The sequence below is a fragment of the Halomonas alkalisoli genome (genome assembly GCF_021412585.1).
GTDB lineage: Bacteria > Pseudomonadota > Gammaproteobacteria > Pseudomonadales > Halomonadaceae > Halomonas > Halomonas alkalisoli.
In genome coordinates, this window is record NZ_JAKCMI010000024.1 from 1 (window position 1) to 57,111 (window position 57,111).

52 protein-coding genes and 2 riboswitches (1 of these 54 only partly in view) are annotated in these 57,111 nt (G+C 64.8%); of the genes, 23 read left to right on the forward strand and 29 right to left on the reverse strand.

Going from position 1 to position 57,111, the window contains the following annotated elements; all coding sequences use genetic code 11:
• The 6 genes from trkA to LY622_RS10235 form a co-directional block, all read right to left on the reverse strand.
• Complete coding sequence (gene trkA / locus LY622_RS10210; RefSeq protein ID WP_201025426.1) at positions 1–1,374, reverse strand: Trk system potassium transporter TrkA; 1,374 nt, start codon at positions 1,372–1,374, stop codon at positions 1–3.
• 2 nt (positions 1,375–1,376) lie between these two features.
• On the reverse strand, positions 1,377–2,096 hold the full coding sequence (locus LY622_RS10215; protein WP_439649583.1) for a response regulator: 720 nt from the start codon (positions 2,094–2,096) through the stop codon (positions 1,377–1,379).
• On the reverse strand, positions 2,086–4,113 hold the full coding sequence (locus tag LY622_RS10220) for a DUF4118 domain-containing protein (protein ID WP_234290805.1): 2,028 nt from the start codon (positions 4,111–4,113) through the stop codon (positions 2,086–2,088). The genes LY622_RS10215 and LY622_RS10220 overlap by 11 nt, the downstream gene beginning before the upstream one ends.
• A 37-nt stretch (positions 4,114–4,150) precedes the next feature.
• On the reverse strand, positions 4,151–5,641 hold the full coding sequence (gene trkI / locus LY622_RS10225; RefSeq protein WP_234290806.1) for a TrkH family potassium uptake protein: 1,491 nt from the start codon (positions 5,639–5,641) through the stop codon (positions 4,151–4,153).
• A 243-nt stretch (positions 5,642–5,884) separates the two neighbouring features.
• Positions 5,885–6,325: a YtoQ family protein gene (locus LY622_RS10230; RefSeq protein ID WP_234290807.1), complete on the reverse strand. Its 441-nt coding sequence runs from the start codon at positions 6,323–6,325 to the stop codon at positions 5,885–5,887.
• 129 nt (positions 6,326–6,454) lie between these two features.
• Positions 6,455–7,288, reverse strand: coding sequence for an MOSC domain-containing protein (locus LY622_RS10235; RefSeq protein WP_234290808.1), 834 nt, complete (start codon positions 7,286–7,288; stop codon positions 6,455–6,457).
• Between the two features lie 172 nt (positions 7,289–7,460).
• Between LY622_RS10235 and LY622_RS10240 the strand changes: the two genes are divergently transcribed.
• The 4 genes from LY622_RS10240 (at position 7,461) to LY622_RS10255 (ending at position 11,094) form a co-directional block, all read left to right on the forward strand.
• Complete coding sequence (locus LY622_RS10240) at positions 7,461–8,825, forward strand: sialidase family protein (RefSeq protein WP_234290809.1); 1,365 nt, start codon at positions 7,461–7,463, stop codon at positions 8,823–8,825.
• 57 nt (positions 8,826–8,882) lie between these two features.
• Positions 8,883–9,263, forward strand: a complete 381-nt coding sequence (locus tag LY622_RS10245) for a Rieske (2Fe-2S) protein (RefSeq protein WP_234290810.1) — start codon at positions 8,883–8,885, stop codon at positions 9,261–9,263.
• 123 nt (positions 9,264–9,386) lie between these two features.
• Positions 9,387–10,268 carry a DMT family transporter gene (locus tag LY622_RS10250; RefSeq protein ID WP_234290811.1) on the forward strand — a complete coding sequence of 294 codons (882 nt, stop codon included), beginning with the start codon at positions 9,387–9,389 and terminating at the stop codon, positions 10,266–10,268.
• A gap of 196 nt (positions 10,269–10,464) precedes the next feature.
• The gene (locus LY622_RS10255; protein ID WP_234290812.1) at positions 10,465–11,094 is read left to right on the forward strand and encodes a hypothetical protein; all 630 of its coding nucleotides are present in this window, start codon (positions 10,465–10,467) and stop codon (positions 11,092–11,094) included.
• A gap of 102 nt (positions 11,095–11,196) precedes the next feature.
• Here the strand turns inward: LY622_RS10255 and LY622_RS10260 are convergent, their stop codons facing one another.
• From LY622_RS10260 to LY622_RS10285, 6 genes are all read right to left on the reverse strand, one after another.
• A complete protein-coding gene (locus tag LY622_RS10260) occupies positions 11,197–11,970 on the reverse strand; it encodes an enoyl-CoA hydratase-related protein (protein WP_234290813.1) in 774 nt (257 codons plus the stop codon).
• A gap of 245 nt (positions 11,971–12,215) precedes the next feature.
• Positions 12,216–13,064: a 3-hydroxybutyryl-CoA dehydrogenase gene (locus LY622_RS10265; RefSeq protein WP_234290814.1), complete on the reverse strand. Its 849-nt coding sequence runs from the start codon at positions 13,062–13,064 to the stop codon at positions 12,216–12,218.
• A 22-nt stretch (positions 13,065–13,086) separates the two neighbouring features.
• Positions 13,087–14,718, reverse strand: a complete 1,632-nt coding sequence (locus tag LY622_RS10270; RefSeq protein ID WP_234290815.1) for an acyl-CoA synthetase — start codon at positions 14,716–14,718, stop codon at positions 13,087–13,089.
• A 106-nt stretch (positions 14,719–14,824) separates the two neighbouring features.
• The gene (locus LY622_RS10275; RefSeq protein ID WP_234290816.1) at positions 14,825–16,618 is read right to left on the reverse strand and encodes an acyl-CoA dehydrogenase; all 1,794 of its coding nucleotides are present in this window, start codon (positions 16,616–16,618) and stop codon (positions 14,825–14,827) included.
• 175 nt (positions 16,619–16,793) lie between these two features.
• Positions 16,794–18,215, reverse strand: coding sequence for an MFS transporter (locus LY622_RS10280; protein ID WP_234290817.1), 1,422 nt, complete (start codon positions 18,213–18,215; stop codon positions 16,794–16,796).
• Positions 18,216–18,432: 217 nt separating this feature from the next.
• Complete coding sequence (locus tag LY622_RS10285; RefSeq protein WP_234290818.1) at positions 18,433–19,071, reverse strand: class I SAM-dependent methyltransferase; 639 nt, start codon at positions 19,069–19,071, stop codon at positions 18,433–18,435.
• A gap of 63 nt (positions 19,072–19,134) precedes the next feature.
• Between LY622_RS10285 and LY622_RS10290 the strand changes: the two genes are divergently transcribed.
• The 6 genes from LY622_RS10290 (at position 19,135) to LY622_RS10315 (ending at position 25,727) form a co-directional block, all read left to right on the forward strand.
• Positions 19,135–19,527 carry a VOC family protein gene (locus LY622_RS10290; protein WP_114480793.1) on the forward strand — a complete coding sequence of 131 codons (393 nt, stop codon included), beginning with the start codon at positions 19,135–19,137 and terminating at the stop codon, positions 19,525–19,527.
• A 92-nt stretch (positions 19,528–19,619) separates the two neighbouring features.
• Positions 19,620–20,009, forward strand: a complete 390-nt coding sequence (locus tag LY622_RS10295; RefSeq protein ID WP_234290819.1) for a DUF4870 family protein — start codon at positions 19,620–19,622, stop codon at positions 20,007–20,009.
• A 5-nt stretch (positions 20,010–20,014) separates the two neighbouring features.
• On the forward strand, positions 20,015–20,944 hold the full coding sequence (locus LY622_RS10300; RefSeq protein ID WP_234290820.1) for a lysophospholipid acyltransferase family protein: 930 nt from the start codon (positions 20,015–20,017) through the stop codon (positions 20,942–20,944).
• Positions 20,945–21,030: 86 nt separating this feature from the next.
• A riboswitch (TPP riboswitch) is annotated at positions 21,031–21,179 on the forward strand.
• An 89-nt stretch (positions 21,180–21,268) separates the two neighbouring features.
• Positions 21,269–21,937 (forward strand): thiaminase II, encoded by a 669-nt coding sequence (gene tenA / locus LY622_RS10305; protein WP_234290821.1) that lies wholly within the window; start codon positions 21,269–21,271, stop codon positions 21,935–21,937.
• Between the two features lie 262 nt (positions 21,938–22,199).
• A riboswitch (TPP riboswitch) is annotated at positions 22,200–22,319 on the forward strand.
• Positions 22,320–22,403: 84 nt separating this feature from the next.
• Complete coding sequence (gene thiC, locus LY622_RS10310) at positions 22,404–24,293, forward strand: phosphomethylpyrimidine synthase ThiC (protein ID WP_305038578.1); 1,890 nt, start codon at positions 22,404–22,406, stop codon at positions 24,291–24,293.
• Positions 24,294–24,476: 183 nt separating this feature from the next.
• Entirely contained in the window at positions 24,477–25,727 is a 1,251-nt protein-coding gene (locus LY622_RS10315; protein WP_234290822.1) for a Card1-like endonuclease domain-containing protein, read from the forward strand.
• 209 nt (positions 25,728–25,936) lie between these two features.
• On the opposite strand, the gene LY622_RS10320 is transcribed toward LY622_RS10315, so the two are convergent.
• A complete protein-coding gene (locus tag LY622_RS10320; RefSeq protein WP_234290823.1) occupies positions 25,937–26,437 on the reverse strand; it encodes a porin family protein in 501 nt (166 codons plus the stop codon).
• Between the two features lie 105 nt (positions 26,438–26,542).
• Positions 26,543–27,475, reverse strand: coding sequence for an EamA family transporter (locus LY622_RS10325; RefSeq protein ID WP_234290824.1), 933 nt, complete (start codon positions 27,473–27,475; stop codon positions 26,543–26,545).
• A 175-nt stretch (positions 27,476–27,650) separates the two neighbouring features.
• On the opposite strand from LY622_RS10325, the gene LY622_RS10330 reads away from it, so the two are divergent.
• Together LY622_RS10330 and pta are read left to right on the forward strand one after the other, a co-directional pair.
• The gene (locus tag LY622_RS10330; RefSeq protein WP_234290825.1) at positions 27,651–28,835 is read left to right on the forward strand and encodes an acetate/propionate family kinase; all 1,185 of its coding nucleotides are present in this window, start codon (positions 27,651–27,653) and stop codon (positions 28,833–28,835) included.
• Positions 28,832–31,012 (forward strand): phosphate acetyltransferase, encoded by a 2,181-nt coding sequence (pta, locus tag LY622_RS10335; protein ID WP_234290826.1) that lies wholly within the window; start codon positions 28,832–28,834, stop codon positions 31,010–31,012. The genes LY622_RS10330 and pta overlap by 4 nt, the downstream gene beginning before the upstream one ends.
• On the opposite strand, the gene thiO is transcribed toward pta, so the two are convergent.
• The 5 genes from thiO to LY622_RS10360 form a co-directional block, all read right to left on the reverse strand.
• Entirely contained in the window at positions 31,009–32,163 is a 1,155-nt protein-coding gene (thiO, locus tag LY622_RS10340; protein ID WP_234290867.1) for a glycine oxidase ThiO, read from the reverse strand. The genes pta and thiO overlap by 4 nt on opposite strands.
• A gap of 198 nt (positions 32,164–32,361) precedes the next feature.
• Complete coding sequence (locus tag LY622_RS10345) at positions 32,362–33,189, reverse strand: ABC transporter permease (protein ID WP_234290827.1); 828 nt, start codon at positions 33,187–33,189, stop codon at positions 32,362–32,364.
• Positions 33,190–33,208: 19 nt separating this feature from the next.
• A complete protein-coding gene (locus tag LY622_RS10350) occupies positions 33,209–34,468 on the reverse strand; it encodes an ABC transporter permease (RefSeq protein WP_234290828.1) in 1,260 nt (419 codons plus the stop codon).
• A gap of 99 nt (positions 34,469–34,567) precedes the next feature.
• Entirely contained in the window at positions 34,568–35,629 is a 1,062-nt protein-coding gene (locus tag LY622_RS10355; protein ID WP_234290829.1) for an ABC transporter substrate-binding protein, read from the reverse strand.
• A gap of 139 nt (positions 35,630–35,768) precedes the next feature.
• Complete coding sequence (locus LY622_RS10360; protein WP_234280805.1) at positions 35,769–36,887, reverse strand: ABC transporter ATP-binding protein; 1,119 nt, start codon at positions 36,885–36,887, stop codon at positions 35,769–35,771.
• 285 nt (positions 36,888–37,172) lie between these two features.
• Between LY622_RS10360 and LY622_RS10365 the strand changes: the two genes are divergently transcribed.
• A complete protein-coding gene (locus tag LY622_RS10365) occupies positions 37,173–37,775 on the forward strand; it encodes a class I SAM-dependent methyltransferase (protein WP_114480783.1) in 603 nt (200 codons plus the stop codon).
• A 172-nt stretch (positions 37,776–37,947) separates the two neighbouring features.
• A complete protein-coding gene (locus LY622_RS10370) occupies positions 37,948–39,072 on the forward strand; it encodes an aminotransferase class V-fold PLP-dependent enzyme (RefSeq protein WP_234290830.1) in 1,125 nt (374 codons plus the stop codon).
• A gap of 95 nt (positions 39,073–39,167) precedes the next feature.
• On the opposite strand, the gene LY622_RS10375 is transcribed toward LY622_RS10370, so the two are convergent.
• The 3 genes from LY622_RS10375 to LY622_RS10385 form a co-directional block, all read right to left on the reverse strand.
• The gene (locus LY622_RS10375; protein ID WP_234290831.1) at positions 39,168–39,863 is read right to left on the reverse strand and encodes a CBS domain-containing protein; all 696 of its coding nucleotides are present in this window, start codon (positions 39,861–39,863) and stop codon (positions 39,168–39,170) included.
• A 139-nt stretch (positions 39,864–40,002) separates the two neighbouring features.
• The gene (locus tag LY622_RS10380) at positions 40,003–41,511 is read right to left on the reverse strand and encodes a hypothetical protein (RefSeq protein ID WP_234290832.1); all 1,509 of its coding nucleotides are present in this window, start codon (positions 41,509–41,511) and stop codon (positions 40,003–40,005) included.
• 138 nt (positions 41,512–41,649) lie between these two features.
• The gene (locus LY622_RS10385; RefSeq protein ID WP_234290833.1) at positions 41,650–43,932 is read right to left on the reverse strand and encodes a mechanosensitive ion channel domain-containing protein; all 2,283 of its coding nucleotides are present in this window, start codon (positions 43,930–43,932) and stop codon (positions 41,650–41,652) included.
• A gap of 205 nt (positions 43,933–44,137) precedes the next feature.
• Between LY622_RS10385 and LY622_RS10390 the strand changes: the two genes are divergently transcribed.
• Together LY622_RS10390 and LY622_RS10395 are read left to right on the forward strand one after the other, a co-directional pair.
• Complete coding sequence (locus LY622_RS10390) at positions 44,138–45,157, forward strand: amidoligase family protein (protein ID WP_234290834.1); 1,020 nt, start codon at positions 44,138–44,140, stop codon at positions 45,155–45,157.
• Positions 45,154–45,849 (forward strand): gamma-glutamyl-gamma-aminobutyrate hydrolase family protein, encoded by a 696-nt coding sequence (locus LY622_RS10395; protein WP_234290835.1) that lies wholly within the window; start codon positions 45,154–45,156, stop codon positions 45,847–45,849. Before LY622_RS10390 ends, LY622_RS10395 begins: the two co-directional genes overlap by 4 nt.
• A 70-nt stretch (positions 45,850–45,919) precedes the next feature.
• Here the strand turns inward: LY622_RS10395 and LY622_RS10400 are convergent, their stop codons facing one another.
• Positions 45,920–46,351: an OsmC family protein gene (locus tag LY622_RS10400; protein ID WP_234280814.1), complete on the reverse strand. Its 432-nt coding sequence runs from the start codon at positions 46,349–46,351 to the stop codon at positions 45,920–45,922.
• 167 nt (positions 46,352–46,518) lie between these two features.
• On the opposite strand from LY622_RS10400, the gene LY622_RS10405 reads away from it, so the two are divergent.
• The gene (locus LY622_RS10405) at positions 46,519–47,409 is read left to right on the forward strand and encodes an aldo/keto reductase (RefSeq protein ID WP_234290836.1); all 891 of its coding nucleotides are present in this window, start codon (positions 46,519–46,521) and stop codon (positions 47,407–47,409) included.
• A 15-nt stretch (positions 47,410–47,424) separates the two neighbouring features.
• Here the strand turns inward: LY622_RS10405 and LY622_RS10410 are convergent, their stop codons facing one another.
• Positions 47,425–47,985, reverse strand: a complete 561-nt coding sequence (locus LY622_RS10410) for a DUF1415 domain-containing protein (protein WP_234290837.1) — start codon at positions 47,983–47,985, stop codon at positions 47,425–47,427.
• Positions 47,986–48,057: 72 nt separating this feature from the next.
• Positions 48,058–48,735, reverse strand: a complete 678-nt coding sequence (nfi, locus tag LY622_RS10415) for a deoxyribonuclease V (protein WP_234290838.1) — start codon at positions 48,733–48,735, stop codon at positions 48,058–48,060.
• Between the two features lie 83 nt (positions 48,736–48,818).
• Between nfi and LY622_RS10420 the strand changes: the two genes are divergently transcribed.
• Together LY622_RS10420 and LY622_RS10425 are read left to right on the forward strand one after the other, a co-directional pair.
• On the forward strand, positions 48,819–50,123 hold the full coding sequence (locus LY622_RS10420; RefSeq protein ID WP_234290839.1) for an exonuclease SbcCD subunit D: 1,305 nt from the start codon (positions 48,819–48,821) through the stop codon (positions 50,121–50,123).
• Entirely contained in the window at positions 50,120–53,422 is a 3,303-nt protein-coding gene (locus LY622_RS10425) for an AAA family ATPase (RefSeq protein WP_234290840.1), read from the forward strand. Before LY622_RS10420 ends, LY622_RS10425 begins: the two co-directional genes overlap by 4 nt.
• A 102-nt stretch (positions 53,423–53,524) precedes the next feature.
• Here LY622_RS10425 and LY622_RS10430 read toward each other — a convergent pair whose 3' ends face one another.
• Positions 53,525–53,743, reverse strand: coding sequence for a hypothetical protein (locus LY622_RS10430; protein ID WP_027962492.1), 219 nt, complete (start codon positions 53,741–53,743; stop codon positions 53,525–53,527).
• 333 nt (positions 53,744–54,076) lie between these two features.
• On the opposite strand from LY622_RS10430, the gene LY622_RS10435 reads away from it, so the two are divergent.
• The 4 genes from LY622_RS10435 to LY622_RS10450 all read left to right on the forward strand — a co-directional run bounded on the left by LY622_RS10435 (position 54,077) and on the right by LY622_RS10450 (position 56,270).
• Entirely contained in the window at positions 54,077–54,499 is a 423-nt protein-coding gene (locus tag LY622_RS10435; RefSeq protein WP_234290841.1) for a phasin family protein, read from the forward strand.
• Positions 54,500–54,662: 163 nt separating this feature from the next.
• A complete protein-coding gene (locus LY622_RS10440) occupies positions 54,663–55,541 on the forward strand; it encodes an alpha/beta fold hydrolase (protein ID WP_234290842.1) in 879 nt (292 codons plus the stop codon).
• A gap of 166 nt (positions 55,542–55,707) precedes the next feature.
• On the forward strand, positions 55,708–55,953 hold the full coding sequence (locus LY622_RS10445; protein ID WP_234290843.1) for a type II toxin-antitoxin system CcdA family antitoxin: 246 nt from the start codon (positions 55,708–55,710) through the stop codon (positions 55,951–55,953).
• Positions 55,953–56,270, forward strand: a complete 318-nt coding sequence (locus LY622_RS10450; RefSeq protein WP_234290844.1) for a CcdB family protein — start codon at positions 55,953–55,955, stop codon at positions 56,268–56,270. Before LY622_RS10445 ends, LY622_RS10450 begins: the two co-directional genes overlap by 1 nt.
• A gap of 85 nt (positions 56,271–56,355) precedes the next feature.
• On the opposite strand, the gene LY622_RS10455 is transcribed toward LY622_RS10450, so the two are convergent.
• The 3 genes in view from LY622_RS10455 to LY622_RS10465 are tightly spaced (at most 12 nt apart) and all read right to left on the reverse strand, a layout consistent with a single transcriptional unit that may run on beyond the window.
• Positions 56,356–56,553 carry a hypothetical protein gene (locus LY622_RS10455; protein WP_234290845.1) on the reverse strand — a complete coding sequence of 66 codons (198 nt, stop codon included), beginning with the start codon at positions 56,551–56,553 and terminating at the stop codon, positions 56,356–56,358.
• A 7-nt stretch (positions 56,554–56,560) separates the two neighbouring features.
• Positions 56,561–56,794 (reverse strand): hypothetical protein, encoded by a 234-nt coding sequence (locus LY622_RS10460; RefSeq protein WP_234290846.1) that lies wholly within the window; start codon positions 56,792–56,794, stop codon positions 56,561–56,563.
• A gap of 12 nt (positions 56,795–56,806) precedes the next feature.
• Positions 56,807–57,111, reverse strand: partial view of a hypothetical protein gene (locus tag LY622_RS10465; protein ID WP_234290847.1) — the 3' portion only. It continues 49 nt past the right edge of the window; 305 of the gene's 354 nt are visible here — the last part of the coding sequence; its start codon lies off the right edge, out of view; its stop codon occupies positions 56,807–56,809.

A 57,111-nucleotide genomic window follows, 5' to 3' on the forward strand; every position in this document is an offset into this window, starting at 1 on the left:
TCAGAAGAAGGTCAGGCCGACCTGGAAGAGGCGTTCCACCTCGCGAATGCGGCGCTTGTCGATCACGAACAGGATCAGGTGATCGCCCGACTCCACCACCACGTCGTCGTGGGCGATCAGCACCTCCTTGCCGCGCACCAGCGCACCGATGGTGGTGCCGCTGGGCAGGTCGATGTCGCCGATGGCGCGGCCAACCACCTTGGAGGATTGCATGTCGCCGTGGGCGATGGCCTCGATCGCCTCGGCGGCACCGCGGCGCAGCGAGTGCACGTTGACGATGTCGCCGCGGCGCACGTGGGTCAGCAGGCTGCCGATGGTGGCCTGCTGCGGCGAGATGGCGATGTCGATCTCGCCGCCCTGGACCAGGTCCACGTAGGCGGCGTTGTTGATCAGCGTCAGCACCTTCTTGGCACCCATGCGCTTGGCCAGCATCGACGACATGATGTTGACCTCGTCGTCGTTGGTCAGCGCGCAAAAGATGTCGCAGTCCTCGATGTTCTCCTCTTCCAGCAGCCGCTTGTTGGTGGCGCTGCCGTGCAGCACCACGGTGCGGTCGAGGCGCTCGGCGAGCACCGTGCAGCGCTCGATGCCGTGCTCGATGATCTTGACCTGGTGGCTGTGCTCGAGGTGTTCGGCCAGCCGCTCGCCGATGTTGCCGCCGCCGGCGATCATCACCCGGCGGAAGTCGCGGTCGACCCGGCGCAGCTCACTCATCACCGCGCGGATGTCGCGGCGGGCGGCGATGAAGAAGACCTCGTCGTCGGCCTCGATCACGGTGTCGCCGCGGGGAATGATCGGCCGGTTGCGGCGGTAGATGGCCGCCACCCGGGTGTCGACGCTGGGCATGTGGCGTCGCAGGAAGCCCAGGTCCTGGCCCACCAGCGGGCCGCCGTAGAACGCCTTGACCGCCACCAGCTGCACCAGCCCACCGGCGAACTCCAGCACCTGCAGCGCGCCGGGGTGCTCGATCAACCGGCGGATGTGGTCGGTGACCACCTGCTCGGGGCTGATCAGCACGTCGATGGGCACCGCCTCGTGGGCGAACAGCCCCTTGCGGGTGAGGTAGGCGGTGGCGCGGACCCGGGCGATCTTGGTGGGGGTGCGAAACAGGGTGTGGGCGACCTGGCAGGCGATCATGTTGACCTCGTCCTGGCTGGTCACCGCGATCAGCATATCGGCGTCCTCGCAGCCGGCCTGGCGCAGCACCACGGGGTAGGAGCCCGGCCCCACCACGGTGCGGATGTCGAGCCGGGTGTGCAGCTCGCGCAGCCGCTCGCCGTCGGTGTCCACCACGGTGATGTCGTTTTCCTCGCGGGCCAGATGCTCGGCCAGCGTACCGCCGACCTGGCCGGCGCCAAGAATGATGATCTTCATTGCTATTGCTCCGTAGCCGTTTCTGGCTCTACCAGCAGCCGATAGCCAATACCCGCCTCGGTCTGGAGAAGATGCGGTGACTGGGGGTCATCGCCGAGCTTGTGGCGCAACTTGCTGATGACGATGCGCAGGTAGTGGGTGTCGTGGGCGTGGGTCGGCCCCCAGACATCACGCAACAACTGGGTCTGGGTCACCACCCGGCCGGCATGGCGTGCCAGGCGATCCAGCACGGCGTACTCCTTCGGCGTGAGGTGAACCGGCGAATCACCATGTGTGACCCGCCGAGCCGCGAGGTCGATGACCAGTTCGGCGCGGCGGTAACGCGTCAACGCAGGGCCTTCGCCTGGCTCCCCATGGCGCCGCAACAGCGAGCGTATCCGTGCCAGCAGCTCCTGGATACCGAAGGGCTTGGTAACATAATCATTGGCCCCCCGATCCAGGGCACGGACCTTTTCGGCCTCGTGCCCGCGCACCGACACCACGATGACCGGGACCGCGCTGCCTGACCGCAGCTCATCGAGTACCGCTTGGCCGTCCATGTCGGGTAGCCCAAGATCCAGCAGCACGAGGTCGGGCACTTCGTTCAGGGCACGAGCGAGCCCTTCGCCGCCGGTAGCCGCTTCGCTCACCCTGAAACCCTGCGACACAAGGCTGATGCGCAGGAAACGACGAATCTGGGGCTCGTCGTCGATGATCAGTACATGCCGATTCTCAGCCATCATCCAGCGCGCCCTCTTCTCTCTCGCTGAGCGGCAGGCGCATCACGATACTGGTGCCGCTGCCCGCCGGGCCCGGCTCTGCCGCAATGCTGCCCCCGTGGGCGCCGAGCATGCCACGGCAAATGGCCAGGCCGAGGCCACTGCCGTAGCGGCTACGGTCGCCTTCGCCCCCCGTGAAGAACATGTCGAATACCGCCTGGCGCTGTGCCGGGGGAATGCCCGGCCCCTCGTCGGTCACCCGGACCTCCAACTGCCGGTCGGTCTCGTCCAGACGGCCGGCAATGATGACCCTGCCCCCTGACGGCGAAAAGCGGGCGGCGTTGTCGATGACATTGACCAGCGCCTGTTCAATCAGTGCAGGGTGAACAAAGAGCAACGGCAACTCACCGATCCCTCTGCGCTCGATTTTCACGTGCTCCAGGGAGGGCCCCAGGCGCCTGATGGCCGATTCGATCAGGTCCTCCAGGGAAATCCAGTCACGCTCGATCTTCAGGCTGCCATGCCCCAATCGCGTCATGTCCAGCAGATTCTGTATATAGCGATTGAGCCGCTCGCTCTCGGACAGGATGCCATCCAGCAGCTCATGCTTGTCTTCGTCGCTGAGCTGAGCCTCCAGCTCACGCAGCGTACTGGCCGATCCGATGATCGATGCCAAAGGAGTGCGCAAGTCGTGGGAAACCGACGAAAGCAGCGCCGATCGCAGCCGCTCGTTCTCCTCTGACAGCCGTGCAGTCCCCAGGTCGCTGACCAGCCGGGTCCGCTCCAGGGCCATGGTGAGCTGGCTGGACAGCGCCTCGATCAACGCCTCCTGATCGGGACCCGGGGGCGTCTCGCGTACCGCCAGCTTGAGGCCCACGATACCCAGCACTCGCCCCTGTTCCACCAGGGGCAGCAGTCGCCACTGCTGGTCGGGCAGATTCTCGGTGCCGCGGCCGCTGGGCTGCCGATGCTGCCAGCTCCAGCCCGCCGCCGTGAGGGCCCCCGCGTCCAGAGTCATGCCGGGCGGGGCCGCGTGGCGGATCGTAAAGTCGGCGCCCTTCTCATCCCGGTCGAGCAGCACCACGGGAACGCCCAGCCAGCGCTCCAGCGACGTGACACCGATATCGCCCACCTGGTCCCGGTCGGTGGCGGCCGACAAGGCCCGGGCATAGGTCAGCAGCCGGTGAGTCTGCTCCCGGCTGGAGCGCAACGCCAGCAACCGGCGTCGCCCGCTGCCGGCCAGTTGGCCGACCACGACCGCCACCAGCAGGAAGAAGACCACGGTGAGCAGCTGTCCGTGCTCAACGATGGCGAGGGAGAAGCGCGGCTGGGTGAAGAAGAAGTTGAAGGCCAGAAAGCCAAGCCCAGCACTGAGCATCGCCGCCCGGGTGCCGGCCAGGGTGGCACTGGCCAGCACCGCGGCGAGGAACACCAGCGACAGGTTGGCCAGCTCCAGCCAGGACTCCAGTCCCCAGGCCACCACCAGGGCGCCCAGGACACTGAGCAGCGCCACCAACGGCTCGCGCAATCGCAGCGGCTGCCAGACGTGCCGCGGCCGGAAGCGCGAGCGCTGCCGGGCCTCCGCCACCACCATCAGGTCGAAGGTCCCACCGCGGCGCAGCAGCTGTTCGGCAAGGGTGCGGCGCCAGACACGCCAACCGGAAGGCCGGGAACAGCCCACCAGCAGGGTGGCAATGCGATGCTCGCGGGCATAGTCGTGCAACTCCGCGGCCCGGTCCTGCCCCTGGAGCACCCGGGTCTCGCCGCCCAGCCGGTGCACCATGGCGAAGTCCTTTTCCAGCACCAGCCGGCGTTCGGAGTCGTCGCGGCCGTTGTCCACGTGTATTGCGCGCCAGCGCACGCCATCGCGCTCGGCCAGGCGATGGGCGGTGCGTACCAGGGCCGCGTCCTCGCTGCCGCCGCTGAGCGCCACCAGCAGGCGCACGCCTTTCGCCGCCCCTCGGCGAACTTGCTCGACATCACCTGGCGCCGCTGCCGGCGTCGGATCACTGGCGGGGCGTGAATCGGGAGTGGCGTTCATCGATCCGGTCGTCCTCGGGGTTGGGGAGTTCTTCAGACTACCTGCGCCAGAACATTGGCGTCAGCAATACCAGCACCGTGAGTATCTCGAGCCGCCCCATCAGCATACCCACACATAACAGCCATTTGGCCGCATCCGGTAGCGGTGCAAAGTTGCCGGACGGGCCGATGGTGTCACCCAGCCCCGGCCCGACGTTGGCCACGGCGGTGGCCGCACCGGAAAGCGCGGTGACCAAATCGAGGCCCAGCAAGGAGAGCCCCAGGGCCAACCCGGCAATGGTGAGAAAAAAGAAGAAGGAGAAGGCCACCACGCCGCGAGTGACTTCATCGGTCAGCGGTTGATTATTGTAGCGTGAGGCGAACACACCGCTGGAGTGGATCAGGTAACGCAGCTGGTTGCGCAGCAGAATGGTCGACACCTGAAAGCGGAAGATCTTCATGCCGCCACTGGTGGAGCCGCTGCAGCCGCCGACGAAGGTCAGGTAGAAGAACGCGACGAAGGCCAGCGGCCCCCAGACGCTATAGTCATCCGAGGCGTAGCCGGTGGTCGTAACGACGGATATCACATTGAAGGCGACATGGGTGAGCGCCTCGAAGGGCGGCGTTCCCAGCCACATTCTCCATAGGGTAAGGCTCAGGATGACGATCACCAGCAGCAGCAAGAGACCCTGCACCTGCTGATCTCGCCACAGTGCCAGCCGGGAACCGCGCAACACACGGATATAAAGCACGAAGGGAAGCGCACCTGCCAGCATGAAGAGGCTGGCCGCCCAGAGCAGGAAAGGGCGATCGCCATAGGCCCCGAACGAGGCATCCGAATTGGCAAAGCCCCCCGTAGCCACCGAGGTCATGCCGTGCACCACCGCATCGAGCAGCGCCATGCCACCCAGCCAGTAGGTCAGCATGGCGATCAGGGTGAAGCCGCAATAGACGCCCAGGGTGGCCTTGGCGATACCACCGGTGCGAGGCATCACCTTGTCGGACCAGTCCGAGGACTCGGTGTGGAAGAGCCGCATGCCGCCGACCTTGAGGAACGGCAGGATGGCGATCCCCATCACGATGATACCGATGCCGCCCAGCCACTGCATGATCCCCCGCCACAGCTTGAGGCCATCGGAGAGGGTCTCGATGCCCACGAGAATCGTCGAGCCGGTGGTGGTGATCGCAGACACCGACTCGAAGACGGCATTGGTGAAAGAAAGCTGGGGGGCACCCAATACCAGGGGCAGGCTGGCAAAACCACTGATACTGACCCAACTGAAGGTCGTCAGTACGAACATCTGCCAGGGCTTGAGTTCTATCGCCACCTTCAGCGTGGCGAGCCAGCTCAGCGCCACCGCACTCAGCACGATGACCATCGATAGGCCGAATGCCGTGGCGTCGGGCTCCCCCTCGACCAACAACACCACCCAGGGCAACGCCATGAACAAGGCCAGCACCATCCAGAGGACCGACAACACCTTGAGGACCGGCGCCCAGCTCCGCCATTGATAACCGAGCCGCTGATGCAGCCCCCGCTGTTCGAACATGCCGTCTTCGCCCATGACAATCCGAGTAGAAACCGAGCCCATCACTCTCAAGCCGACATGACATCACGCCATCGTCTAAAAAATCCGTAAAAAAACCAGCCCGCCAGTCAGGTCGACTGCATGGCAGGAAAGAGATGGGGTTGTCCCGGTCGAAGGAAGGCCAGCATGACGCTGAAGGCGAACACCCGCCCCCTGAACCGGGGGCAGATGAACACAGCTAGCAGATGGAAGAGGGCCTAGGCTTCAGGCCTTGGTGACGTAGCGCAGTATCTCGACGACCTGATCGGTGGTGGTCGCCCAGGCCATGGCCGAGGCGTCGACTTCCTTGAGCGGATGGATGATCTCCTCGCCATGCAGGGTGACATACGGCTTGCCCAGTGCCGCACAGTAGCCGGCATCGAAGGCGGCATTCCACTGCTTGTACTTGTCGCCGAAACGAACCACCACCAGGTCGCTCTGCTCGATCAGCGTCTTGGTGCGGATGGCGTTGACCTTGGACGACTTGTGGTCGCGCCAGAACGGGTTGCTCTCCGCCCCGAGGTGGTCGCCGGCGGCATCGCTGGCCGCGTGGTCGGTCACCGCCGAGGTGAAGACGATGTCCAGGCCGGCCGCCTCGGCGCCGCGCTGAATCTCGTCGCGCCAATCGGTGTGGATTTCCCCGGAAAGGTAGACATAAAAGCTCATGGAGGACTCCTGGGCTGATAAATGAAGGGTGCCCATCATAGCCTATGGAGCCACCGCTGACTTCAGGCCCGGCTCGATACCATGGCGTAAGTCCTATCGCACAAGAAGGCATGCCTGGGGAGCGACGGCTCAACCCACCAGGCTGTCACCGACCGAGATGAACTGATCCCGGCCTTCGAGCAGGGTGGCATTCTGGCCAAAATAGGCCCCGGGGCGAAACGGCTGGGTCTTCATCTCCATCAGGGTCTTGAGCGGTTCGCCGGGGATCGCGATGCTTCCGGTCGCCTGATCCACCGTGGTGATCTTGCAGCGCTGGCAGGGCTTGCGTATGCCGAAGCGATAGCCCTCGGGAGAACCAAGCTCACTCCACCCGTCCTCGGCAAAGGGGGCGGCTCCCTCCACCACGATATTGGGACGAAAACGGTTCATCGGCAGTGGCGACAGCCCCTTGCGCTGCAGCGCCTGGTTGAGCGCTGCCAGTGACGCCTCCGAGGCAATCAGGAAGGGATAGCCATCGGCGAAAGCGGTGTGGGCGTTCTCGCCCTGCTGGTAGAAGGGATCGATGGCACGACGCTCGTCGGGTGCAAAGCGCACCAGGCGCAGCCCGCTGCCTTTCCAGTCGCCCAGCACGCTGTTCAACCACTGCGCCGCCTCGGGGCCTTCGTCCAGCGCCCGGCAGGCATCTTCCCAGACATAGGCCGTCAGTGACGGCTGGTCGCTGCGCGCCAGCTCGATGGCCAGCGGCGCCACCTCAGGATGCTCCAGCAGCAGCCGGTCACTTTCCAGGCGGACAGCGATCCGGGCCATGGCCGGCATCTGCCGCTGGGTCACGAAACGCCCCACATCATCCACCACCATCCAGTTTCGATCATGGGCGATACCTCGTTCACCGAGTACCGCGCGCTCCAGGGTAATTCCACTCAGCGACTTGACCGGATACAGATGAATTCCTGAAATCTTCACGTCGACCTCCCCATGTCGTTTACCCCCATCGTTCATCAAGGCAGCGGCTGGGACAAAGCATACGCCTGCACATCGTTGAGCCCACTCGCTGCCGCCCTGCCTATACCGCAATGCGGCTTCAATCTCGCTGCTACACTGCGTTGGTAACAACTCAATCGCGCGAGGGAGAAGCATGCCCTATGTCGTGAAATACCGCCTGGCCCTATGTCTGTCGCTCTCCGCTCTTCGCCGACCGATCCTGGTAGCGACCGCGTCACTGCTGCTGCCCTTGGCTGCCACCAGTATCGCCGATGAGGGGGGCGTTACCTGGCAGCCGGCCCTGCAGATCGCCAGCGGTGAAGCCCATATAGGGCCATGGCGCATGAACGAGTCGGACTTTCGCTATGTGGACGACCCAACGGTTGCCCTGCACCAGGACGGCACCGCAGCAGTACTCTGGGTCGACCAGGCGCGGCAGGACATCTTCTTCCAGTCTATCGGCCGTAGCGGCGAACCACAGCACGACGAGCCCATCAACGTATCACGCAGCGGCGGCACCTTCTCCTGGCTCCCCCGGTTGGTGATCGCTGGCGACGACCCCGACACCCTCTACGTACTCTGGCAAGAGATTATCTTTTCCGGTGGCAGCCATGGCGGCGACATCCTGTTCGCCCGTTCGCAGGATGGCGGCATGACGTTCAGCGAACCGCTCAATCTCTCCCGGTCACGGGAAGGTGCCGGCAAGGGGCGGCTGACCGAGCAGCGCTGGGACAATGGCAGCCTGGACCTGGCCGAAGGCCCCGATGGCATCATCTGGGCCGCCTGGACGGCCTATGAGGGCGACCTGTACATCAGCCATTCTCAGGATGGTGGCAGTACCTTTGTCCGGCCGCAGCCGGTGGCCAGGGACGACACCAGGCCCGCCCGAGGCCCCAGCCTTGCCGTGGATGGCGAAGGGAGGGTACATCTGGCCTGGAGCGTGGGCGAAGACCCGGCCGCCGATATTCACTACACCCTGTTCGACAGCAGCGGGGCTATCCTGGCAGAGCCTGCAGCCGTCGCTACCTCTCGGGGGCACTCGGACGCCCCCTCCCTGGCGGTGGATGCCAACGGTACCGTACACCTGGCCTATGCCGAGGCCACCGAAGGCCCTGGGCAGCCGGTCCGCATTCGCTATACCCGGGCCGACCGCGGCGAACACTTCAGCGCCCCAAGGGAGCTGGTCGACGAGCGGAGCGAAAGCGCTGCCGGCCAAGGGTATCCATCCATCGCGGTGGCGGGCAGCCATGTCCACCTGCTCTGGGAGCAATTCCCCGACCCAGGCCTGCGCCCTCGCGGCCTGGGCATGACGCACTCCCCGGATGCCGGCGAGACATTCGCCACCCCAAGCGTCGTACCGCAGAGCAGCGCCGTCGCCGGCTTCAATGGCAGCCTTCAGGGGCTATTGACCCGCAAGCTAGCGGTGAATGACAACGGTGACATCGCAGTGGTAAACAGCATCTTTCTACCCGGAGAAGCCAGCCATGTCTGGTTGATCCGAGGGCGGAGAGAGCACTGACAAGCGGGCCGGCATTGGCGACAATGTCGGTCCGCTTACATTACGAGGACAATCGGCATGACTCAGGCCTGGCAACAGTATCGTAGCGCACCCGCACTTGGCACGCGCCTCGTCAGGCTCGATGAAGTCGATGTGGGCAGCACCCACAGCCTGACCCTGAAATGCGAAAAGGGGAGCTTTCCCCTGCTGCTGGTGCGCCTGGACGAGATCCCTCTCGCCTACGTCAACGCCTGCCCGCACCAGTACCTGCCCCTGGACCAGCGTGGCTCACGCATTCTCAGCCACGACGGCGAAGCACTTCGCTGCACCAATCACGACGCCACTTTCTCCGCCCGTACCGGCGAGGGGCTCAGCGGCCACGGCGAGGGCTGCGCCCTGGATCCGGTGCCGCTGAGCGTCGATGACGACGGCTGGCTGGTGATCGGCAACGCTGAGTAGCGCTGTCTCGCCTGCAAGGCCCTGATAAAAACTATCAGAAAATTTGATGGGATCTCCCACTTCCCATAGTCCAAATTCATACGTAATCTTTGCTGTTTAGCCTTTTCTTGCCAAGGATGACGCATGTCGCCGGCCGATACGCTCCGCCTGATCCTGCTCTCCTCGCTGTGGGGCATGTCGTTCATCTTCATGCGGGTGGCGGTCCCCGAGTTCGGCCCCGTGCCGCTGATCCTGGTGCGAATGGGCGTCGGCGCCCTCCTGCTGATTCCACTGCTGCTCAGCCTGCGCTACCTGAAGCTGGTCTGGGAAAACAAGGGCGGGCTGCTGCTGCTGGGCCTGGTCAATCACGTGCTGCCCTTCGTCCTGCTGGCGCTGGCCACGGTGCGCCTGGAGGCTGGCTTCACCTCGCTGATCAACGCCACCACCCCGATCTTCACCGCGCTGCTGGGGGCCCTGTTCTTCACTACGCCGGTGCAGCGCCAGCAGTACCTGGGACTCGCCCTCGCCTTCGCCGGGGTCTATGTACTCTCGGCCAACCGGCTGGACTTCGCGCTGGGCGGTGACGGCTGGTTCATTCTGTCGGCGCTGGGGGCCACCTTCTGCTATGGCGTCGCCAGCAATTATTCCAAGACCTATCTCTCGCATCTTCCGGTTCGCGTCCTGGCGGCGGGCAGCACGGCGATGTCGGCACTGATCCTGCTCATCCCCGGCCTGCTGCTCTGGCCAACCGAACCCATCAGCGGACTGGCCTGGGCCAACGGCCTGAGCCTTGCGGTGTTCAGTACCACCGTGGCATTCCTGCTCTATTTCGGGCTGATCTCCAGCGCCGGGGCGACAGCCACCTCGACGGTCACCTTCCTGGTACCGGTCAGCGCACTGCTCTGGGGCTACCTGCTGCTTGGGGAAGTGCTCAGCCTGCAGATACTGGCCGGCATGGCGATCACCCTGGTGGGTACCGCCGTCGCCACTGGCATCCTGCGGCTGCGTCGCCGGACAATGATCTGACGCCCATCTGGGTCTTTTTCACCACGCTGCCAGCCAGGTTACAGACTGCAAAAAGTCCGTAGCAGACGGCAACCCGCTTGCTATGCTCAGGAAGATGCCGGGCATAGTCGCGTCAGCCTTTCACCCACGACGATCCCCATGGACCATGACGGTTGTCCATGAACCCGGCAGGTCTACTCTGCATGGGGACAAAACTATGAAAACAACAAACGCAGTGGGCATTGCAATAGCGGGCCTGGTGGTCACTGGCAGCCTGGCCTCCAGTCTTGCCCTGGCACATTCGTCTGACGCCCTAGAGGGAGAGGATGTCGCCGCACTGGTCGAGTCGATTCGAATTGCCACCCAGCGATTCGAGGACGTCGACGTGGCCTTGGCCGAGGGCTACATTCCGGACCCCACCGGCCAGTGTGTCAGCGCGGCTGCAGAGGGGCTGCCCGCCGAACTCGGAGACATGGGTATCCACTACCTGCGCCCCGACCTGCTGGGCATAACGGCAACCGAGCCGCGGATCGACGGCACCGGAACCCATACCGACTTTCTCAATCCCTCCATCCTGCTCTACGAACCGCAGCAAGACGGGACACTGGTGCTGGTCGGCGTCGAGAACCTGGTGTTCCAGAAGGCCTGGGAGGAGGCGGGCAATACCGAGCCGCCCACCTTCGCTGGCCGCGCCTGGGACTACATGGCCAACGACCCCGAGACCGCCATCGACGAGGCACACGGCTTCGCTCCTCACTACGACCAGCACGTGTGGTTTCGGGACAATGCTGTCACCCATCTCGAGCCCTTCAACCCACTGGTGAGCTGCGCCCATCACACCCTGTGAAGCGATGGGGTACCGTAGCAGCACTCGGCGGTAACACCGGAGTACGAAAAAAGGCGGCAGTGGCCAATTCGCCACTGCCGCCTCTTCACATTCCGCAGAGCCTCAGAAGTTAGGCTTGCGCTTCTCGACGAAGGCGCTCATGCCTTCGCTCTGCTCCTCACCGGCGAAGCAGCAGGCGAACAGGGCCGTTTCCAGGGCCAGGGCGCTGTCCAGATCCTGGTCCATGCCATCGTGGACCGCCTGCTTGGCACCGCGCACTGCCAGCGGGCCGTTACCGGACAGCTGCTTGGTCAGCTCATCGGCATAGGCTTCGAGCTCGGCCTGGGGCATGACGCGGTTGACCAGGCCGATGCGCAGCGCCTCCTGGGCATCGATCTTGCGGCCGGTGGTGACCAGGTCCAGCGCCATGGCCGGACCGACCCGGCGCGGCAGGCGCTGGGTGCCGCCGAAGCCGGGAATGACCCCCAGCAGCACTTCCGGCTGACCGAAGACGGCATTATCGCTGGCTACTGCCCAGTCGCAGGCCAGCGCCAGTTCGCAGCCGCCGCCAAGACAAAAGCCATTCACCAGGGCGACCACCGGCACCGGGAGCGTTTCCAGTCGCTTGATGGTACGCAGTGCCTGGCTGGCGAAGGCCCGCGCCTCCTCCGGCGTCTTCTCGCGCATCTCGGTGATATCGGCACCGGCGACGAAGGACTTCTCGCCGGAGCCGGTAATCAGCACGCCGCGCAGGTCGTCGCGCTTCTCCAGGTCCGTCAGAACCGCTTCCAGCTCGGCGAGCACGGCGCTGTTCAGCGCGTTCAATGCCTTGGGCCGGGTGATGGTCAGGCGTACGATGCCATCGCGATCGTCAATCTCGATCAGCTTCTCGCTCATGTGGGGCTCCTGATCAATGCAAACGCATTCTTGTTGAAGGGATACCGACCTACCCTAGCGAACGCTTGGTAGGTCGGCAATCCCCATTTTCGTCGCAGTGTAGAAATGGTAGTTCCCTGCACAAGGGGCGCCGGGAATGGGTCCAAAGAGGAGGTCATTTGCCATGGATGGCAAATGTAGCGCCCATGGAAGGGTTCACAGCGCCTCCTCGATGGACCCATTGCCGGGATAGCCCCGGGATACGGTCAGCTGTAGACGTGGAACCCTCGGCCACTCTTCCGCCCCAGGTAACCGGCGGCCACCATGCGCCGGAGCAGCGGGCAGGGCCGGTACTTGGGATCGCCGAAGCCCTCTTGCAGTACCTCCATGATCGCCAGGCAGACATCCAGGCCGATCAGGTCAGCAAGCTGAAGCGGCCCCATGGGGTGGGCGGCACCGAGCTTCATCGACTGGTCGATGTCCTCGGCGGTCGCAGCCCCTTCCTGCAGCAGGAAGGCCGCTTCGTTGATCATCGGCACCAGCAGGCGGTTGACGGCGAACCCCGGCGAGTCGGCGATGGCCACTGGCGTCTTGCCCAGGGCCTCGGCCAATGCCTCGATCTGCGCCACGGTGGCATCAGAGGTCTGCTCGGCGCGAATCACCTCGACCAGCTTGAGCACCGGCACCGGGTTGAAGAAGTGCATGCCCACCACACGCTCGGGACGCTCGCACACCGCGGCAAGCCGGGTCAGCGACAGCGATGAGGTGTTGGAGGCAAGGATAGCCTCATGGGTCAGCCGGCTGAGGTCGCGGAACAGCTTCTCCTTCAGCGCCGGCTGCTCCGGTGCCGCCTCGATGATCACGGCACAGTCACGCAGGGCGTCCAGTGCCGTGGTCACCGCCAGCCGCTCCAGGGCCGCCCCCTTGTCGGCCTCGGAGAGCTTCTCCTTGGCCACCAGCTTGCCCAGCCCCTTGTCGATAGCCGCCTGGGCACGGGTAAGCTGTTCGTCGGCCACGTCATAGAGCTGAACCGAGAAGCCGCTTGTCGCCAGAACCTGTGCAATGCCCTGCCCCATGGTCCCCGCGCCGACTACACCAATCTGCTGTGAGTTCATCTATTCACTCTCCTGTGAGGCGTTATGACTTGCGCGCTTCTTCACGCAGCACGAATTTCTGGATCTTGCCGGTGGAGGTCTTGGGCAATTCGCTGAAGATCACCGTCTTGGGCACCTTGAAGCGGGCCAGGTGCTCCCGGCAGTGCGCGATGATGTCCGCTTCGGTGACCTCGCCGTAGCCCACCTTGAGCTTGACGAAGGCGCAGGGGGTCTCGCCCCACTTCTCGTCGGGCTTGGCCACCACCGCGGCCTCTTCCACGGCCGGGTGCGAATAGATGGCGTTTTCCACCTCGATGGTGGAGATGTTCTCGCCACCGGAGATGATGATGTCCTTGGAGCGGTCCTTGATCTCGATGTAGCCGTCCGCATGCCAGACCGCCAGGTCGCCGGTGTGATACCAGCCGCCCTCCAGCGCCTGCTCGGTGGCCGCCTCGTTCTTGAGGTAGCCCTTCATCACGTTGTTGCCACGCATCAGGATCTCGCCAACGGTCTCGCCGTCCTTGGGTACGGGCTCCAGGGTATTGGGATCGGCGACACAGAGCGCTTCGAGCATGTGGTAGCGCACGCCCTGGCGCGACTTGATCTTCGCCCGCTCCTCCACCGGCAGTTCATCCCACGCCTCGCGCCAGGCACAGACGGTCACCGGGCCATAGACCTCGGTGAGGCCGTAGACGTGGGTCACCTCGATGCCCATCTTCTCCACCCCGGAGATCACGGAGGCGGGAGGCGCGGCGCCGGCGGTGGTGACCTTCACCGGATGGTCGAAGTCGCGCTTGTCCTCGTCGGGGAGATTGACCAGGCCGTTGAGGACGATGGGTGCCCCGCTGAAATGGGTCACACCCTCGTCGGCGATAAGCGCCATGATCTTTCTGGGATCGACCCTGCGCAGGCACACGCTGGTACCGGCATTGGCGGCGATGGTCCAGGGGAAGCACCAGCCGTTGCAGTGGAACATCGGCAGCGTCCAGAGATAGATCGGGTGGTGTGGCATGGCCCACTCGAGGATATTGCTCACCGCATTCAGGTAGGCGCCGCGGTGATGGTAGACCACCCCCTTGGGCTTGCCGGTGGTGCCGGAGGTGTAGTTGAGCGAGATCGCCTGCCACTCATCCTCGGGCAGCCGGTAGGCGTAGTCCGGGTCGCCCTCGGCCAGCAGCGCCTCGTACTCCAGCTCACCGATATGGCGGACTTCGCCCTCGAAGAGGGCATCGTCCACGTCGATCACCAGCGGCTTGATGGCCAGCTGCGAAACAGCTTCCTCGACGACGTCGGCAAACTCCGGGTCCACCAGCACCACCTGGGCCTCACCATGCTCGAGCATGTAGGCGATGGCCTCGGCATCGAGGCGGATGTTCAGCGTATTGAGCACGCAGCCGGCCAGCGGCACGCCGAAGTGCGCCTCGAACATGGCGGGCACGTTGGGCAGCATGGCTGCTACCGTCTCGCCGGGCTTGATGCCGCGTTTCTCCAGCGCCGAGGCGAGCCGGCGACAGCGCGCCCAGGTCTCGCTCCAACTTCGGCGGACGTCGCCATGCACCACCGCCGGATAATCCGGGTAGATGGAGGCGCTGCGCTCGATGAAGGTCAGCGGCGACAGCGGGACAAAGTTGGCCTGCGTCTTGGGCAGGCCCTGTTCGAAGATGCTGTTGTTCATGGTGGGCTCCATTCTGGCGCTGTTATCGTAGTGCTGTGCTTTGCCGCCTGGCTCCTGTGGCCTGGCTCCTGTGGTCTGGCTCTTGCGGACAGTACCGGCGGCGGGATCAGATGGCCTTGGCATCGAAACCGGCCAGACTCGCCATGCCGGCCTCGATCACGCTGCGGTTGGCGCGGCCGACCGGCAGCCACTGGCGCAGGGCGAAGTCGGCAGCGGCCAGCTTGGCCTGATAGAACGGCTCGCTGCTGCCGGCAGCCTGGGCGGCACTGGCCTTGAGGGCGGACTGCCCCATCTGCCAGGCGCACAGCACGTGGCCAGCCAGGTTGAGGAAGGGCGTGGCATAGGCCTGGATGGCATCCGCACCGTTCTCGGGATCGCTGCCCTGTTCCAGCACGATGGCCATCGCGGCGCGAAGGTCGGCGGCCCCGGCGGCCAGGCTCTCGCCAAGGGCGGCCAGTTCACCATTGCCGCGCAATGCCTCGGCAGTGGCTTCGACCCGCCCGAGCAGGTCGTTGAGCGCCGCGCCACCGTCGCGCTGCAGCTTGCGCCCGGCCAGGTCGAGCGCCTGGATGCCGTTGGTGCCTTCATAGATCGGTGCGATGCGGGCATCACGCAGCAGCTGGGCGGCGCCGGTCTCCTCGATGAAGCCCATGCCGCCGTGAACCTGCACCCCCATGGAGGCGATATCCACCGCCTGGTCGGTGGAGAAGCTCTTGACCACGGGAATCAGCACGTCGGCCCGGGCCTGGGCGGCCTTGCGCTCGAACGCGTCGCCAGCATGACGAGCCACGTCCAGTTCGGCGGCACAATAGAGCGCCAGGGCACGCAGGGCGTCGGTGCGGGCACGCATGGAAAGCAGCATGCGCCGCACGTCGAGATGCTCGCTGATGGTGGCTTCACTACCGTGGACCTTGCCCTGCACACGGTCCAGCGCATAGGCGAAGGCATGCTGGCAGGCACGCTCGGCCACGCCGATACCCTGAATGCCGACCTTGTGGCGCGCCTCGTTCATCATGGTGAACATGTGGTTGAGGCCGCGCCCCTCCTCACCCACCAGGTAACCGATGGCACCCTCGCCCTCGCCGAAGCTCAGGGTGCAGGTGGGCGAGCCGTGGATGCCGAGCTTGTGCTCGATGGAGGCGCAGACCACGTCGTTGCGCTCGCCCAGCGAGCCGTCGGCATTGACCAGGAATTTCGGAACCAGGAACAGTGAGATGCCCTTGTTGCCCTCGGGGGCATCGGGCTTGCGCGCCAGCACCAGGTGGATGATGTTCTCGGCGGCGTCGTGCTCGCCCCAGGTAATGAATATCTTCTGACCGAACAGGCGATAACGATCCGCCTCTTCTTCCGGGCATGGCACCGCGCGGGTACGCACCCTGGAAAGATCGGAGCCGGCCTGGGGCTCGGTGAGGTTCATGGTACCGGTCCAGCTCCCCTCTACCAGCCTGGGCAGGTAGGTCTCCTTGAGCGCGTCGCTGCCGTGGTGTGCCAGCGCCTCGATGGCACCGGCGGTGAGCATCGGGCAGAGCCCCAGTGCCATGTTGGCGCCGTGGAGCATCTCCTGCACGCTGCTTGCCACCACCTCGGGCAGGCCCTGGCCCCCCAGTGCCTCGGAGACGCCGATGCCGTTCCAGCCGCCCTCGGCATAGGCCCGATACGCCTCGATGAAGCCCTCGGGCAGGGTCACGCCGCCATCGTCACGACGGGTACAGCCCTGCTGGTCGCCGCTGGCATTCAGCGGCCCCCATACCTCGCCCGCCAGCTTGGCGGCCTCCTCCAGTACCGCCTCGACCAGGTCCGGGCTGGCCTCCTCGAAGCCAGGCAGGGCCAGCGAGCGATGCTCGAGCAGTTCCTCGAGCACGAAGCGAAGATCACGAACGGGGGCAGCAAAGGGATACATGACAATACCTCGGGAAAATGATAACCGGAATAGTAGATTCACTACTTCTCGTTAACCATTATCCCTAGGTCGCAGGCAATTCACCAGAAAAAGGCGAATCACCCGACAAAGACAGTGCGCCCGAGACACAAGGCATCGGGCGCAGAATAACGACGGGGCGGACTATTCAATCGCTTCAGCCGCGGGAGGGGCTCGTCGTCTCGTCAGGCAGCCGCTCCTGGTCGGACGCCGCCGCATGGGGCGGTTCCTCATCCTCGTAGTAGACGATATGTGGCTCATCGGGAGGCGGCGGGCCAACCAGTGGCTCGACCGTCTCCACTTCCGGCACTGCGTCGGACAGGTCCTCGACGTACTCATGCTCGGTTGCGCCTTGCATCAGCTCTTCGGTCACAGCCAGCTCGGCGCCGGCCGACGACATGGGCGTAGTCGGCGAGAACGGTGCCACCGGCAGCGGCGCCGGACGCACGCTACGCCGCCAGCCGAAGAAGGCCACCATGCCGATGCTCATGGCTCCGAAGGCCCAGAACAGGCCCGCATCGCCCACCACCGCCATGACCGGCGAAATCAGCGGCGGGCTCACGGTGGAGCCGATGGCATTGATCAGCAGCAGGCCCTGGCTCATGCGCACCAGGGCGCCTGCCGGGGCACGGTCTGCGGCATGGCCGACCGCGACCGGATAAAGCGCGAAGACGCCGCCACCGAGCAGGAAGAGCAGCCCCGCCATCACCCAGATATTCGGCGGCAACAGCAGCATGCCAGCCGATATCAGCGTACAGAAGGTGCCAATCAGGATCAGCACCATCTGGCGATCGTGGCGGTCGGACCAGCGGCCGATGGGATACTGCAGCAACATCGCCCCCAGGATCACCACCGCCATCATCTGGCCGATCTGATTCACCGTCAGGCCGATGCGCTGCAGATAGAGCGGCAGCAGCGAATAGACAGCGGCCACCGCCAACCCGGAGCCGAAGCTGCCCATGACCCCGGTAGGCGTCAGGGTGATCAGGCGCATCGGCGAGAGCGGCTCGGCATGCTCGATCAGCGGGGACACCCGCGGGATCATCGCCATGGGCAGCACCGACAGCGAGGCCAGCATGCCGATCACCATGAAGGGTGCGGTGACACCCATGGCATCGGTCACACCCAGCAGCAGCTGGCCGAGGACACCGGCGGCATACAGCGAAATCATGTAGAGCGCCAGCAGGCGGCCGCGCACCTTCGCCTCACCGGACGTCAGCAGCCAGCTTTCGATGACCAGGTAGACCCCCACGGTGGCCCAGCCGCCGATCAGGCGCAGCCCGAACCAGGAGATCGGGTCGAGCCATAGCCCCTGCAGCAGTACGGTGACCGCAACCAGCGAAGCAAAGGTGCCATAGGCGCGGATATGGCCGATGCGCAGCAGCAGCCGGTCATTGAACATCGCCCCCAGCGCCAGGCCAATGAAGTAGGCCGACGAAACCCAGCCGATCACCACCGGAGACTCGCCGGCGGCGTCCAGGCGCAGGGTGATCAGGGTCGCCAGGAAACCGTTGCCGATTCCGAGAATGAAGAGCCCCAGCAGGGGCGCCAGGGCCATGGCCAGCAGTTGCCGCGACATGAACGGGCCTCACAGCAGCAGATGAAGAAGAGAAGCGTGGCAGAAATTGCCGCACGGCGCCTTGCCGGGGATCAGGGTTCGGCGGCTCCCGAGGATGCTGACGCAACGTCGAAGCGCGCGAATCATACGCCCGCGACCGGCCAAGTCAATCGCTTTGTGGACCATGCTCGCCAGTCCTGGAATTTTGCTCGGCAAACAGCCTGAACTTCAGAATGATTTACCGCTTCTGCAACAGGGCCACGTCCGCCGCAGGAAACTCGACGCGCATGCCCAGGTGATCGGCCAGCCACGCGAAGCTCGCCTCGCTGAAGAAACAAACGTGGCTGGGGTCGAGGATGTAGTGCCAGCGGGTGAAGGCTTGCTGGGTGGTAACCCGCTTGGTCATTAGCCCCAGCCAGCCAGCGGGCCTCAGCAGGCTGGCCAACCGCTCGAGCTCAGGCCCCGGTTCGAAGAGATGCTCTGCCACTTCGGTGGCGGTGACGAAATCGTAGTGACGTTCCAGGGCCGCTGGGTCGGGGGCGTAGAAGGGATCGTAGATCGCCATGGGGTGTCCCGCCTCCTCGAACATGACCGAGAGGGTCGGGCCGGGACCGGCACCGAAATCGAGACCGCAGGCACCCGGTACCAGCCGTTCGCGCAGCGGCGTATAAAGCCGTGACAGGAACTGCCGATAACCGATGTCGTCGGGGCTGTTCCGGTGCTGGTCGTAGACCGCTTTCTCCGCTTCGGGCGCAAGGCGCTGGGCGGAAGGCACGAAGACCAGCCGGCAGTCAGTGCAACGGTAGTAATCGCGCCGCGTATCCCGATGAAAATGTGTCGTTTCGGCGGATGCACATAGCGGGCAGGTCAGCATCATCGTATCCTTCTGGGCTTGACGACTCGAGCTTATAGAACACAGATCACAACGAGGAGGCCGGCAATGCTGTCAGGTCTGGACCACCTGGTCATCACCGTGACCGATATTTCCCGCGCCGTGGACTTCTATTCCCGGGTGCTGGGGCTGGAGGTGCGCTACCGCGACCGTGAGCGCGTCGACCTGATGCTCGGCGACGTGGCCCTGCGCCTGCACTGGACGGCCACCGACATCGAGCCCCGTGCCGCCACCCCCACCCCGGGGAGCCTCGACCTCTGCCTGCGCAGCCTGCTGCCGCTGGACGAAGTGCAGCGACATCTGGAAGCGCTGGATGTCGAGGTGGAGCTCGGCCCGGTCGACCGTCAGGGCGCCACCGGCCCCATCGAGTCGCTCTACCTGCGCGACCCGGACGGCAACCTGCTGGAGATCAGCCGTCCGCTGAAGACGGCCAGCGAATAGCCGCTCCACTGGCATTGTCTCATCTGGCCGGTATCATTGGTGTGACTGGCCAAGTCAGCAACACACCTCGCCATTCACTTGCTGGACGTGACATGACCGATAACCTGCATCCTGATGATAACCGTGACCACCGGGCCGTGACCGATCCGGGGTCGCCCGACACCACCATTCCCATCGTCATCTATGCGCTGTTTCTTGCCGGCATCATCAGCGGCGGGCTGACGCAGTTGGTCGGTGTGGTGATCGCCTATGTCTACCGCGGCAAGGGACCTCACTGGCTCGATGAGCATTATCGCTACCATATCCGTACCTTCTGGATGGCGATGCTCTACTTTGCGGTCTCCGGCCTGCTGACGCTGATCATGATCGGCTTCGTCACCTGGTTACTGGCGGTGATCTGGCTTGTGATTCGCTGCGTGAAAGGGCTCAAGAGCCTGCAGGAGAAGCGCGCGCCCGATAACGTGGATACCTGGCTGTTCTGACGTTCATGAGCGCATCTCGACCCCGTTCCAGCGCCATCCAGGCGCGTCTCGCCACCACGCTGTGGCGCACCCTCGCCGGCCGTCGTCTCGCCAGCCTGTGGCGCCTTTCCCGGCTGATCGGCCCGCTGGTGTATCGCCTGAGCCGACGCGAGCGCGACGTCACCGAAATCAATCTCGCCCAGGTCTATCCCGACCAGAGCGCGGCAGCGCGTCGTGGCCTGGCCCGGGAAAGCCTGACGCACTCCACCGCCACCATGCTGGAGCTGGGCTTCGCCTGGATGGCCGACCCGAACCGGGTCGAGACCTCCATCGTCGAAGTCCATGGCCGGGAACTGCTCGACGAGGCCCGCGCCCAGGGGCGGGGCGTCATCGTTCTGGCGCCGCATTTCGGCAACTGGGAGGTGCTCAACTTCTGGCTCTCCAGCCACTTCCCCTTCACTGCCATGTACGAGCCACCCAAGGTCGATGAGCTCGACCCCGTCACGCGTGAGGGTCGTGAGCGCATGGGTGCGACGCTGGTACCCACCAACCCCCGCGGCGTGGCGGCACTGCTCAAGGCGCTCAAGCGCTGCGAAGCCATCGGCATCCTGCCCGACCAGGAACCCAGCTGGGGCAGCGGCGTCTTCGCCCCCTTCTACGGTCGCCTGGCCTATACCGCCACCCTGCTGCCCAAGCTGGTGGCCCGCACCGACGCACGCGTCGTCACCGGCGTGGCGCGGCGCATCCCCGGCCGCGGCTTCGCCATCCACTTCCTGGCCGCCGACGAGCGGGTCTACGAAACCGATGAGACCACCTCCGCCACCGGCGTCAATGCCTGCGTCGAGGATGCCATCGCCCTGGACCCGGCCCAGTACCAGTGGGAGTACAAGCGCTACCGCAAGGTGATCGAGGAGCAGGAGGGGCATCCGGAACATGGCTCCTTCCGGCTTTACTAGAACGTCCCTCGATATCAATGGAAATTATTTCCATGAATTTCACTTCTACATGACTGGCAACACGCTGCCAGCCTGCTAGACTGCCTGGACGCTTGACGGGGTGCCGGTGATTCCGGCTGAGATGGCGCAGGGAGCCCAAGGGTGACCTCAGCGCCGATCCCGTGGAACCTGATCCGGGTGAGCAGGGCCGCTGGCCCCGCATGAACCGGCGTAGGGAATCAGGCGAAGGGGTTTGATGACACGTCTCTCTGCGCTCCCCTTCTCTCATGATCTCCCCTGCCCGACTTCAGCCTCGCTCCGGATCCTCGATCACCCGGAGGCTAGATGGGCTACCGCTTTACCGACCTCACCGCCGCCTGCCAGGACGACTGGCGCGCCTATATCGAGCACGACTTCGTGCGCAGCCTCGGGGCCGGCACACTGGCCGAAGACGCTTTTCGCCACTACCTGCAGCAGGACTACCTGTTCCTGATCCACTTCGCCCGGGCCTATGCCCTGGCCGCCTACAAGAGCCGCACCCTGGCCGACCTGCGTCAGGCCCACGAAGGCTTGAAGGCCATCGTCGACGTGGAGCTGGGCCTGCACGTGGGCTACTGCCGCGAGTGGGGCATCAGCGAGGAGGCGCTCGCCAGCCTGCCCGAGGCCCGGGCCACCATGGCCTATACCCGCTATGTGCTGGACACCGGCAATCGCGGCGACCTGCTCGACCTTCACGTGGCCCTGGCGCCCTGCCTGATCGGCTACGGCGAGATCGCCAACTGGCTGAATGGCCGGCAGGGCACCGTCCGCGGCAAGGCCAACCCCTATGACGCCTGGATCGCCATGTACGAAGGCGAAGAGTTCCAGGGCGCCATGCGCGCCGAGCTGGAGTGGCTCGATGCGCGCCTGGCCGACGTCACCCCGGCGCGCTTCCAGGAGCTGTCGGAGGTGTTCCGCGACGCCACGCGACTGGAGATCGATTTCTGGCAGATGGGGCTGGACCGCGCGGACTGACGGCCTGGCCCCACTGAAAGACCCGCGCTGGCTCTGGTCACACCAGGCGCGGCGGGCAAGATGTCACTTGCCTAAGCAATTGTCCAAGGCTATCGCAGTTGACGACAGCGAAGGGCGCCGGGAACAAGCCAGAGAGGAGGTCCTACGCCAGGGATGGCGTAGGTAGCGCCCAGGGACGGGTTCACAGCGCCTCCTCACAGGCTTGTCGCCGGATCAGCCCCGAGCGATGGAGCAATCTGCGATAGCCCTGAGCAATCGACCACCACGCTTGACGGGGTGCCGTTGAAAACGGCTGAGATCATGCAGCGCAGCGCGCCGAAGCATGGATCCCGTTGAACCTGAACTGGCTAGGACCAGCGTAGGGATCAAGCGACAGGCAGGCTTACCCACCGGGTCCTGCCCCTGTCCTCCCAGCTGTCCTCCCTGACAACGCACAACAGCCGCAATACCCTAGGGAGAACACTCCATGAGCAAGACCCAGCACTTCCTCGCCGATACCGCCATGGTCGACGAGGCCGCCATCCAGCCGCTACCCGGCTCGCGCAAGGTCCATATCGAAGGCTCACGCCCCGACATTCGTGTGCCCTTCCGCGAGATCTCGCTGTCACCGACCAAGACCTCCGGCGAGGACGAAGAGAACCCGCCGCTGCTGGTCTACGATACTTCTGGCCCCTACACCGACCCCGAAATCAGCGTCGATCTGCGCCGTGGCCTCCCGGAGCTGCGCCGCGCCTGGATCGAGGAGCGTGGCGACACCGAATTCCTCGATGGCCCCACCTCCGACTACGGCAAGCGCCGGGCCAACGACCCCATGCTGGCCCAGCTGCGCTTCGACCTGAAGCGCACGCCACGGCGCGCCAAGGCGGGCAAGAACGTCACCCAGCTGCACTATGCCCGCCAGGGGATTATCACCCCGGAGATGGAGTTCATCGCCATTCGCGAGAACCAGCGCCGGCAGGCGCTCGGTACCGAGGAAGTCGAACGAATTCTGGGCCACCAACACCCGGGTCAGGGCTTCGGCGCACGCCTGCCGGAAGAGATCACCCCGGAATTCGTGCGTGCCGAAGTGGCCGCCGGGCGGGCGATCATCCCCTGCAATATCAACCACCCGGAGTCCGAGCCGATGATCATCGGCCGCAACTTCCTGGTGAAGATCAACGGCAACCTGGGCAACTCGGCGGTCACCTCCTCCATCGAGGAAGAAGTCGACAAGATGACCTGGGGCATCCGCTGGGGCTCGGATACTATCATGGATCTCTCCACCGGCCAGAACATCCACGAAACCCGCGAGTGGATCATCCGCAACGCCCCGGTGCCCATCGGCACCGTGCCCATCTACCAGGCGCTGGAGAAGGTCAATGGCGTGGCCGAGGACCTCACCTGGGAGGTGTTCCGCGACACCCTGATCGAGCAGGCCGAGCAGGGCGTGGACTACTTCACCATCCACGCCGGCGTCTTGCTGCGCTACGTGCCGCTCACCGCCAAGCGTGTCACCGGCATCGTCTCCCGCGGCGGCTCGATCATGGCCAAGTGGTGCCTGTTCCATCACCGGGAGAGCTTCCTCTACACCCACTTCGAAGAGATCTGCGAGATCTGCAAGCAGTACGATGTGGCCTTCTCCCTGGGTGACGGCCTGCGTCCCGGCTCGGTGGCCGACGCCAACGACGAGGCCCAGATGGCCGAGCTCAAGACCCTGGGCGAGCTGACCCATATCGCCTGGAAGCACGACGTCCAGGTGATGATCGAGGGCCCCGGCCACGTGCCCATGCATCTCGTGAAGGAGAACATGGACAAGCAGCTGGAGTACTGCGACGAAGCGCCCTTCTACACCCTCGGCCCGCTGGTCACCGACATCGCCCCGGGCTACGATCACATCACCTCCGGCATCGGCGCGGCGATGATCGGCTGGTTCGGCTGCGCCATGCTCTGCTACGTGACGCCCAAGGAGCACCTGGGCCTGCCCAACAAGGACGACGTCAAGACCGGCATCATCACCTACAAGATCGCCGCCCACGCCGCCGACCTCGCCAAGGGGCACCCGGCCGCCCAGCGCCGCGACAACGCCCTCTCCAAGGCGCGCTTCGAGTTCCGCTGGGAGGACCAGTTCAATCTCGGCCTGGACCCGGATACCGCCCGGGAGTACCACGACGAGACCCTGCCCAAGGACTCCGCCAAGGTGGCGCACTTCTGCTCCATGTGCGGGCCGAAGTTCTGCTCCATGAAGATCAGCCAGGAGGTCCGCGACTACGCCAACGAGCATGGGCTAAACGGCGATCAGGAAGCGGTGATGAAAGGCATGGAGGAGCAGGCGGAAAAATTCAGGAAGGAGGGTGCCGAGCTCTACAAGGAAGTCTGATCTTTCCCGATGCTTTCTTTCCCGATGCTTGGAAAACTCTGCACGCCGGCCAGTGGTCGGCGTGTTTTTTTTCGTCCCATGGCGACAGCGAAGAAGGTGCGGATGTAGCCTGTAGCCATGACGGTGGCCGATATCTGCTTATGCCACCCCTTGTGCAAGGATATAGTGCAGAAGGACAAAACCATGCCCCACCTGCATGTAGCGCTAGTGACAGAGCGTCCCGAAGCCAGCCTGATCCCCCTGCTGCAGCTTCGACCCCAGCGGGTCGTGCTGGTTGCCGGACGGCAGCAGCAACAGACCGTCGAGCGGCTGCAGATCCTGCTGCAGCACGAGCTGTCCTCTCAAACCGAGATCGATCGATGGGACGAGATGCCGGAGCGAGACCCGCAACGCATCAGTGCGTTCGCCACTGGCCTGGCCCAATGGCTGTCTCGGCTACAGCGGGACACCCCCGAGCTCACTGTTACCTATGACCTGGCCGACAGCGACAAGCTCACCGCCCTGCTATTCCAGCAGGCCATGAGACACTGCAAGGCCGACTGGCTCTATGTCGACAGCCGTGCCGGCGCGCTCTACCGCATGGGGCCGGGCTTGAACCCCTCGACGCTGGAGGCCGTGGCCATCGAGCCCGTGCTTGATGTCGATACCTTCCTGCAGGCCAACGGCCGCAAGCGCATCAAGGCACTATCCGACAACCCGGCCTGGCGCAGCGCCGCCGAACGGCACAAGGCCCTGACCCACTACCTGGGCCACCAGGCCGACAAGCTGGCGTGGCTGTTGAGCGAGCTACATGAACGGGTTCACGGTTCCCAGGGCGCACTCGGCACCGCCGACCCAAACGAAGGCCCACACCTCGACCCATCCGCCCGCCAGCAGCGGCTGAGTCGCGCACCGCACTTCCCCTGCACCGACGCACTGAGCGAGTTGAATGCCGCCGGCTTGCTCGAGTGGTCGAGTGCCGACCCTCAGCGGGTGAGCTTCTCCTCCCTGGCGGGGGCACTCTACATCGGCGGCGGCTGGCTAACCGAATTTGCCTGGCTCTGCGCCCAGGAAGTCGGGCTGCACCAGGCCTGCTGTGGGGCCCATGTACTCGATCTCAGCGGGCAGCACAACGGCGAACCCGTGGTCTCCGACTGCCTCGCCGTGCACCACAACCAGCTGCTGTTCATCGAGTGCCTGACCACAGGACCCGGCCCCGATGCCTGCCTTCAACAAGGGCTCAAGCGACTCCACGACATGCTCGACCACTCAGCCGGACTGGCCAGCACCCGCCTGCTTCTGGCCTGCGGCGAATTCGACCGCGCATGCCAGCACCTGACCGACCTGCAGCGCAGCCAGGGGCTCGAGGTGGCCGTCATTGAATGCGGCGAGCTGAAGCAACTGCCCGTCTATCTTCGACACTGGATGGAGACCGGCCGCTGGCCACAGCCCTGAGCCTGTAGACAGCCCTGAGCTTGTGAACAGCCATGAGCTTGTAGACAGCCATGAGCTTGTAGACAGCCATGAGCTTGTAGACAGCCATGAGCTTGTAGACAGCCCTGAGCTTGTGGAACGCCCTGAGCCCGTAAACCAAAACGCCCCCGTCAGGCGACAGGGGCGAGGAAATGGCTTATGCACTCCGGGATCTGGCAGATGCCGTCCAATCAGAAACGGAAGCGTACACCGACGCTTGCCGCATCGAAGGTGTGGTCTGACTTGTCCAGGTAGCGCATGTAGTCGGCACCGACCGCCAGGTTTGGCGCCACGTCGAACTCGGCGCCGGCTCCATAGGAGAAACCGCTCTCACGGTCCACGTCAAAATCCACTTCGGTTACACCCGCCAGACCGTAGAGGCGGATCTCCTCCGAAACCGGCAGGATACCCTTGGCGTAGGCGCCCACCAGGTAGTCCAGCTCAACATCACCATCGGAACCGCCGGTGCCCACGTGAGCCTCTGCGGCGAAGAAGTCGTTGAACTGGGCGCCACCCCTGATGCGCAGACCCGTCGAGTTGGCGGATGAAGCGCCATCGGGATTGAGATCCCAGAACATGGCGTCGCCACCGACATAACCTTGAGGATACATCGGTGCCTGGTACTGGGCCTGCGCCGCGGCTGCGAAGGCGCCGGTGATCAATAGGGCAGCGGGAATGGCTAGCAGTTTCATGATGCACCTCTATTAAGAAACAGCGTTTCCTTACACGCAGGGGAAGTCTGGTACAGCCGTGGCAATCACGCAAGTGAATTTACCGACTGAAAAAGTTCCTCCTTGTCAGGGGCGCCGTGAAAGACTCAACAGCACGATGCCCCCCAGCACGATACCCCCGCCGATCAGTTGTATGCCGCTCAACATCTGCCCCAGCACCAGGTAGCCCAGCGCCAGCGAAGCCACCGGCTCAACGTTCATCACCGGCGCATTGCGGGCCATCTCCAACCGCGGCACGCTGATGAAGAGTACCGAAAACGCCACGCTGTAGAGTACGGCCAGTGACACCAGCCCCGCCCAGCCGGTGGCGCTCGCCGGCAGCGCCATGCCACCGGGCACCAGGCTCATCGCACCGGCCAGCAGCATGGCGACAAGCACCGTCAGCATGGTGAGCAGGCTGCGCAGGGTGCTGCCCACCTCGGCAAGGCGATGCTCGGTGATCCACAGCGCAAAGGAGAAGGCGGTAGCGGCGCCGAGACCGAAGGCCACCCCCGTCAGCCACTCCTCTCCCAGGGCCTGGGGCGAAGCCACCAGGGTCGGCACATCGAGTACCACTACCAGCCCCGCCAGGATCACGGCCATGATCAACGCCGCCCGCAGGGTCGGGCGCGGCCCTCCCAACACCCAGGTCAGCAGTGCCAGCTGTATGGGAAAGGTGTTCATCAGCAGCAGCGCCACCACCACCGGTATGCGGGCCACCGCCGAGTAGAGGCAGAGGCTCTGTACCGCCACCATCAGCCCCGCCAGCAGCTGCCATCGTCGTGCCCCCGCCGGCAGCACAAGGCGCTTGCCCTGGGCCATGAACAGGACGATAAGCACGGCCAGCGCGACGGCGGAGCGGACGAGTACGGCCAGCAGCAACCCGGTGCCCTCGTCGAAGGCCAGGCGTGCGGCCACATGATTGCCGGCAAACAGCGTGGCGACACCGGCCAGCAGCAAGACGGCAACATGGCGGGACAGCAATACGGGTACGGCCATCGCCGATGACGGTGACGACATGAGTGGTTTTTCCGTGGTTGAAGGATGGCGGTCAGCATGCCAGCGTTTTCAACAGAAGCCCATTCTCCCCTAGTCATGCACAATGGGCGCGTCGAACGATAGCCTGCAAATCATTGCATGGTAGACTAAGGTCTAACGTCTATGCTACCCCTAACTCATACCACCGGGAGAACCGATGAACGCTTCGGTACTGGTCATCAACTGTGGCTCGTCCTCGATCAAGTACGCGCTGATACCCGCCGCAGCGGACCAGCCGCGCCTCGCTGGCATTGCCGAACGCCTGGGCAGCAGCGACGCCTTCCTGAAGGGGGTCGATAGCCACGGCGAGCGTTTCGAGAAGGCCCTGCCCGGCGCCGATCATACCCGGGCGCTAGAGGCCATCCTGGAGCATCTCGAGGGCCACCGGCCCGCCGCCGTTGGCCATCGCATCGTTCACGGCGGCGAGCGCTTCACGCGGGCCGCGCGGATCGACGATGAGGTGATAGCGGCCATCGAGGCCACCGCAGCCCTGGCCCCGCTGCACAACCCCGCCAACCTGGAAGGCGTGGCGGCCACATGCAAGCTGTTTCCCGATCTCCCGCAAGTGGCCGTGTTCGACACCGCCTTTCACCAGTCATTGCCACCCCAAGCCTTCCGCTACGCCCTGCCGGAAGCGCTCTACCGCGATCACGGCATCCGTCGCTACGGCTTCCACGGCACCAGCCACGCTTTCGTCAGCGGGCGTGCCGATGCCCTGAGCGGCATCGAGGGTGGCTGGTTGACCGCACACCTGGGAAATGGCTGCTCCACCTGTGCCGTCTGGGAGGGCCGCAGCCTCGACACCAGCATGGGCCTGACCCCGCTCGAAGGCTTGGTGATGGGCACCCGCAGCGGCGACGTGGATCCCGGCCTTCACGCCCATCTGGCACGCCAGCTCGGCTGGAGCCTGGAGCGCATCGATGAGGTCCTCAACCGCGGCAGCGGCCTGCTGGGACTCTCCGGGCTGACCAACGACATGCGCGAGCTGGAAGTCGCCGCCAGCGAAGGGCACGAGAACGCCCGGCTGGCCATCGAGGTGTTCTGCTATCGCATCGCCAAGTCACTGGCTGCTCTTTCCTGCGCCCTGCCCCGCCTCGACGGCATCGTCTTCACCGGCGGCATCGGCGAGAACTCGCCGCTGGTCCGCGAAAAGGTCGTCAGCCATCTGCCCCACTTCGGCCTGGGCCTGGATCGTGCCATCAACACCCAGACGGTGCGTGGACGCGAAGGCCGCATCGACGGGGGGCATCCGGCGGCACCTCGCCTCTGGGTCATCCCCACCGATGAAGAGGGCCGCATCGCCGAGGAAACCCTCCAGCTACTGGACGAGACCACCCCATGACACCACGCAATGCCCGCCCGCAACCCCAGGTCCTGCTGATGGTGCCTACCAGCGTGGGTGTCGGGCTGACATCGGCCAGCCTGGGCCTGATGCAGGCTCTCGATACCATCGGCCTCAAGGCCGGCTTCCTCAAGCCGTTTCGCCAGGACGAACTCAACGGCCCCGGGCCCGACCGTTCCACCGCCCTGGTCAGCAGTACCCTGGGGCTGGATGCGCCGCCACCCATGCCCCAGGCCGAGATGGAGCGGCTGCTGCGCCAGGACCGGCTCGATGTGCTCATGGAGCAGGTGATCGAGCTGCATGACCAGGCCATCGAGCGCCAGGCGGGAACGGCACCGGAACTGATCGTGGTGGAAGGGGTGGTGCCGACGGCTCACGGCACCTACGCCACCCAGCTCAACACCCACTTGGCCCACGCCCTCAATGCCCGCATCATCCTGGTGGGCAGCGGTGACACGGTCGAACCTCGGGCCCTGGCCGAGCAGTTGGACATGCATGCCCAGGCCTTCGGCGGTATCGGCTCCGCTCGAACCCTGGGCTGCATCCTGATGCGCATGCCCAACCCGCCCGGCAGCGAAGCGCCGCCACTGCTCGCTCCCGGTGGCCGCATGCAGGTCGATGAGAGCCTGCTGGCCGAGCTGCGCCGTTATTCGCCTGCCCTGGCCACCGACCGCTTCCACCTGATCGGCGTGGTGCCCTATAACGCCGCCCTGATCGCCCCGCGGGTCGTCGACGTGGCACGTGCCCTGAACGCGCGTTTCCTCAGTGAAGGCGACGCTGCCAACCGCCGGGTGCTCTCCACCAGCCTCTGCGCCCGTAGCGCCGCCAACGCCCTCCACGCCTTCCGACCCGGCAACCTCATCGTCACCTCGGGCGATCGTGACGACATCGTGCTCGCCTCGGCGCTGGCCACCATGAACGGCGTGCCCATGGCCGGGGTGCTGCTGACCAACGGCTACATGCCCAACGACAACATGATCGAGATGTGCCGTCCCGCCCTGAAGACCGGCATGCCCGTGCTGGCCGTGGATACCGACAGCTTCACCACGGCCAAGGACCTGGGGCGGATGGGCAATGACATTCCCATGGACGACCTGGAACGCGCCGAGCAGGTGACGCGCTTCGTGGCCGAGCACATCGACCTGCAGTGGCTGAAGGACCACCTGAGCCGAGGCTACGCCAGCCGGCTTTCGCCCTCGGCCTTCCGCTACCAGCTGGTCAAGCTCGCCCAGCAGGCGGACCGACGCATCGTCCTGCCCGAAGGCAGCGAACCGCGCACCGTGGAAGCCGCCGCCATCTGCCAACGGCGAGGGATCGCGCGCTGCGTGCTGCTGGCTCGTCGCGAGGAGGTCGAGGAGGTGGCGCGAAACCGCGGCATCGAGCTGCCGGAAGGACTGGAGATCATCGACCCGGAATCGATACGGTCCCGCTACGTCGCGCCCATGGTCGAACGGCGCGGTGGCAAGGTTAACGCGCTGACCGCCGAGGATCAGCTCCAGGACAACGTGGTGCTGGGCACCATGATGCTGCAGCTCGACGAGGTCGATGGCCTGGTCTCGGGCGCGATTCATACCACCGCCAATACCGTGCGTCCGGCCTTCCAACTGATCAAGACCGCCACCGACTACCGCCAGGTATCGTCGATCTTCTTCATGCTACTGCCCGAGCAGGTGGTGGTCTATGGCGACTGCGCGGTCAATCCCGACCCCGACGCCGAGGCGCTGGCCGAGATTGCCATCCAGAGCGCCCGCTCCGCCCAGGCCTTCGGTATCGAGCCCCGGGTCGCCATGATCAGCTACTCCACCGGCGAGTCGGGCAGCGGCGTCGACGTGGAGAAGGTTCGCGAGGCCACCCGGCTGGCACGCCAGCAGGCGCCGGACCTGCTGATCGACGGGCCGCTGCAGTACGATGCCGCCGCCATCGAGAGCGTCGGCCGCCAGAAGGCGCCCGATTCACCGGTGGCCGGGCGCGCCACGGTGTTCGTCTTCCCCGACCTCAACACCGGCAACACCACCTACAAGGCGGTGCAACGCAGCGCCCGGGTGGTCAGCGTCGGCCCCATGCTGCAGGGCCTCAACAAGCCGGTGAACGACCTCTCCCGCGGCGCCCTGGTGGACGACATCGTCTATACCATCGCTCTGACGGCGATTCAGGCAGCGCAGCGGATGAAACTCTAGAGCAAGAAAGTCTCGCCATCCTCTGTTTCGCTACAACCCCGCTCCCGGAGGCGCTTCGACGGCTGGTAGGGAGCGGGGTCGATCCGGGTGGGTCGACCCAATAGCTGGTCGACCAGCAGTCGTGTCGCCGCTGGCGCCAGCACCAGGCCGTTGCGGTAGTGCCCGGCGTTGACATGGAGCCCCTCGATGCCGGGCACCGCACCAATGAACGGAATGCCATCCGGCGCCGCGGGCCGGAGCCCGGCCCAGTGGTGCTCGATCTCGCACTCGGCCAGTGCCGGCAACATGGCGATGGCGCTTTGTCGCAGCGACTCCCGCGCCGCCTCGGTGGGGCGTTTGTCGAAATCCGCCTGTTCCAGAGTCGAGCCGACAAGCACACGGCCGTCGGCGCGCGGTATCAGATAGCGCCCATCGGCCAGCACCACGCGCTCCAGCAGCTGCCTGCCACCGGGCATCGGCGGCGTACGGAACAGCATCATCTGGCCCTTCACGGGCCGCACAGGTAGCGCGACCCCGATGCTACCCAGCAGGACCCCGCTCCAGGCACCGCCGCACACAATCACCTGCCCTGCCGTGATACGTCCCAGGGATGTATCCACCCCTGTTACACGCCCCTCTTCCATGCACAGTGCTTCGACCGATGCCCCCTCCTGCAGGGTAACGCCGGGCAACGACATGAGATGGGCTCGCAGTGCCTGACAGAGCCGTGGGTTGCGGACACTGCCCAGGGTCGGCATCCAAAGGCCACTGGGCACGCCTGCCGCCAACCAAGGCTCCTTGCGGTAGATGAATGCCGCATCGACGACCTCAAGCGGCTTGTTGGCACGTTTCGCCCACTCGAACGCCCTGTCGCCGTCGTCGACCCGCAGGTAGAGCAGCCCCTTCTGGCGATACTCGGCATCGATACCCGTCGCCTCCAGCAGCTGTGCCGTCAGCGCGGCGTACTCGTCCTCGGCCTGCCGCGCCAGGTTGGAAACCGGCTCGCTATAGCGCCAGGGGTAGAGGGGCGAGACGATACCTCCTCCGGCCCATGACGCCTCCTGCCCGCACTTTCCTCGCTCCACCAGGGTGACGGTACGCCCGGCTGAAGCCAGCTGCCAGGCGGTCATCATGCCGATGACGCCCCCACCGATAATCAGAAAGTCTTTCACCATGACCCCTTAAGTCGTGAAGCCGAGTACCAAACCAGCGGCCCGGCCGGCATCGCCATCCCACCTGCCGCCATAGCTTACCTTGCCAGCTTCCCTGTCGTCTTCAGCACATGCGTCTCAGCACATACGCTCCAAACGCGATACGCCCCGCGAAGGCGGGGCGCAGAGGGTGGTGCAACAAAATCTGAGACTCGCTGTTCAGGCCGCCCCTTTCAACCGCTCGCTGCGCCGACGCAACAGCTCCATGGTCACCAGCAGCAGGGTCGACATCAGGATCAGGATGGTGGCCATGGCGGCGATGGCCGGGCTGATGTTCTCGCGAATGCCGGAGAACATCTGGATCGGCAGGGTGCGCTCGGTGGGGCTGGCGATGAACAGTGCCACCACTACCTCATCGAACGACGTGGCAAAGGCGAACAGGCCGCCGGACACCACCCCGGGCACGATCTGCGGTAGTACCACGGTGAAGAAGACCCGCAGCGGGTTGGCGCCGAGACTGGCGCCGGCCCGCACCTGGTTGAAGTCGAACCCCTGCAGGGTAGCGTTCACGGTAATCACAACGAAGGGAACACCCAGCACGGTATGGGCCAGGACCAGGCCGGCATAGGAGTTGAGCAGGCCCACCTGGGCGAAGAAGAAGTACATCCCCACCGCCACGATCACCAGCGGCACCACCATGGGGGAGATGAGCAGCGCAATGATCAGCCCCTTGCCGGGGAAATCGGCCCGATTGAGCCCTACCGCGGCCAGGGTGCCGAAGGTCATCGCCAGCAGGGTCGCCAATGGTGCCACGATCAGGCTGTTCTTCAACGCGTCCATCCAGGGGCCGGATGGATTGAAGATGGCCTCATACCAACGCAGTGAGAACCCCGGCAGCGGATAGGTCAGGAAGGAGCTGCTGCTGAACGATAGCGGAATGATCACCAGCACCGGGGTGATCAGAAACAACAGGACCAGGCCGCAGAATCCGCGGAAGAACCAGAACCAGACCTTTTCTATCGGCGATGCATAGGGCGGCAGAGCCATTATTCTTCTCCTGAGCGGTTCAGTGCCTGATCATCTGCTTGCGGTTCACCAGGCGGTGGTAAACCAGGTAGAGCATCAGCGTTACCACCAGCAGGATGCTGCCAAGTGCCGCTGCCATACCCCAGTTATTGGTGCTGTTGGTGTAATAGGCCACGTAGTAGCTGACCATCTGGTCCGCCGGTCCGCCTACCAGGGCCGGAGTGATGTAGTAGCCCAGCGCCATGATGAAGACGAGGATCGTGCCTGCCGCGATGCCGGAAATCGTCTGGGGAACATAGACCTGCCAGAAGGCGGCGAAGGGATGCGCGCCCAGCGATACGGCGGCGCGCTGGTAGCTGGGCGAGATGCCCTTCATCACGCTGTAGAGCGGCAGCACCATGAACGGCAGCAGGATATGCACCATGGCGAAGAAGACGCCGATGCGGTTGAACACCAGCTGTAGCGGAGAGTCGATTACGCCCGTGGCCATCAGTGACTGGTTTACCAGGCCATTGGACTGCAACAGGATGATCCAGGCCGCGGTGCGCACCAGCAGCGACGTCCAGAACGGCAATAACACCAGTATCATCAGCAAGTTACTGGTTTTCGCCGGCAGCGTGGCCAGCAGGTAGGCCAGCGGAAAACCCAGTGCGAGGCAGATCAGCGTGACGCCTCCGGCGATCACCAGGGTACGCTGGAATACCGCCTGATAGAGACGGTCGCCTTCACCGATACGTTGAATCTGGCCGGTGTCGCCGCGCTCGAGATCCACCGACGCCAGCAGATAGCGGTCCGTGGTCGGCGGTGCCGCGCGCTGGATACCCAGCCAGGTGGCTGTTTCGCCCCAGGCCTCATCGATCTCGACCAGGGTGGCCGTCCAATTGCCATCGGCATCGAGACTCGCAGGCAGGCCTCGCAACGTGCGCATCAGCAGGCTGCGGTACTGGGTATCCTCATAGTTGAGGCGGCGCCCGATGCGCCCCAGCCCACCCCCCTGGCGCGAATCACGCAGCTCGGCGGCGAAGGCAGCCATGGTGGACTCATCGGGCAGTCCGGTACCGTCCCACCGCTGCAAACCGGCCGTGGTAAGCGGCATGACCGATTCCAGCTCGGTGTTGTCGACGCTACGCCACAGCATGCTGCCGATGGGCACGACGAAAACGACAATGAGAAACAGCGCCAGCGGTGCTACCAGCCCGAATGCCTTCCATTTGCGCAGCCGCTCGGCGCGTCGCAGCTGCGCCTTGAGCGTACCCGCCGGCCTGGGCGGCGGCTGCGAAGCCGCAATGGTCGTGGTCATGGCCTTCTCCCACTGATGACGACCGGCGTGACCCAGCGAGCCGGGTCACACCACAGGAAACGGGGCAGCGGCCGGGAAGCCGCTGCCGACGTCGTGGGATCAGCGCGCCGCCCAGGCGTTGAAGCGCTGTTCCAGTTCCTCGCCGTAATCGACCCAGAAGCCGGTATCCACGGCCAGTGCACCTGCCATATTCTCTTCATGGGTTGGCATGCGCCGCGCCTGCTCCTCATCGAGCTGGGCGATGGCATCCGGATGCACCGGCCCGTAGGGAATCTGACTGGAGTAGGCGGCCTGGTTCTCGGGCTGGCTGGCGAAGGCGATGAAGTCGTAGGCTTCGTCGACATACTCGCTGCCCGACACGATGGCCCAGTAATCCAGGTCGTAGATACTCTCGTTCCAGACGATCTCCAGGTTGCTGCCCTCTTCCTGAGCCGCGGCGATGCGCCCATTGTAGGAAGAGGTCATGACCACGTCACCGGCAACCAGCCACTGGGGCGGCTGCGCACCCGCTTCCCACCACTGGATGTGCTCCTTGATCTCATCGAGCTTGGCAAAGGCGCGGTCGACGCCTTCCGGCGATTCGAGCACCTCGTAGACCTCATCGGCAGGCACGCCGTCGGCCATCAGCGCGAACTCCAGGGTGTACTTGGCGCCGCGACGCAGGCCACGGGTGCCGGGAAACTGCTCCACATCCCAGAAATCGGCCCAGGAGGTCGGCGGCGTGTCCAGAGCGTCGGCATCGTAGGCCAGTACCGTGGACCAGACGAAGGTACCGACACCGCACTCATCGAATGCCGAGTCGATCAGCTCGTTACCCAGGCCCAGCCGGCCCCAGTCGATGGGCTCGAACAGCCCCTCGAAACAGCCGCGGACCAGCTCGGGAGACTCCATCTCCACAAGGTCCCAACTGACGTTGCCGGTCTCGACCATGGCACGGATCCGCGACAGCTCACCGTTGTAGTCGCCCGGCGTGAGGTTGATGCCCGTGCTCTCCTGGAAGGGGCCGTAATAGGCCTGCTGCATGGCGTCACCGGACGCACCGCCAAAGGAGATGACGGTCAATGCCTGGGCACCGCTGGAAACGGCCAGCCCCGCCGTCAGCAGGCTGCCGATGGCGACGCTGCGGCCAAGACGCGAAAGTGGGAAACGGCTGTGAGTCATATCTTTCTCCCGGTCACTGAGACCTTTTTTGTTGATATGGAACGTTGCTGATATGGAACGCTGTTGCTATGAAACGCTGTTGCTGCATCTTGCCCGTCCGGCATAGCCTCTGGCCGTGCAGGCGGCTCTCTGGATACGTTCAGGAGGCGTTCAGCGCGCGAACGTCCTCGTCCCGCCAGCCGAGCTCCACCACATCGCCCGACTGCATGCTGCTGGTGAACTCATCCACGGGGACGCGGGCCACGAAGTCGTCGTTGCCGGCGAGTTCACAGCGCACCCGCATGTGATCCCCGAGGTAGATGAACTCCCGCACACGCGCCTGCAAGCGGTTGGGCAACTGCCGTGACGCGCCATTGAGCTTGATGCGCTCGGGGCGAATCGACAGCCGAGTGGCATCGCCTGCCCCCAGGTTGGGACCGAGCAGCGCACCGGTATTCAGGCCCCCACCGAAGCTGACCCGGCATTGGCGACCTTCCACGGACTCGATGCGGCCGGGCAGGGTATTGTTTTCGCCAATGAACTGGGCAACGAAGGCATTGGCCGGGTATTCGTAGAGATTGCTCGGGGTGTCGATCTGCTGGATGATCCCGTCGTCGAAGACCGCCACCCGATCCGACATGGTCAGTGCCTCGCCCTGATCATGGGTGACGAACACTACCGTCAGCCCCAACTGCTCATGAAGCTGCTTGATCTCCAGCTGCATGTGCTCGCGCAACTGCTTGTCGAGTGCACCGAGGGGCTCATCCATCAGTATCAACTGCGGCTCGAAGACCAGGGCGCGGGCCAGGGCGACCCGCTGCTGCTGTCCACCGGAAAGCTGTGTCGGTCGTCGTCGGGCGAATTCGCCCAGCTTGATCATATCCAGTATCTCGGCCACCTTGCGGTCGGCCTCGGCGGCGGGCATCTTGCGTGTCTTGAGCGGGTAGCGGATGTTCTCTTCCACCGTCATGTGGGGAAAGAGCGCATAGTTCTGGAATACCATGCCGAAGTTGCGCTTGTGGGGAGGCACGCTGTTGAGGCGCTGGGTGCCCAGGTAGATATCCCCATTGGTAGGCACCTCGAAGCCGGCGAGCATCATCAGGCAGGTTGTCTTGCCGGAACCGGAAGGACCCAGCAGGGTAACGAACTCCCCCTGGTGGATGGTGAGGTTGAGATCCTTCACCACCAGGTTCTCGCCATCGAAGGTCTTCTGTACCGCATCGAAGCGAACCAGGGGCGGCGCTGGGTGGGAGGGTTCGCTGGTATTATTGTTTGGCATGGTTTCACCCGCAGTTAGAAATGGGTGCTGCGACGTCAATAATTACAGACGTTCACACAAAATATCCACATTCCAAGCTATGCATCTGCCAAGCTCACGTCAAGTATATTCCACATTTTCTTTAGCCGTAGACCCTTTTCGACCACCTGACTCGTCCATGCAACGCTACGGAAAACTCCCCGGTCGAGAGCTGCCGGATGGGGGGCGGAACAAAGGGCCCTTTCCCACGTGCGTCCGCTAGCCTAGAGTGGAGTCATGTTACGCAGTAAATCAGGAGGCTAGCCCATGACGGCTCAAGACCGACCCTCGGTCATGGCAGGGACCGAGCGACGCGCTCAGCTCTCGCTATTCGCTCGCAACTTCTTCAAGCACCCCCGGATGCTGGGCTCCATCATTCCCAGCTCACCGTACCTGGTCCGGCGGCTGCTCGAACCGGTCGACTGGGAGCGCGCTCGCGTCATCGTCGAGTACGGTCCCGGGGTCGGCACGATCACAAGGGAGATCCTGAGCCGCCTGCACCCGGAGGCGACACTGGTGGTCATAGAGACCAACGAGGAGTTCGTCGACTTCCTGCAGCGCTCCATACTCGATCCACGCCTGCAGATAATCAGCGGCTCCGCCGAGACGATTCAGGCCGAACTCGAACGACTCGGCCTGCCCGCCGCCGACTACGTGGTGGCGGGCATTCCCTTCAGCACCATGCCGGCGGAGATTCGCGAACGCATCCTCGAGGGCAGCCGGAAAGCGCTGCTGCCGGAGGGCGCCATGCTGGTCTACCAGTTTTCACCCAAGGTCCTGCCCGACCTGCGTCAGGTCTTTTCCGCCGTGGAATGCGGCTTCGAGCCCATCAACATTCCCCCGGCGAAAGTCTATTTCTGCCGCCCCTGACCCGGCCTCACACCGGGGCGGCATGCGAATGCACGTCCCGGCCAGGTACCCCCTGCCCATGCACGACGGATCACCCTAGGCTCTGTCCGAAAACTGGTTCAGGGTGTTCAATGGGAATATCCTCTAGGGATTGCATACCCGCACGACCCGAACTGTACACAGGGAGAAAGAAATGCCCGGCCTGCTGCCCGATGTCGACCCCGATGGCCTGCTCGAGTACTCGGTGGTCTATACCGACCGTTCACTGAACCACATGTCCCAGCGCTTTCAGGGCGTGATGCGGGATATTTCCACTACCCTCAAGCAGGTCTACCAGGCGCATAGCGCCGTGATCGTGCCCGGCAGCGGCACCTTCGGCATGGAGGCCGCGGCACGGCAGTTCGCCACCGGCAAGCACTGCCTGGTGATCCGCAACGGTCAGTTCAGCTACCGCTGGTCACAGATCCTCGAAATGGGCGCCATTCCGGACTCCATCACGGTGCTCAAGGCACGCCGAGTGGACCCGGCCGATCCCATGTCACCCTTTTCCCCGGCGCCTATCGAAGAGGTCGAACGCACCATCCAGGAAGAGCGCCCTGCCGTCGTCTTCGCCCCCCATGTCGAGACCTCCGCCGGTATCCTGCTGCCCGATGACTATCTCAAGCGCATCGCAGCCGCCGTTCATGCGGTGGGCGGACTCTTCGTCCTCGACTGCATCGCCTCCGGCACGCTCTGGGTGGACATGCGCGAGATCGGCGTCGACGTGCTGCTGAGCGCGCCGCAGAAGGGATGGAGCGGCCTGCCCTGCTGCGGCATGGTCATGCTCTCCGAGCTGGCCCGAGAGCGGATCGAGGAGACCACCAGCACCAGCTTTGCCTGTGACCTGCGCAAATGGCTCACCATCATGGAGACCTACGAAAACGGCGGCCACGCCTACCACGCCACCATGCCCACCGACGGCCTGGCACGGCTGCGCGACATCATGGCGGAGACGGCTGCCTATGGCTTCGACAAGGTCCGCGAAGAGCAATGGGCGCTGGGCGAGGGTGTGCGCTCGTTGATGGCCAAGTACGGCTACCGCAGCGTGGCGGCTCCCGGGTTCGAAGCGCCCGGCGTCGTGGTCTACTACACCCGTGACCCGGGTATCGTCGGCAAGTTTGCCGCCGCCGGAGTCCAGGTGGCGGGCGGGGTGCCGCTGATGTGCGACGAAGGAGAGGGCTATCAAGCCTTTCGTATCGGCCTGTTCGGCCTGGACAAGCTGCACCATCTCGAGCGCAGCCTGGCCAGCCTGGAAGCTGCACTCCGGCAGGTCGACTGACGGACACAGGCGACGATGAATTGAATGGATGAATCGAACGGGGCGGCCATGAGGCCGCCCCGCTTGTTCATGACGCTTGTCGGTCGCCCACCGGGTCAGTAGCCGCCAATTCCCCGAGGTATCATGCCCAGGTTGTTCTCCACCGCCTTTACCCCCGTCATGTTCTCGGCAGCCACCTGCACCGCCATCTTCTCTTCCTGACTCTCGACCAGCCCCCAGAGCTGCACTTCGCCATCGGTCACGATGACGTTGATGCGGTCGACCCAGACACCGGTACGCTCGTCGATTTCCTTGAGAATGGCATCGCGGATCTCCCGGTCGTCGGACGTGACAGGGGGCTCGCCCTCCCCGGTGGTGGCCGAAAAGCCACGCAACAGGTTGGCGCGGCTGACAATACCGACGAGGCGGCCATCGCGAACCACCGGCACCCGCTTGATATGATGGCGCTCCAGCAGCTTGGCGATACGTCGCAGCGACTCGTCCTCACTGACGGTGACCGGGTTGGGGGTCATGATCTCGTGGGCCTTGCGCGCGTGGGACTTGATGTATTCGCTGGCGTTATTGGCACCGGAGAAGATCGACTTCAGCCACCAGGACTTGCGCTGATCGGTGTCGTTCTCGACCCGTCGCATCAGGTCGCCCTCACTGACGATGCCCAACACCTTCTGGTCCGCATCCACCACCGGCAGGGCGCTGATGTTGTTGTCAAGCAGCAGCTGGGCGATTTCCCGAACGTCGGCGTCGGGCGGTACGGTAATGACCTTGGCAGTCATGACATCAACGGCTTTCATGGCGGCATCTCCGAGCAGGGAAAACGGGAAGGCATAGGTTTGAATCTAGCCTGACATGGCGGCTCCCACAAACCGCCCTCTGGCAGTTACATTAGCAGACAAGCGTTTTCATCCGCTTGACGTGAAGCAAGCTTGCCCCTCAAGTCGATACCGCGATGGCCGAGTCTCGTTCTTCCTCCAGCTCCTCGCCCCCCTCCTGATGGACCTGCTCGACATCGACGATCCGGGAACGGCTCATGACGATCTTCCAGCGCTGAATGATGGGCCGGTTATTGATCCCCTCCTCGCGGATGACCAGATTGAGCAGATGACGCTTTTCCACCGACTCCTGGGATACCTGTCCATCCTTGAGGCGATAGACATGGTGCTCGCCCTTGTCCATCAGGCGCGCCAGCAGCGACAGGTCCAGCGACAGGGTTTCACGGGTCTTCTCGTAGCCGCTGAGAAAGCGGGTGGGCGACATGCGTGAACTCGATCGATAGTGGAGCACCACTTCCTCGCGCTGTGCCACATTGCGCTTGCGCACCCGCTGAATCTCATCATCGAGCTTGCCGAATCGCTTGTAGTCGAACCACTCTAGCTGGCGCCCCACCAGCGCACCGCTGGTGGCATCCAGGTACTGGCGTCGCCACTTCGGGCGGCCCTTGCGCAGCCAGCGCCACAGCGTATTACGCAGGTCGTCCTTGAACACCTCCCGCATGGCGTAGAGCACGGCCATCGCCAGCACGAAGAGGGCCGTGATGTCGCCCAGGGAATCGCGGGCCTGGAGCAGCCCCAGCGACACGAAGATCATGACCACTGCCGTGGCCAGCCCCTTGACCGCCTTCTGCTCGCCACCACCCAGCTCCTGGCTCTGCTGCTTCAAGGTCACCGGGTGTTCGATCAGCCGCCGCAGCAGCCGCATCTTGTTGGACATCCGGGTGGGGTCCTGGGTGACCCGGCGGGAGTTGTACTCCTCCTGCTCGCGATGGTCGCTCTCGGCGCTGCAGATCGCCAGCAGCCGCTTGCGAATCGAACGAAAGCCCTTGCCTCGCGGCAGGTTGGCCACCAGCGCCAGCAGCTGCTGCTCGGTGAACCAGGAAAGGTAGTTGTCGATATTGGCATAATACTTATGCAGCTTGTCGCTGCCGGGCTGGTTGCGACGCAGGCGGCGCAGTATGCCCTGGGCAAGCTCGCACAGCTCCTCGAGCTGTTCGCTCAGGCGCACCGCCGGGGTGATCGACTCCTCGGCTCGCTCACCCTCCACGGCGGGCGGGTCGCCTTCGGCGCTCGACTCTTCCCGGCTGTCCTGACGCCGCTCCTCCTCCTTCACTTTTCGGGCAGTGTCCAGCAGGGTCTGGGTCGAGCGCTCCAGCGCGATGACGTACTGGTAGGCGTAGAGGCTGAGGCTCAACCGATACTGGTCGCTGGTCAGCTTGCCGCGGCTGGCCAGCCGGCTGAGCACCAGCGGCAGGTGATGCTTGTCGCTGTAATAGGTGCGCTTGCTGTGAATGGCACTGTGGTAGAAGGCGTCCTCCGAGATGACGTGATCGTTCAGTCCCAGCTCGCCGGGCACGAACAGGAAGACGTCCAGCCGGTGCGAGGTCTCCTCCTGCAGTACGCGGGAAATCTTGAGATGAAAGCTATCCTTGCGCTCGACGGTGATCACGTCGCCGCTGCTCCTGATCCAGGGACCGAAGGTCGGTAGTATCCAGTCCCATGGTACGGCGGAAGGCGGCCAGCTTGCCACGGTCCCACCCAACGCCCTGCGCTGACGATGCGCCTGCCAGTCAACGCAGGGCCGTCATCATTCGGGGGAGGCCCGCTGTGGATTGGTGTCGCCCTGCGGGTCGGCGATGCCCGCTTCTCCCGGCTCACGCCCCTTGGCGTCGCGGAAGCGCCCCTGCGCGCCGTCGACGTTCGATCCTGCCCTGCCGGACATGTCATCGCCGGGCTGGCCCTCCATGGTGACGCTGAGCCGCGGCATGCCCAGGTCGATCTCCTTGGCCTCCATGCGCTGCTTGAGCAGCAGGTTGAAGGCACGGGCCACGTCCCACTGCATGGCCGGAGCGGTACGAAAGCGCATGCGCAGCACCGCGGCGCCCTCGTCGAAGCGGTCGACGCCCTGCATTTCCAGTGGCGACCAGATATGGTGACGCATCATCGGGTCCTGGCGCAGCTCCTGAGCGGTTTCATGCATCAGGGTGATGGCATCGTCGATCTTCATGGTGTGAGGTATGCGAATACGCATCAGCGCGAAACCGAAATGACGCGACATGTTGTGGATCGACTGGATGGCGCTGAAGGTGATGATGTGCAGGATACCGTCCAGGTCTCGCAGCCTGACGGTGCGCAGGGTCAGCCCCTCGACGGTACCCATGTGGCCGTTGATCTGGACGAAGTCGTCCACCGCCAGCGAATCCTCGATGATGATGAAGATGCCGGTGATCAGGTCCTGCACCAGGGTCTGGGCACCGAAGCCCACCGCCAGGCCGATGACGCCGGCACCGGCCAGCAGCGGCGTGACGTTCACCCCCAGGTTGGCCAGCCCCACGATACCGGTAATGATCACGATGGTGGCGAAGATCACGTTGCGGATCATCGGGGTGATGGTCTGTGCCCGTGCCTGGTTGACCCGGCGGCCACGGGAGCGCCCCGAGGTGATCAGCGCCCGCTGGATCGCGGTATCGGCAAAGATCCACACCAGCCATGCCAGCAGCACGGTGAAACCCAGCGCCAGCAGTGCCTGGCCAATGCGCATGCCGGCTACCCCCTCCCGGCCCAGGCCGAACAGCGAGCCACCCCACACCTGCAGCGAGAGTTCAGCGAAGACGATCCAGGCGACCACATGCGAGAGCGCATAGCCGAAGCGTTCGAGACGACGCCGATACTCGCTGATGCGCCGCCGCTTGGTGCGCCGCTCGGTGTGGCGCTGGATCAAGCCGGTGACCACCAGCGTCAACACCAGCAGGCCGGCAGAGACGATCGAGCGGGCCAGTGCCGCGCCAACGTCCCCCACGGTGACGAAGATCGCCAGCAGCGAGCCCACGACGACCAGCAGCGCCGGCACATGCCATAGCCCACCGACGATACGGGCCAGTTCGATGATGGTGCCGCCGTCACGGCGCACGCCCCAGGAGCGGTTGCGGATCAAGTGCTTGATCGGTCGCTTGAACCTGAAAATGAAGCGAATGCTGAGAATTGCCGCGAGCATATTGGCCAGCACCGAGCCCAGTGCCGCCAGCTCATCCCCCACCATCAGCGACAGCCGTTCCGAATTGAGCGCATCGCCAAGGGCGATCAGTGCACCGATCACGAACAGCATGCGCAGGGCCCGCTGCTGCAGGATCAGCACCGCAGTGAAACGATGGCCTCGGGTGAAGACCGATACCACGCTCTCCACGATCACCGACAGGGTGCGACCGCACAGCGCCAGGTAGGCGACGATCAACGCCAGGGTCCGGCCGGGGCTGGGCGGCAACACCTGGGCCAGGCCCATGATCAGGACGAAGGCGAGCGCCCAGGGCAGCATGCGCCGCAGGAAATGCAGTGCCAGCAGCCAGCCGCGCGGATCCCGCGGCAGGTCGAGGGGAAGCCCTCGCCTCAGGAACAGCAGCCTGCCCAGGGCGATCAGGATGACCAGCAGCCCCACCCAGATCGCAATCAGCACGGCACTCTCGATCATGAAGCGCGCTGTCTCGGCACTGCCGGTCTCGACCATCAAGTCACTGAGGTCATCCCAACCCTGCTCCAGCTGACGTCGCCAGTCGTCAATCGGCGACTCGCCGGCCTCGGCCTGCTCGCCCAGTTCGCTGAACGTCTCCGCCAAGGCGCCGAGCAGTCCCTGGCGCTGCCCGGCCCCCTCCTCGGCCCGCTCGGCATGCACCTGCTGCAGCTCGCGCAGGCTCTCGAGCAGCGCCTCGCGCTGCTGGGTATCCTCAAGCGTGCCGATCACCTCGTCCAGCGACTGCTGGAACGCCTCGGGATCGTGGGCCGTGCCCTCGTCGCCGGCTCCCAGTCCGCCAAGCGGCAGTGACTGAGCACTCAGCGGCGTACTGAGGAGAAGCAACAGGCCGGCAAAGGCAACCATGAACGGTAACCAGCTCCAACAACTGGTACCTCGCCTGACATCCGTCACTGCCTGAAAGAAACCACCTGGCATTACGTCACCACTCCTTGTCCATGTTCGCTGCCTCGCCCTGTGACAGCAGCCAACCAGCACCGATTCCTCCGAGCCTGCTCAGCACTATGCTAGGCTGGCCGCCAAGATCGCGCGACTCGCACAGGATGCCTCCATGCTGCCTCAATCACCACCCGCACCGCTGAGCTATCAAGGTAGAACTCGATGTGTGGGTGTCGAAATCGAATTTGCCGGCCTGCCCCCCCTGGGAACCGCCGAGCTGGTGCATAGCCTCTTTGGCGGTGAGATCAGCGTGGTGAGCCCCCATCGCTTCAAGGTGGAAGGAACACGCTGGGGCACCTTCGTCATCGAACTCGATACGCAGTATGCCCACCCCGATGCGAAGCTGCTCGAGGAGGCGCCACTCAAGGAGAGCGAATGGGAACGCCAGCGGCATCAGATGCGGGTGGACTTCCATAACCGGACGCGTCAACTGATTGGCGATGTCGTCACCGGCCTGGTGCCGACCGAAATCGTCTGCCCGCCGGTGCCCTGGGACGAGCTCGGTGAATTGGACGCCCTCTTCACGGCGCTCTGCAGCCATGGTGCCAAGGGCACCGATGCCAGCCTGCTCTACGGCTTCGGCCTGCACCTCAACCCCGAGGTGGCCAGCCTCGACGTCGCTGACATTCTCGGGCAGCTGCGCGCCTACCTGCTGATGGCGGAGTGGCTGCGACGGGAGATCGATATCGACATCACCCGCGAGGTGCTGCCCCACGCCAACCCCTTTCCCAAGCCCTACGCCCTCAAGGTGCTGGCTCCCGACTATGCCCCGGATCTCGATGGCCTGATCGCCGATTACATCGCGTTCAACCCGACCCGCAACCGGGAGCTGGACCTCTACCCCCTGTTTGCCTTTCTCCGTCCGGATTACCCGCACGAGCTGTTCCGCGACAAGCTGGTGAGGGCGCGCCCCACCTTCCACTACCGTCTGCCCAATGCTCAGCTGTCACAGCTCGGCTGGGGTGCCGTGGTGGAGTGGAACCGCTGGGTGGAGGTCGAACGCCTCGCGGCCGATCACGAAGCCCTCACCAAGCAGGCAGCGGCCTTTGTCACTTATCACACACGGCCGCGCCTGATCCGCTGGGTCGGAAAGCTGCGCGACTGGATTCGGGAGGCCCGCACCCCCTCATGAGCCGCCCCCTCATCGGAATCACGACCTCTGATTACAAGAGCCGCATCGCCTGGTGGTTCGACTGGTTCGCCGTCTGGCGCCACGGCGGCCGCCCACTGCGGCTCTCCCCCTCGCGCCCGTTGCCGGCCTACCTCGATGGCCTGATCATCGGCGGTGGCGACGACATCCAGGCCCACCTCTACGGCGGCGAGGTCCAACTCGATGTCCGGGTGGACCCCCAGCGGGACGAGCTGGAACTGGAGCTCATCGAGCGTTTCGTTCCCCAGGGAAAGCCGGTGCTCGGCATCTGTCGCGGCGCCCAACTGCTCAATGTCCACCTGGGTGGCACCCTAGACCCGGACATCTATACCACCCATGAAGGGCTGAAACGGCGCCGAACCGTACTGCCTCGAAAGACGGTGGATATCGTCGCCGACAGCCAGCTGCATCGTATCCTCAAGGTTACCTGGTGCCGCATCAACAGCCTTCACCACCAGGCCGTCCAACAGACCGGGCCGGGCATCGAGATCGTGGCCCGCGACCGGGACGGCCTGGTCCAGGGCATCGAATCCCGGGAGCACGAGTTCCTGATCGGTGTGCAATGGCATCCGGAGTGGCTGATCTTCAATCGCCCCCAGCAGCGGCTCATCCACGCCCTGGTCGAAGCGGCCCGTCGCGGCATGTCCGCTGAGCGCTCAGCGAACGCCGAATGACTGCCGAATGCCCCGAACGACAGCGGCCACCCGAAGGTGGCCGCTGGCAGTCGTGATTGTCAGGGAGGTATCAATTTTCCAGCTTGGCATCCAGCGTGATTTCGGCATTCAACAGCTTGGAGACCGGGCAGCCCACCTTGGCCTTGTCGGCGGCTTCCTGGAAAGCGGCTTGGTCGGCGCCCGGGCTACGCACCCGTGTCTTGAGATGCACGGCGCTGATGCTGAACCCACCGTCGTCCTGGCTCAGCGTGACCGTCGCTTCGGTCTCGATCTTCTCGGGCTCGAGGCCTGCCTCCCCCATGATCATCGACAGCGCCATGGAGTAGCACCCGGCGTGGGCCGCGCCGACCAGCTCTTCCGGATTGGACCCCGGCTTGCCCTCGAAGCGCTGACCGAAATTGTAGGGCACCTCCTTGAGCGCACCGCTCTCGGTCGAAACCTGACCGCGTCCCTCTTTCAGACTACCCTGCCAGACAGCGCTAGCGGATTTCTTCATGCTCATGTCGACTCCTTGCGATGATGGGAACTGGTCAATAAGGAATGGCGAGAACGGCAGAGCTTGCCGCCACCATCCCTCACCATAGCGCATGGGCTTGTCTTCGCCATTTCTTTTGCGCAATTATATGGAAATATTTTTCATTCTCTTTCAACCAAGAGCGCCTCAATACCATGACACACCCTAGCACTCCCCGTGTCACCTTGCCCGCCACGGCACACGAATCCGCCATCGAGCTGCCGGTCATCGGCCAGGGAACCTGGTACATGGGCGAAGGCCTGGCCCCTCACCGCGACGAGGTCCGTGCCCTGCAGCAAGGCCTCGAACTCGGCATGACCGTGATCGATACCGCCGAGATGTACGCCGACGGAGGCGCCGAGGAGGTCGTCGGCGAGGCATTGGCCGGGCGTCGCACCCAGGCCTTCCTGGTCTCCAAGGTCTACCCCTGGAACGCCGGTCGCCAAAGCGCCATCGAGGCCTGCGAACGCAGCCTTTCCCGCCTGGGCACCGACCACCTCGACCTCTACCTGCTGCACTGGCCGGGCAGCATACCCCTGGAGGAGACCCTGGAGGCCTTCGAGCGACTGCGCGAGCAGGGCAAGATTCGCCGCTTCGGCGTCTCCAACTTCGACGTCGATGAACTCGATGCGCTCCATGCCCTGCCCGGCGGCGGTGACTGCGCGGTCAACCAGGTGCTCTACCACCTCGGCTCCCGGGGCATCGAGACGGCGCTGCGACCCTGGGCACGCCGTCACGACCTGCCGCTGATGGCGTACTGCCCGCTGGCCCAGGCCGGCCAGTTGCGCCACGACCTGTTCGGTCATCCTGTGGTCCGCGAGCTTGCCGATGGGCTGGGCATCACCCCCGCCCAGCTGCTGCTGGCCTGGGTCACCCGTCCGGTCGAGGGGCGTCGCGACGTCATCGCCATTCCCAAGGCGGTGCAGCCGGCGCATGTCGAAGACAATGCCGCGGCGTTGGCGATTCGGCTCGACGACGAAATCGTGGCGCGGCTCGACGATGCCTTTCCGGCGCCGAGAGGCAAGGTGCCGCTGGATATCGTCTAGGCAGGTGGTTACCGCTCAGGAAGCGTTCTTGTCGCGCAGCTTGGCCAGATTGGCGGCCAGGTGTCCCGCGCCCAGGCGACGCATCACCTCGATATTGCGCTCGGGAATGGCCTCGGGGTCAGCATAGTGCGCCAGCACCTGTTCCAGGCTCGCCTCCCGCAGCAGGTGCAGCATCGGCCAGGGGGAGCGATTGGTGTAGTTGGCGGGGTCGTCCGGCTCGGCATCCTCGAAACAGTAGTCGGGATGGAAACTGGCCAGTTGATAGATGCCTTCATACCCCTGGTCGGCCATCAATGCTTCGGCGACGGCCAGGAAATCGAGGTAGTCGTCGAAATCCCCCAGGCCATGACGCAGCACCAGCAGGGTGGTCTCGATCGCCGGGGTCTCGTCGAGGCGATGGCACTCTTCGATCAGCGTCAGCAGGGCCGGCTCCCACTCGCTGTCCTCCACTTCCGTATAGCGAATGGTGTCGCGGGCAAGCTCCCGACCGGCGAAGGGGCAGACGTCGTGGGCGACCACGAAGCTCTCGACCCAGGTGCGGGTAGCGGCGAGGGCGGGGCTAATCGAAGCGGACATGGCAGGGCTCGGCAGGTGACGGAACCCCATGTTCGAACGCGGCGGCAAGGAATGCAAAGCCCAAGGCGACCCTCAGCGACTTTTCTCGTCACGCCGCGAGGCCAACCGGTCGGCCAGCCGCGTCGGTTCGGGCAGCTTGGTGCGTCCCAGGCAGCGCACCACCCAGTCGAGCGAAGTCTCAAGCGATATACGATGGCCGAGCGAAATATAGAGCGGCTTCACCCCCAGGCGAGAGCGCAGCACCGCGCCGATGGTCTCGCCGCGATGACGCAGCGGCGTCCACTCCCCCTTCGCCTCGGGCACCTCGCCGTGGGTGCCGCAGAGCCGCGACTTGGCCACGCCGATGGTCGGCAGGTCGAGCCACAGCCCCAGGTGCGAGGCCACCCCCAGGCGACGCGGATGGGCGATACCCTGGCCGTCGACCATGACCAGCTCGGGCCGGGTGGTGAGCAGGGCGAAGGCCGCCAGCGCCGCCGGGATCTCACGAAACGACAGCAGGCCGGGCACATAGGGCATGCGGGTCGGCTCGCGGTGGACCACCTGCTCCACCGGCGCAAGGGTCGGCCAGCTCAGTGCCACCACCGCGGCCCGGGTCACCTCCCCACCCTCTTCGAAGCCGATGTCGACCCCGGCGATAAGCCGCACGGGGTCGATCCGATCCTGCCGTTCGATGTTGCCGGCCAGGCGCTTCTGCAGCGCGATGGCCTCCTCCGGGGTCAGGTTCCAGTCATGCAGCGCTGCGACGGGCATGCTCGAGCCTCCTGATTCGTCCTTGTGTCTCGCGTAGACTATCGCTTCCATGTCGCTGGTCACCATAGCAGGGAAGAGGCTCGATGAAACTGATCCACACCGCCGACTGGCACCTGGGCCAGACCTTCCACGGCCAGGAGCGCCATGTCGAGCATGGTGCCTTCCTCGACTGGCTGCTCCAGACCCTGGAGGCACGACAGCCCGACGCCCTGCTGATCGCCGGCGATGTGTTCGACGTGGTCAACCCCTCCCTGCGCGCCCAGGAGCAGCTGTACGGCTTCATTGTCGAGGCGCATCGTCGCCTGCCCGGGCTCGATATCGTGATGATCGCCGGCAACCACGACAGCGGCAGCCGCATCGAACTGCCCGGCCCACTGATGCGCCGCCTCAATGCCCATGCCCTCGGCCGGGTGAGTTGGTGCGACGACGGCAGCCTCGACGCCGAGCGCCTGCTGGTGCCACTGACCGACGCCGATGGCGAGACCCGCGCCTGGTGCCTGGCGCTGCCCTTCCTGCGCCCCGCCGAGGTCACCGGCAACCGGCGCGAGAGCGCGACCGACGGCGAACACGAAGGCGGCTACATCGCCGGTATCCAGCGCGTCCATCGGGAACTGATCGACGCCGCCCGCCGGCAGCGCCGGCCCGGGCAGGCACTGGTGGCCATGAGCCACGCCCACCTGCGCGGCGCCCAAGTCTCCGAGCACAGCGAGCGGCCCATCGTGATCGGCGGCGAGGAGTCGATCTCGGCGGCGCTGTTTCCCGACGACATCGCCTACGTGGCACTGGGCCACCTGCACCGTCCGCAGCAGGTCGGCGAGCCGCGCATCCGCTACAGCGGCAGCCCCCTGCCGATGGACTTCAGCGAGGTGAACTATCCACACCAGGTGGTGGAGGTCACCCTCGAGGGCGAGGCCCTGGTCGGCAGCGAGTCGATTGCCATTCCCCGGGCGGTGGAACTCCTGCGTGTCGGCCCCGCCCCGCTGGACCAGGTATTGACCGAGCTGGAGGTCCTGCCACGCGAGGACCAGAAAGCGACGCCGGAGCAGGAAGCCTCGGCCGGGGACACCCCTCCCCGCGAGTGCTGGCCCTGGCTCGAGGTACGCGTCGAACTCGACGCCCCCCGCCCCGACCTGCGCCACCGTATCGAGACGGCGCTGGCCGACTGCCCGGTGCGCCTGCTGCGCATTCACACCCGCTTTCCCGCCGCTACCGGCACCGGTCATGACCCACGGGTAACGCTGGAGAGCCTGGGCCCCTGCGCCCTGTTCGAACGTGCCTGGCAGGAGCGCTACGGCGCGACGCCGGACGCCGACACCCTGCGCGACTTCGACGCTCTGTGCCAGGAGGTGCTGCATCACGCGTCACCCAGCGAGGAAGGCAACCCATGAAGATCCTTGCCATTCGCCTCGAGAACCTCGCCTCCCTGGCCGGCAACCACGAACTGGATTTTACCCAGCCGCCGCTGGCCGACGCCGGCCTCTTCGCCATCACCGGTCCCACCGGCGCCGGCAAGAGCACCCTGCTCGACGCCCTCTGCCTGGCGCTCTACGGCAACACCCCACGGCTGCGCGGGGCACGCCAGGACCAGGCGCGCCTGCCCGACGTCGGCGACAGCGACGTGACCAGCTTCGACCCGCGCACCCTGCTGCGCCGCGGTGCGGCTGGCGGCTACGCCGAGGTCGATTTCCTCGGCCGGGATGGGCATCGCTACCGGGCACGCTGGGCGGTGCGCCGGGCACGCGACAAGGCCGAAGGCCGCCTGCAGGCCGCCGAGCAATCGCTCACCGACCTCGAGGACGGGCGTCTTCTCACCGCCCAGAAGCGGGAGTTCGACCGCCTCCTGCCCGAGGTGCTGGGGCTTAGCTTCGAGCAGTTCACCCGTGCCGTGCTGCTGGCCCAGAGCGAATTTTCCGCCTTCCTCAAGGCCGATGACAACGACCGCAGCGACCTGCTGGAGCGACTGACCGGCACCACCGAATACTCCGCCATCTCCATGGCCGCCTATCGTCGCGCCAAGGAGGCGAAGGGCGTCGTCGATACCCTGCTGGCCAGGCTGGCCGACGATCTGCCCGCAACCCCTGACGTACGAGCCGAGCTGGAACGCGACTCCGAGACCACCCAGCAAGCCCTCACTCACCTGCAAAGGCAGGAGGAGTCGCTCAAGGCACAGCAGCGCTGGCACAGCGACGACGCCCACCTCAAGGCGGCCCATGTCGAGGGATGGGACCAGCAGCAGGCAGCCGACACCCATTGGCAAGCGCTGGCTGAGCAGCGTGCTGACCGCCGGTGGCGCCGCCTGATGGCTCCCCGCCGCCAGGACCTCTCCCGTCAGGCCCGCCTGCCCGAGCTGATCGCCGAGGCAGAGCATGCCCGCGACACCACCCGCCAGGCGCTGGCTCGGGCCCAGCAGGAAGCGCAGGACGCTACCGGCCTCCACCGCCAGGCCGCCCTGGCCCTGGAGGCGGCCATTGAAGCGCGCCGCAAGGCCGAACCCGACCTGAACCAGGCGCGTGAACAGCACCACGCCCTGACCCAGCGGCGGCGCGAACTGGCTGAGCTGACTGCCGAATGCGAGCGTGCTCGGGAGCAGGCCGCTCGGCACCGGGAGCAGCACCGCCAGGAGTATGAAAGGCAGCAGCAGCGGCTCGAGCAGCAGCGCCAGTGGCAGGCCACCCTGGCCGAATTGATGGGGAGTCACACCTACCAGCCTGCCGCCCGCCAGGCCATTCAGCAGGCCCACGACAGTGCCGCCAGCCGCCAGCTTGCCCTGGGCGAACTGCGGGGCGTCTGGCGCGAGTATCACGAGGCCGAGCGCGCTCATCGGCAGCGCGAAACGCGTCTTGCCGAAGCCCATGAACGCCTGGAGGCGCTGACCCGTGAGGGGCAGGCCGCCCGCCAGCGCCTGGAAGAGCGCCAGGCACACCACGACAGCCTGAGCGCCTTTATCGAACGGGCCCGGGCCGCCCGGAGCGACAGTGTGGTGATGCTCCGCGAAGGCCTGCAGGAAGGCGAGCCCTGTCCGGTATGCGGCGGGCGCGACCATCCCTGGCGCCAGCATCCCCCGGCCACCCCCGAGGCGGCCCAGCTCGCCGCCCAACAGGCCGCAGAGGAGCGCGAGCTCGATGACGCCCGGCAGAACTGCGAACAGGCACTGAATGCCCATCAGGAGCTGCAAGCGCAGTACAAGGTGGTGCGGGATACCCTGCAGCAGCACCAGAATGAGCAGCCGGCAGGCCAGGCGCGTCTGCAAGCGGCTCGCCAGGCACTCGATGCCCACCCGTTGACGGAGGAACTGACCCCCGTGGCGGCGGACGAGCGTGACGCCTGGCTGAGCCGGCAGCGCCAGAACAGCAGCAACGAGCGCAACACCCACCAGGCCACCCTTGAACGGCTCCACCGCGCCGAGGCCGAACTGGCACCGCTGGAGGAGTCGCTGCGCCAGGGTGAGCTGGCGCTGACGCGCCTGACGACCGAGAAGACCAACGCCGAGGCACGGCTGGCCGAGCTGGACGCACGCCGCCCCGCCCTGCAGCGCCAGCATGACGAGACCGCCGCCGCCCTGCGCACCCTGCTCGGTGACTACGCCACGCCGGAGGCCTGGCAGCAACGACTCGATCACACCGAGGCCCAGGCCCGTCAGGCCCTGGATGCCGCCTTAAGTCGCCAACATGCTGCTGAGCAAGAGCTGCAACGCCTGACTCAGCTATTCGACCACCAGGAGCAGCAGCTCGGCGCCTTGCAGCAGGAGAGCGACCAGCTCGCTCGCTCACTCGGCGAGTGGCGCCAGGCGCACCCCGAGCTGGACGATGCCACCCTCGCCCGCCTGCTGGCCCAGCCTCAGGAGGAAGCCGACCGCGACGAAGCCCGGCTGCAGGCGGCGGAAGAGGCCAGCCAGCGCGCCGCCGCCACCCTGGCCGAACGCCGCACCGCCCTGCTTCGCCACCGCCGCGCCCAGGGGCTGGCCGATGACGAAAGCGACCATGAGTTACTGGGCGAAGCGTGCGAAGCGAGGATCGCCAGGCGCCGTGACGCCCTGGCAGCCGAACGACAAGCCCTTGAACCCAGGCTGGCCGAGGCCCAACGAGCGCGGGACGACGCCGTTCATGCCCTGCGCGACGACGACCGCCGCCGGGCACGCCAACAGGCTGGCCAGGCCGAACTGGAAGCGGCGCGCACCGAGCATCACCGCTGGGGGCGCATCAGCGAACTGATCGGTTCCGCCGACGGCAAGGCCTTCCGCCGCATCGCCCAGGCCTACAACCTGGAACTGCTGCTCGACCACGCCAACGCCCACCTGGCCAACCTCGCCCCACGCTATCGCCTGGCGCGGGGCGGTAGTCCGCTGGGCATGCTGGTCATCGATCATGACATGGGCGACGAGCAGCGTTCCGCGCACTCCCTCTCCGGCGGCGAAACCTTCCTCGTCTCCCTGGCACTGGCCCTGGGCCTGGCCTCGATGGCCTCGGGCAACCTGGTGATCGAGTCGCTGTTCATCGACGAAGGCTTCGGCAGCCTCGACCCGCAGTCGCTGGCACTCGCCATGGACGCCCTCGACGGCCTGCAGGCCCAGGGACGGCGCGTCGGCGTGATCTCGCATATCCAGGAGATGCATGAACGCATACCGGTGCAGATCAAGGTGGAACCGCTGGGCAACGGCGCCAGCCGGGCAAGGCTGGTGAGTGCTTGAAGAGAATAGCTCGGCGCGCCGGGAGTTGACCCGGCAGCCGACTCACTTCCTCCAACTCCCTATCCCGATAGACATTTTTTACGTGCATCAGGACAACCGCAATCAACTTAGCTTTCTTGTGACCGTGCAGTGGCACACATCACCGTCGATGCTATCAATGCGAACAACAACTGGGCGATCCTCAGCCGGATCTTCGGTAAACAGGAGCCAGCTATTGGAATCGAGCCCCCGGACATATTCCCTGCCCACCTCAGGCTCCTTCACCTGATCAGTACCAATCTTTGTGGTCATGCCAACCTCAAGACGTCTTATATCTTGCATGGGCTTCTCCTATATCAAAGAAAACAGAACAACACCTGCCAAGGCCGGCTCGGTGCGTCTTCATGCTGCCACCACCATACCTTGAAACCAGCGCGATGAGGGGTCCAGCAGCAAACGCCTTGCAGGGTAATCGGCTATATTTTTCCGGCTCTTCGTCGTTGGTTGTGGAATTCGTCCCATGAGCTGGACCAGGGTGGGGCGCCATCCTCGGACGAGTCAGTGGGGCGGCATCCTCGGACTATGTTGCACTGCACAAAAATTCTTGTTATTGTGCAATGCAGCAGAACGGAAATCTCCCGTTCCATCGCATTCAGAACCCCGGAGGTTCTCATCATGACCAACGCATTCGCATTCGACGCAAAGCAATTTGACACCGCCCAGCTTGAGTCCGTTTTCTTCGCCCCGGCGCGCGCCTTCGCCGCCCTCTCCGTCGACTTCACCGAAAAGCTGATCAATACCCAGCTTGAGGCCACCAAAGCCTATGCCGACATCAACCTGACGCAGCTGCGCAGCCTGACAGAGGTCAAGGACGCCGAAGGCCTGAAGAGCTATCTGGAAGGCCAGCAGCAGGTGGTCCAGGACCTGACTGAGCGCCTGAAGGGCGATGCCGAGAAGGTAGTGACCCTGCAGCAGGAATTCGCTCAGGAAAGCCAGAAGCTGACCGAAAACAGCGTCGAGCAGGCCAAGGAAAGCGCCAAAGAGACTACCGAGACCGCCACCAAGGCCGTCAAGGAAGCCGCTCCCAAGGCCAAGTAAGCCTTTGCCCCCGCCCGGGGGCCACGAAGACGCCACATCCCAGGCCGCCGATCCATGATCGGCGGCCTGTTTTCGATCGGGGGGTAGCAGATCGCAAGTTCCGCGAAACGACGCGGCTGGCTCGGCTATGCTGGATGAGTCAGGTAAACTCAAGGGAGGCGTCATGAGGGGATTTGCATTGCACGGCATGCGTTACCTGGGCCTGGTGCTGCTGTTGGCGCTTGCCAGCCCGGCGCTGGCAGACGAAGTCAACTGGCCGCGGATGGCCGAATCGGCGGACGGCGTGCCGATTGCCTACGAGGTGCAGGGCAGCGGCGAACCGACGCTCGTCTTCATTCATGGCTGGAGCGGCGATGGGCGGTACTGGCGCGGGCAGCTACCGTACTTTTCGCAGACTCATAGAGTGGTGACGGTCGACCTTGCCGGGCACGGCCACTCTGGCCTGGAGCGTGAGTCCTTCACTACGCCAGCCTTCGGGGAGGACGTGAAGGCGGTACTGGACGACCTGGAAGTGGAGCAGGCGATCCTCATCGGACACTCCATGGGCGGCCCGGTCAGCGTGGAAGCGGCACGCCTGATGCCGGAGCGCGTGATCGGGATCGTGGGCGTCGACACCTTCCACCACGTGGCCTCGGAGATCAGCCAGGAACAGCGCGACGGGATGCTGGAACCGCTCCAGCAAGACTTTGCACCGGCCGCACGCCAGTTCGTCGCATCGATGTTCATCGAGAGCACCGACCCCAAGCTCCGCGACTGGGTCATGCATGACATGGCGGCCGCTCCGCCGGAGGTGGCCATCAGCGCCATGGAAGATATGCTAGCGCGGCATGCCGATGGTGAAGCGGCACGGCATTTCAGGGAGCTGACGATACCCGTGATGGCTATCAACTCCGACCTGTGGCCGACTGACATCGAAGCCAACCGGCAGCTCCTGCCCGAGTTCGATGCCGTTATCATGGAAGACACCGACCACTTCCTGCACATGGCCAGGCCGGAGGCTTTCAACCGTGAGCTGGAGCGGATGATCGGCACGCCACCATGAGACAGCCGAGGGTGCCAGGTCCAGAGCCAGCAGAGCTCGCTGGCAAGAATGTTAGCTACCAGGCTGGGAAGTTTCATAGCACCACGCTACAAGATGCGACATCCAACCTTGCCGAACGAACACTATGCGCATATCTTATGCGCATAGCCCCTGCGAGGCCATTTCAGTGAGCCAGTCCTACGATGTACAAGCCCCTAAGAAGGCCACCAACGTGAGCATCAACAGCGACCTGCTTCAGCAGGCGAGGCATCTCGGGATCAACCTGTCAGCGACGTTCGAAAACGCCCTATCTGAAAAGGTGCGTGCGGAGCAGCGCGAGCGGTGGCGGCGAGAAAACGCTGACGCCATCAGTGCCTACAATCAATACACTGAGAAGCACGGCACCTTCGGTGATAACGAGCGGCAGTTCTGATGACCCAGTTCCACGCCTACCAGAACCGCAACCCGGCCTCGCGTGAACGTTACCCCTACCTTCTCGATATCCAGAGTGACTTGCTTGGCGAACTCCGAACGACCGTGGTCGTACCTCTATGCCCTGCCGACCTGGCCGAAAACATGCGCCTTTCTCATCTGAATCCAAGCCTCGAAATCGACGGCAGGCGCTATGTCGCCATGACACAGGAGCTTGCAGGTATCGAAAGAAAACGTCTCGGCAAAACCGTTCATGATCTTGGCAGCTATAGAGAGCAGATAATTGCTTCCATCGATTTCCTTATGTCAGGCATCTGATGCGATCAGCGAGTATGCTATCGCTAACGAAGGTGCCTTCCCTCCACCAGGTCTCTCACCTCAGCCCAGCAGCTTTCGCCCTTCGCTACCTATCCGCACCCATATACTTGACCCTGCGGTAGAACACCACGAGAGGTCCCCCGCCCAGCATCATGCCCAGGCCCGCGACCACGACGACCAAGGCGTCATAGGCCACGGTGCCGGACGTAGAGTACACCCCCACCAACACGCCGACGTGGCGCACCACCAGATAGACGCCAATCAGGAAGGTACCGGCCCGCACCAGGTCGTCATCCTTGACACGAACCTCGCCATCGCCATGCAGCCAGGCGGCCGGCGAAGCACCACAGCAATACGCCGCCCAGCATCGGCACGGCCACCGTAGCAATCAGCATCGGTAACACCGCGACAGACCAGAACTCGCTGCCCATGGGCCCTAACAGCGCTGGTAGCACCGAGAACAGCGTCTTCAGAAAGAGGTAAAGGCCCAGCACTCGGATCAGCAGGATGGAAAAGGGCTTCATGGCGTCTCCCGGTTATTCTGCCGCCTCATCGTCGACGATGGGCGTACCCAGCGTATCGATCATCATGCTGTGACACTCGACCTCAAACCACTCATCGAAACGTTTCAGGGTACGCTTTGGCCAAAGCGAAGGGACGGTGTACCACGCCTCCAGCTCCGACTCGAACAGGTTGCGCCAGTTGGCCTTGACCCACCGCCTGACCTCCTCGGGCGATTCGGATACCTCATCGCTCACCAGGTAGACGATGCGGTCGTGGTTGACCTCTTCCGCGGTGACTGGGCTGCCCCCCGGCGAGGGATCGGCATCGTTGATCCACT

Bases quoted from the DNA above. Each gene is read 5' to 3' on its own strand.
- trkA (WP_201025426.1), bottom strand. From the start codon at position 1,374: ATGAAGATCATCATTCTTGGCGCCGGCCAGGTCGGCGGTACGCTGGCC.
- LY622_RS10215 (WP_439649583.1), bottom strand. From the start codon at position 2,096: ATGATGGCTGAGAATCGGCATGTACTGATCATCGACGACGAGCCCCAG.
- LY622_RS10220 (WP_234290805.1), bottom strand. From the start codon at position 4,113: ATGAACGCCACTCCCGATTCACGCCCCGCCAGTGATCCGACGCCGGCA.
- trkI (WP_234290806.1), bottom strand. From the start codon at position 5,641: ATGTTCGAACAGCGGGGGCTGCATCAGCGGCTCGGTTATCAATGGCGG.
- LY622_RS10230 (WP_234290807.1), bottom strand. From the start codon at position 6,325: ATGAGCTTTTATGTCTACCTTTCCGGGGAAATCCACACCGATTGGCGC.
- LY622_RS10240 (WP_234290809.1), top strand. From the start codon at position 7,461: ATGCCCTATGTCGTGAAATACCGCCTGGCCCTATGTCTGTCGCTCTCC.
- LY622_RS10245 (WP_234290810.1), top strand. From the start codon at position 8,883: ATGACTCAGGCCTGGCAACAGTATCGTAGCGCACCCGCACTTGGCACG.
- LY622_RS10250 (WP_234290811.1), top strand. From the start codon at position 9,387: ATGTCGCCGGCCGATACGCTCCGCCTGATCCTGCTCTCCTCGCTGTGG.
- LY622_RS10255 (WP_234290812.1), top strand. From the start codon at position 10,465: ATGAAAACAACAAACGCAGTGGGCATTGCAATAGCGGGCCTGGTGGTC.
- LY622_RS10260 (WP_234290813.1), bottom strand. From the start codon at position 11,970: ATGAGCGAGAAGCTGATCGAGATTGACGATCGCGATGGCATCGTACGC.
- LY622_RS10265 (WP_234290814.1), bottom strand. From the start codon at position 13,064: ATGAACTCACAGCAGATTGGTGTAGTCGGCGCGGGGACCATGGGGCAG.
- LY622_RS10270 (WP_234290815.1), bottom strand. From the start codon at position 14,718: ATGAACAACAGCATCTTCGAACAGGGCCTGCCCAAGACGCAGGCCAAC.
- LY622_RS10275 (WP_234290816.1), bottom strand. From the start codon at position 16,618: ATGTATCCCTTTGCTGCCCCCGTTCGTGATCTTCGCTTCGTGCTCGAG.
- LY622_RS10280 (WP_234290817.1), bottom strand. From the start codon at position 18,215: ATGTCGCGGCAACTGCTGGCCATGGCCCTGGCGCCCCTGCTGGGGCTC.
- LY622_RS10285 (WP_234290818.1), bottom strand. From the start codon at position 19,071: ATGATGCTGACCTGCCCGCTATGTGCATCCGCCGAAACGACACATTTT.
- LY622_RS10290 (WP_114480793.1), top strand. From the start codon at position 19,135: ATGCTGTCAGGTCTGGACCACCTGGTCATCACCGTGACCGATATTTCC.
- LY622_RS10295 (WP_234290819.1), top strand. From the start codon at position 19,620: ATGACCGATAACCTGCATCCTGATGATAACCGTGACCACCGGGCCGTG.
- LY622_RS10300 (WP_234290820.1), top strand. From the start codon at position 20,015: ATGAGCGCATCTCGACCCCGTTCCAGCGCCATCCAGGCGCGTCTCGCC.
- tenA (WP_234290821.1), top strand. From the start codon at position 21,269: ATGGGCTACCGCTTTACCGACCTCACCGCCGCCTGCCAGGACGACTGG.
- thiC (WP_305038578.1), top strand. From the start codon at position 22,404: ATGAGCAAGACCCAGCACTTCCTCGCCGATACCGCCATGGTCGACGAG.
- LY622_RS10315 (WP_234290822.1), top strand. From the start codon at position 24,477: ATGCCCCACCTGCATGTAGCGCTAGTGACAGAGCGTCCCGAAGCCAGC.
- LY622_RS10320 (WP_234290823.1), bottom strand. From the start codon at position 26,437: ATGAAACTGCTAGCCATTCCCGCTGCCCTATTGATCACCGGCGCCTTC.
- LY622_RS10325 (WP_234290824.1), bottom strand. From the start codon at position 27,475: ATGTCGTCACCGTCATCGGCGATGGCCGTACCCGTATTGCTGTCCCGC.
- LY622_RS10330 (WP_234290825.1), top strand. From the start codon at position 27,651: ATGAACGCTTCGGTACTGGTCATCAACTGTGGCTCGTCCTCGATCAAG.
- pta (WP_234290826.1), top strand. From the start codon at position 28,832: ATGACACCACGCAATGCCCGCCCGCAACCCCAGGTCCTGCTGATGGTG.
- LY622_RS10345 (WP_234290827.1), bottom strand. From the start codon at position 33,189: ATGGCTCTGCCGCCCTATGCATCGCCGATAGAAAAGGTCTGGTTCTGG.
- LY622_RS10350 (WP_234290828.1), bottom strand. From the start codon at position 34,468: ATGACCACGACCATTGCGGCTTCGCAGCCGCCGCCCAGGCCGGCGGGT.
- LY622_RS10355 (WP_234290829.1), bottom strand. From the start codon at position 35,629: ATGACTCACAGCCGTTTCCCACTTTCGCGTCTTGGCCGCAGCGTCGCC.
- LY622_RS10360 (WP_234280805.1), bottom strand. From the start codon at position 36,887: ATGCCAAACAATAATACCAGCGAACCCTCCCACCCAGCGCCGCCCCTG.
- LY622_RS10365 (WP_114480783.1), top strand. From the start codon at position 37,173: ATGACGGCTCAAGACCGACCCTCGGTCATGGCAGGGACCGAGCGACGC.
- LY622_RS10370 (WP_234290830.1), top strand. From the start codon at position 37,948: ATGCCCGGCCTGCTGCCCGATGTCGACCCCGATGGCCTGCTCGAGTAC.
- LY622_RS10375 (WP_234290831.1), bottom strand. From the start codon at position 39,863: ATGAAAGCCGTTGATGTCATGACTGCCAAGGTCATTACCGTACCGCCC.
- LY622_RS10385 (WP_234290833.1), bottom strand. From the start codon at position 43,932: ATGGTTGCCTTTGCCGGCCTGTTGCTTCTCCTCAGTACGCCGCTGAGT.
- LY622_RS10390 (WP_234290834.1), top strand. From the start codon at position 44,138: ATGCTGCCTCAATCACCACCCGCACCGCTGAGCTATCAAGGTAGAACT.
- LY622_RS10395 (WP_234290835.1), top strand. From the start codon at position 45,154: ATGAGCCGCCCCCTCATCGGAATCACGACCTCTGATTACAAGAGCCGC.
- LY622_RS10400 (WP_234280814.1), bottom strand. From the start codon at position 46,351: ATGAGCATGAAGAAATCCGCTAGCGCTGTCTGGCAGGGTAGTCTGAAA.
- LY622_RS10405 (WP_234290836.1), top strand. From the start codon at position 46,519: ATGACACACCCTAGCACTCCCCGTGTCACCTTGCCCGCCACGGCACAC.
- LY622_RS10410 (WP_234290837.1), bottom strand. From the start codon at position 47,985: ATGTCCGCTTCGATTAGCCCCGCCCTCGCCGCTACCCGCACCTGGGTC.
- nfi (WP_234290838.1), bottom strand. From the start codon at position 48,735: ATGCCCGTCGCAGCGCTGCATGACTGGAACCTGACCCCGGAGGAGGCC.
- LY622_RS10420 (WP_234290839.1), top strand. From the start codon at position 48,819: ATGAAACTGATCCACACCGCCGACTGGCACCTGGGCCAGACCTTCCAC.
- LY622_RS10425 (WP_234290840.1), top strand. From the start codon at position 50,120: ATGAAGATCCTTGCCATTCGCCTCGAGAACCTCGCCTCCCTGGCCGGC.
- LY622_RS10430 (WP_027962492.1), bottom strand. From the start codon at position 53,743: ATGCAAGATATAAGACGTCTTGAGGTTGGCATGACCACAAAGATTGGT.
- LY622_RS10435 (WP_234290841.1), top strand. From the start codon at position 54,077: ATGACCAACGCATTCGCATTCGACGCAAAGCAATTTGACACCGCCCAG.
- LY622_RS10440 (WP_234290842.1), top strand. From the start codon at position 54,663: ATGAGGGGATTTGCATTGCACGGCATGCGTTACCTGGGCCTGGTGCTG.
- LY622_RS10450 (WP_234290844.1), top strand. From the start codon at position 55,953: ATGACCCAGTTCCACGCCTACCAGAACCGCAACCCGGCCTCGCGTGAA.
- LY622_RS10460 (WP_234290846.1), bottom strand. From the start codon at position 56,794: ATGAAGCCCTTTTCCATCCTGCTGATCCGAGTGCTGGGCCTTTACCTC.